This is a genomic window from Butyrivibrio sp. LC3010 (assembly GCF_000424385.1).
GTDB lineage: Bacteria > Bacillota > Clostridia > Lachnospirales > Lachnospiraceae > Butyrivibrio.
On sequence record NZ_AUJU01000024.1, the window covers coordinates 1 to 57,671 of the forward strand.

The 57,671-nt window shown below is 39.2% G+C and carries 47 protein-coding genes (1 of these 47 running past the window's edge); 35 read left to right on the forward strand and 12 right to left on the reverse strand.

What is annotated here, in order from left to right:
• Positions 1 to 1,332 (forward strand): RNA-guided endonuclease InsQ/TnpB family protein (locus tag G622_RS23110; protein WP_049945888.1); only part of this gene is annotated, 1,332 nt, incomplete at its 5' end.
• 47 nt (positions 1,333 to 1,379) lie between these two features.
• Positions 1,380 to 1,655 carry a hypothetical protein gene (locus G622_RS0114720; RefSeq protein ID WP_155831516.1) on the forward strand — a complete coding sequence of 92 codons (276 nt, stop codon included), beginning with the start codon at positions 1,380 to 1,382 and terminating at the stop codon, positions 1,653 to 1,655.
• Positions 1,656 to 2,283: 628 nt separating this feature from the next.
• Here G622_RS0114720 and G622_RS0114725 read toward each other — a convergent pair.
• Complete coding sequence (locus tag G622_RS0114725) at positions 2,284 to 3,504, reverse strand: helix-turn-helix domain-containing protein (RefSeq protein WP_026511331.1); 1,221 nt, start codon at positions 3,502 to 3,504, stop codon at positions 2,284 to 2,286.
• A 268-nt stretch (positions 3,505 to 3,772) separates the two neighbouring features.
• On the opposite strand from G622_RS0114725, the gene G622_RS0114730 reads away from it, so the two are divergent.
• From G622_RS0114730 to G622_RS0114745, 4 genes are all read left to right on the forward strand, one after another.
• Complete coding sequence (locus tag G622_RS0114730) at positions 3,773 to 5,278, forward strand: MFS transporter (RefSeq protein ID WP_026511332.1); 1,506 nt, start codon at positions 3,773 to 3,775, stop codon at positions 5,276 to 5,278.
• A gap of 5 nt (positions 5,279 to 5,283) precedes the next feature.
• On the forward strand, positions 5,284 to 7,008 hold the full coding sequence (locus G622_RS0114735; protein WP_026511333.1) for a glycoside hydrolase family 3 protein: 1,725 nt from the start codon (positions 5,284 to 5,286) through the stop codon (positions 7,006 to 7,008).
• 121 nt (positions 7,009 to 7,129) lie between these two features.
• Entirely contained in the window at positions 7,130 to 7,960 is an 831-nt protein-coding gene (locus G622_RS0114740) for an HAD family hydrolase (RefSeq protein ID WP_026511334.1), read from the forward strand.
• Positions 7,961 to 8,092: 132 nt separating this feature from the next.
• Positions 8,093 to 8,893 (forward strand): FRG domain-containing protein, encoded by an 801-nt coding sequence (locus G622_RS0114745; RefSeq protein ID WP_044957800.1) that lies wholly within the window; start codon positions 8,093 to 8,095, stop codon positions 8,891 to 8,893.
• 107 nt (positions 8,894 to 9,000) lie between these two features.
• Here the strand turns inward: G622_RS0114745 and G622_RS0114750 are convergent, their stop codons facing one another.
• The 3 genes from G622_RS0114750 to G622_RS0114760 all read right to left on the reverse strand — a co-directional run bounded on the left by G622_RS0114750 (position 9,001) and on the right by G622_RS0114760 (position 11,017).
• The gene (locus G622_RS0114750; protein WP_026511336.1) at positions 9,001 to 9,597 is read right to left on the reverse strand and encodes a TIGR04100 family radical SAM protein; all 597 of its coding nucleotides are present in this window, start codon (positions 9,595 to 9,597) and stop codon (positions 9,001 to 9,003) included.
• 92 nt (positions 9,598 to 9,689) lie between these two features.
• A complete protein-coding gene (locus G622_RS0114755; RefSeq protein WP_026511337.1) occupies positions 9,690 to 10,211 on the reverse strand; it encodes a TIGR04002 family protein in 522 nt (173 codons plus the stop codon).
• 5 nt (positions 10,212 to 10,216) lie between these two features.
• Positions 10,217 to 11,017 (reverse strand): PfkB family carbohydrate kinase, encoded by an 801-nt coding sequence (locus G622_RS0114760; protein ID WP_026511338.1) that lies wholly within the window; start codon positions 11,015 to 11,017, stop codon positions 10,217 to 10,219.
• 335 nt (positions 11,018 to 11,352) lie between these two features.
• On the opposite strand from G622_RS0114760, the gene G622_RS0114765 reads away from it, so the two are divergent.
• The 6 genes from G622_RS0114765 (at position 11,353) to G622_RS0114785 (ending at position 18,691) form a co-directional block, all read left to right on the forward strand.
• Positions 11,353 to 13,605, forward strand: a complete 2,253-nt coding sequence (locus G622_RS0114765; RefSeq protein ID WP_044957803.1) for a glycoside hydrolase family 31 protein — start codon at positions 11,353 to 11,355, stop codon at positions 13,603 to 13,605.
• A 188-nt stretch (positions 13,606 to 13,793) separates the two neighbouring features.
• Positions 13,794 to 15,131, forward strand: coding sequence for a TrkH family potassium uptake protein (locus G622_RS0114770; protein ID WP_026511340.1), 1,338 nt, complete (start codon positions 13,794 to 13,796; stop codon positions 15,129 to 15,131).
• Positions 15,132 to 15,139: 8 nt separating this feature from the next.
• Positions 15,140 to 15,787 carry a potassium channel family protein gene (locus tag G622_RS0114775; RefSeq protein ID WP_026511341.1) on the forward strand — a complete coding sequence of 216 codons (648 nt, stop codon included), beginning with the start codon at positions 15,140 to 15,142 and terminating at the stop codon, positions 15,785 to 15,787.
• Between the two features lie 79 nt (positions 15,788 to 15,866).
• Entirely contained in the window at positions 15,867 to 16,022 is a 156-nt protein-coding gene (locus G622_RS25880; RefSeq protein ID WP_155831517.1) for a hypothetical protein, read from the forward strand.
• A complete protein-coding gene (locus tag G622_RS23120) occupies positions 15,970 to 17,985 on the forward strand; it encodes an ATP-binding protein (RefSeq protein WP_081675346.1) in 2,016 nt (671 codons plus the stop codon). Before G622_RS25880 ends, G622_RS23120 begins: the two co-directional genes overlap by 53 nt.
• Entirely contained in the window at positions 17,978 to 18,691 is a 714-nt protein-coding gene (locus tag G622_RS0114785; RefSeq protein ID WP_026511342.1) for a response regulator transcription factor, read from the forward strand. Before G622_RS23120 ends, G622_RS0114785 begins: the two co-directional genes overlap by 8 nt.
• 100 nt (positions 18,692 to 18,791) lie before the next feature.
• On the opposite strand, the gene trxA is transcribed toward G622_RS0114785, so the two are convergent.
• Positions 18,792 to 19,109 carry a thioredoxin gene (gene trxA, locus G622_RS0114790; protein ID WP_026511343.1) on the reverse strand — a complete coding sequence of 106 codons (318 nt, stop codon included), beginning with the start codon at positions 19,107 to 19,109 and terminating at the stop codon, positions 18,792 to 18,794.
• A gap of 477 nt (positions 19,110 to 19,586) precedes the next feature.
• On the opposite strand from trxA, the gene G622_RS0114795 reads away from it, so the two are divergent.
• From G622_RS0114795 to G622_RS0114850, 12 genes are all read left to right on the forward strand, one after another.
• Entirely contained in the window at positions 19,587 to 20,273 is a 687-nt protein-coding gene (locus G622_RS0114795) for a hypothetical protein (protein ID WP_026511344.1), read from the forward strand.
• Positions 20,274 to 20,426: 153 nt separating this feature from the next.
• Positions 20,427 to 21,245 (forward strand): nitroreductase family protein, encoded by an 819-nt coding sequence (locus G622_RS0114800; protein WP_026511345.1) that lies wholly within the window; start codon positions 20,427 to 20,429, stop codon positions 21,243 to 21,245.
• A gap of 333 nt (positions 21,246 to 21,578) precedes the next feature.
• The gene (locus G622_RS0114805) at positions 21,579 to 23,762 is read left to right on the forward strand and encodes an alpha-galactosidase (RefSeq protein ID WP_026511346.1); all 2,184 of its coding nucleotides are present in this window, start codon (positions 21,579 to 21,581) and stop codon (positions 23,760 to 23,762) included.
• Between the two features lie 68 nt (positions 23,763 to 23,830).
• The gene (locus tag G622_RS0114810; RefSeq protein WP_026511347.1) at positions 23,831 to 24,538 is read left to right on the forward strand and encodes a histidine phosphatase family protein; all 708 of its coding nucleotides are present in this window, start codon (positions 23,831 to 23,833) and stop codon (positions 24,536 to 24,538) included.
• A 164-nt stretch (positions 24,539 to 24,702) separates the two neighbouring features.
• Complete coding sequence (locus G622_RS0114815) at positions 24,703 to 26,133, forward strand: extracellular solute-binding protein (RefSeq protein ID WP_026511348.1); 1,431 nt, start codon at positions 24,703 to 24,705, stop codon at positions 26,131 to 26,133.
• Positions 26,134 to 26,243: 110 nt separating this feature from the next.
• Entirely contained in the window at positions 26,244 to 27,170 is a 927-nt protein-coding gene (locus tag G622_RS0114820; RefSeq protein WP_049945890.1) for a carbohydrate ABC transporter permease, read from the forward strand.
• A 1-nt stretch (position 27,171) separates the two neighbouring features.
• Entirely contained in the window at positions 27,172 to 27,999 is an 828-nt protein-coding gene (locus tag G622_RS0114825; RefSeq protein ID WP_026511350.1) for a carbohydrate ABC transporter permease, read from the forward strand.
• A gap of 225 nt (positions 28,000 to 28,224) precedes the next feature.
• Positions 28,225 to 29,802, forward strand: coding sequence for an extracellular solute-binding protein (locus tag G622_RS0114830; RefSeq protein WP_026511351.1), 1,578 nt, complete (start codon positions 28,225 to 28,227; stop codon positions 29,800 to 29,802).
• Between the two features lie 24 nt (positions 29,803 to 29,826).
• Positions 29,827 to 31,476: a sensor histidine kinase gene (locus G622_RS0114835; RefSeq protein WP_026511352.1), complete on the forward strand. Its 1,650-nt coding sequence runs from the start codon at positions 29,827 to 29,829 to the stop codon at positions 31,474 to 31,476.
• Positions 31,476 to 32,936, forward strand: a complete 1,461-nt coding sequence (locus tag G622_RS0114840) for a response regulator transcription factor (protein WP_026511353.1) — start codon at positions 31,476 to 31,478, stop codon at positions 32,934 to 32,936. The genes G622_RS0114835 and G622_RS0114840 overlap by 1 nt, the downstream gene beginning before the upstream one ends.
• Positions 32,937 to 33,100: 164 nt before the next feature.
• Positions 33,101 to 33,388, forward strand: coding sequence for a hypothetical protein (locus tag G622_RS0114845; protein ID WP_026511354.1), 288 nt, complete (start codon positions 33,101 to 33,103; stop codon positions 33,386 to 33,388).
• 49 nt (positions 33,389 to 33,437) lie between these two features.
• Positions 33,438 to 34,430 carry a DMT family transporter gene (locus G622_RS0114850; RefSeq protein WP_026511355.1) on the forward strand — a complete coding sequence of 331 codons (993 nt, stop codon included), beginning with the start codon at positions 33,438 to 33,440 and terminating at the stop codon, positions 34,428 to 34,430.
• A 7-nt stretch (positions 34,431 to 34,437) separates the two neighbouring features.
• Here G622_RS0114850 and G622_RS0114855 read toward each other — a convergent pair whose 3' ends face one another.
• Positions 34,438 to 37,845 carry a leucine-rich repeat protein gene (locus G622_RS0114855; RefSeq protein WP_026511356.1) on the reverse strand — a complete coding sequence of 1,136 codons (3,408 nt, stop codon included), beginning with the start codon at positions 37,843 to 37,845 and terminating at the stop codon, positions 34,438 to 34,440.
• 516 nt (positions 37,846 to 38,361) lie between these two features.
• Positions 38,362 to 39,369, reverse strand: a complete 1,008-nt coding sequence (locus G622_RS0114860) for a LacI family DNA-binding transcriptional regulator (RefSeq protein WP_026511357.1) — start codon at positions 39,367 to 39,369, stop codon at positions 38,362 to 38,364.
• 202 nt (positions 39,370 to 39,571) lie between these two features.
• On the opposite strand from G622_RS0114860, the gene G622_RS0114865 reads away from it, so the two are divergent.
• From G622_RS0114865 to fdhF, 9 genes are all read left to right on the forward strand, one after another.
• On the forward strand, positions 39,572 to 40,960 hold the full coding sequence (locus G622_RS0114865) for an acyclic terpene utilization AtuA family protein (protein ID WP_026511358.1): 1,389 nt from the start codon (positions 39,572 to 39,574) through the stop codon (positions 40,958 to 40,960).
• Positions 40,961 to 41,002: 42 nt separating this feature from the next.
• Positions 41,003 to 41,392, forward strand: coding sequence for an AtuA-related protein (locus tag G622_RS0114870; protein WP_026511359.1), 390 nt, complete (start codon positions 41,003 to 41,005; stop codon positions 41,390 to 41,392).
• 4 nt (positions 41,393 to 41,396) lie between these two features.
• On the forward strand, positions 41,397 to 42,602 hold the full coding sequence (locus tag G622_RS0114875; protein ID WP_044957811.1) for a CaiB/BaiF CoA transferase family protein: 1,206 nt from the start codon (positions 41,397 to 41,399) through the stop codon (positions 42,600 to 42,602).
• Positions 42,603 to 42,798: 196 nt separating this feature from the next.
• The gene (locus tag G622_RS0114880) at positions 42,799 to 43,272 is read left to right on the forward strand and encodes a methylglyoxal synthase (protein WP_026511361.1); all 474 of its coding nucleotides are present in this window, start codon (positions 42,799 to 42,801) and stop codon (positions 43,270 to 43,272) included.
• Between the two features lie 196 nt (positions 43,273 to 43,468).
• Positions 43,469 to 44,188 carry an acetolactate decarboxylase gene (locus G622_RS0114885; protein ID WP_026511362.1) on the forward strand — a complete coding sequence of 240 codons (720 nt, stop codon included), beginning with the start codon at positions 43,469 to 43,471 and terminating at the stop codon, positions 44,186 to 44,188.
• Positions 44,189 to 44,479: 291 nt separating this feature from the next.
• A complete protein-coding gene (locus tag G622_RS0114890) occupies positions 44,480 to 44,803 on the forward strand; it encodes a hypothetical protein (protein WP_081675352.1) in 324 nt (107 codons plus the stop codon).
• Positions 44,804 to 44,981: 178 nt separating this feature from the next.
• A complete protein-coding gene (locus G622_RS0114900) occupies positions 44,982 to 46,349 on the forward strand; it encodes a sodium-dependent transporter (RefSeq protein WP_026511364.1) in 1,368 nt (455 codons plus the stop codon).
• 139 nt (positions 46,350 to 46,488) lie between these two features.
• Positions 46,489 to 48,321 (forward strand): NAD(P)-binding protein, encoded by a 1,833-nt coding sequence (locus G622_RS0114905; protein ID WP_026511365.1) that lies wholly within the window; start codon positions 46,489 to 46,491, stop codon positions 48,319 to 48,321.
• Positions 48,318 to 51,017 carry a formate dehydrogenase subunit alpha gene (gene fdhF / locus G622_RS0114910; protein WP_026511366.1) on the forward strand — a complete coding sequence of 900 codons (2,700 nt, stop codon included), beginning with the start codon at positions 48,318 to 48,320 and terminating at the stop codon, positions 51,015 to 51,017. The genes G622_RS0114905 and fdhF overlap by 4 nt, the downstream gene beginning before the upstream one ends.
• 36 nt (positions 51,018 to 51,053) lie before the next feature.
• Here the strand turns inward: fdhF and mobA are convergent, their stop codons facing one another.
• From mobA to G622_RS0114935, 5 genes are all read right to left on the reverse strand, one after another.
• Positions 51,054 to 51,683: a molybdenum cofactor guanylyltransferase gene (gene mobA, locus G622_RS0114915; RefSeq protein WP_026511367.1), complete on the reverse strand. Its 630-nt coding sequence runs from the start codon at positions 51,681 to 51,683 to the stop codon at positions 51,054 to 51,056.
• Complete coding sequence (locus G622_RS0114920; RefSeq protein ID WP_026511368.1) at positions 51,680 to 52,147, reverse strand: hypothetical protein; 468 nt, start codon at positions 52,145 to 52,147, stop codon at positions 51,680 to 51,682. The genes mobA and G622_RS0114920 overlap by 4 nt, the downstream gene beginning before the upstream one ends.
• Entirely contained in the window at positions 52,144 to 52,698 is a 555-nt protein-coding gene (locus tag G622_RS0114925) for a hypothetical protein (RefSeq protein WP_026511369.1), read from the reverse strand. The genes G622_RS0114920 and G622_RS0114925 overlap by 4 nt, the downstream gene beginning before the upstream one ends.
• Positions 52,699 to 52,855: 157 nt before the next feature.
• Entirely contained in the window at positions 52,856 to 54,553 is a 1,698-nt protein-coding gene (locus G622_RS0114930; RefSeq protein WP_026511370.1) for a sensor histidine kinase, read from the reverse strand.
• A 4-nt stretch (positions 54,554 to 54,557) separates the two neighbouring features.
• The gene (locus tag G622_RS0114935; RefSeq protein WP_026511371.1) at positions 54,558 to 55,310 is read right to left on the reverse strand and encodes a response regulator transcription factor; all 753 of its coding nucleotides are present in this window, start codon (positions 55,308 to 55,310) and stop codon (positions 54,558 to 54,560) included.
• Positions 55,311 to 55,516: 206 nt separating this feature from the next.
• Between G622_RS0114935 and G622_RS0114940 the strand changes: the two genes are divergently transcribed.
• Together G622_RS0114940 and G622_RS0114945 are read left to right on the forward strand one after the other, a co-directional pair.
• The gene (locus tag G622_RS0114940) at positions 55,517 to 57,268 is read left to right on the forward strand and encodes an extracellular solute-binding protein (RefSeq protein WP_026511372.1); all 1,752 of its coding nucleotides are present in this window, start codon (positions 55,517 to 55,519) and stop codon (positions 57,266 to 57,268) included.
• Between the two features lie 22 nt (positions 57,269 to 57,290).
• Positions 57,291 to 57,671, forward strand: the start of a protein-coding gene (locus tag G622_RS0114945) for an ABC transporter permease (RefSeq protein WP_081675348.1). Its footprint extends 531 nt past the window's final position; 381 of the gene's 912 nt are visible here — the first part of the coding sequence; its start codon is at positions 57,291 to 57,293; the stop codon falls past the right edge of the window.

The following is a 57,671-nucleotide window of genomic DNA, read 5'->3' on the forward strand; positions in this document are numbered from 1 at the left end:
GTTCTTTACAACAGGGCGAATTTCATCATCCGACAGTATGCTTCTGCCATAGAGGCATTTGACTCTTACAGGCCTCTTTTTCCCAATCAGATGCAGGTGTATAAACTTGTAAGTGAAAACCTTGAAGGGACAAAATACCATGCAGCTGGCTCATGGCTTTCTTATAATGCCCTTGACTATCTTTTGAAGAGTACCAGGGATAAGGCATACTATGGGCTTCCTTCTCAGGCTAACCAGCAGATACTTAAGCTTCTTCTTAGGGATTACAAATCATTTTTTAAAGCAGTGAAGACATACGCCAAGACACCATCTGCATTTACGGGGCGTCCCCGCATGCCGGGTTATGTACGCCAGGGAAAATACAAGACTGCCATCCTTACGAATCAGATATGCAGGATAAAGGATGATTCCTATATACGTTTTCCCGGAACAACAGATACTTTAAAACTTGGCAGGGACCTTCCCCAGCCCCAGGGAAAACTTAAGGAAGTACGGATAAAACCACATGGTAAGGACTTTGTGATGGATGTGGTGATCGATGTCTTAACAGTGGGTATAGAGCCTTTGGATGACAAGGATGTTCTCAGATCTCTTTCATCAAAAGATGACATTTCCGATATCAGGGTCATGTCGATAGATCCGGGTACGGACAATATAGCAGCCGTAGCGAACAACTTTGGAGCAGAACCGTTTGTGATAAAGGGCGGACTGATAAAGTCCGTAAACCAGTTCTACAACAAAGAAATGGGGCGGCTTTCTTCATGTGCCATGAAGTGCAATAATAGATACCGTACCAGGAAAATGAGCATGCTCACAGAAAAACGCAACAGGCGCATAAAGGATGAGTTCCATAAGATAAGCAGACAGCTAGCAGACTATGCGAGGGATAACCACGTAGATGCAGTAGTGATGGGGCATAACGTATTCCAGAAACAGGAAGCGGGTATGGGGCATATTAGTAACCAGAATTTTGTGCAGATACCAATGCTGATATTTGCAGATATGCTTAGATATAAACTTGCTGAATACGGGATCAGGTTTGCGCTTACAGAAGAGAGCTATACATCCAAAGCGGATTTCCTTGCGATGGATGCAATCCCTGTGTATAAAAAGGGAAGTAATGCTGACTATGTTTTTTCAGGAAAAAGGATAAAACGTGGACTTTACAGGCACTACGATGGGACAATAACAAATGCAGACATAAACGGAGCTGCAAATATCTTAAGAAAAGTATTCCCAAAGGTAACCCAATGGGATAGGGGCATAGTGGACATGCCCTGTTCTTTGGGATGCGTTAAGCATCCCAAAGGTTCATGCCGCTTTGCGGCATAACAGAAACCTCTTCCGACGCAGAGTCGGTGGAGGTAGTTCATAAGCCTGTGACGGAATACAAGAACATGAAGGAGCCTTTTGACTATCTTCATGCTACTGACTATGGTTATGATAATCTTACACGACATGATTTTTATGGAAAACGCACGTTTTCCGCAGATGAATACGTGATGTATTGCGGTACGCATAGCGATCACATTTTGATTCCCGAGCCGTATAAAACAAAGTTTTTCGAAGGACTGCGGAGTGCGGTGCTTGCGGGCGGAGATAAAGTAGAGTTCCGGGATACCTATGTGCTGTATCTTGCGAAGAAACCGGCGTAAGCGGATAGTAAACAGCATTATGCATGTAAAGTGTTTATTACTTTGCATGCATAATGATTTTGTTTGTTGCTTCATACTGCAAAAAACACAACTACCCTTAAAATACTCATTATATTAGAGGGTAGCGTACTGCAACAAGGAATATATGCCGCAAATAAGAGAAGGATTTTATGCAGGTTCAAGTCTTTGATTTGGACACGAAAGTGCTTTTGAAAGTTCCTTTCGATAACAACTGTTTTCGGCAGTTTTACTAATGGTCAAAGATAATTTTAAAAGCTAAAATATGTTTACTTGAAGAGATTCGAAGATTCTTCAGATAATAGAGGCCAGGCAGTGCTATGGGATACCCACGGTGTTGTCTGGCTTCGCCAATTAATCCGGATCACCAGACAATAAATAAAAAAGGCACTTGAGATCAGGCATTCTTTCCATAATATCAGCGTCAGACAGTTTTATTCCGGTAGTTCCGATTTGCTCTACGTCATAAGAAGCAACAACATTGCTATATTTTCAACCGAAACAGAGCCTGTTTCAAATATACTACTTGAAACAGGCCCTGCATAATCTTTGATACTTTCTATTGGAAAATTTTGTAAACAATAGAATTGACCTCGAGCATCCGGAGGAATCACTGATTTATCATCTTTCTGTATTGTGTTGGAGTCATTCCTTTTTCCTGCCTGAATATTCTGGTGAAATAAGTAACATCAGGAATTCCGCATGAATTAGCCACTTCCTGAATCTGAAGATCAGTGGCATTTAAAAGGAATATTGCATGTTCAAGGCGTTTAAAATTAACATAGCCGGTGAAAGTTTTGGATGTTTCTTTTTTAAATAATGTAGCCAGATAGCTTTTATTAAGTCCAAGGCTAGCGGCTGTACTTTGTAATGTGAGTTCTGTGTTTGTCAAATTTTGCATAATGTGGTTTAGGACTTTTTGCATTGTAGCTGAATAGCCTGTTGTGGAATTGTGCTGAACCATTGTGCAGTATTTTTTAAGTATTTCTCTGTGAATATCCTTATCCTGGTTAGGAGATGTCATATTCTCAATTTTTATAGCCATACGTCTGGACATCTCATCAAGATGGATGGGATGGACATTACCCCTTTCAGCGCCTTTGCGGCAGATGGTGTTGAAGGCAAGGAGATTATTCTTTTTACTTCTAAGTGTGCTTGTGGAGCGGTTGTCGATATTGCTGAGAGCCTGATCGGTGCTGTATTTCATGGCAGAGTTGAAGTCTCCTCTTGAAATGGAATCAATAACTTTTTCTTCTAATCCATAGCGGTATTCGAGTCTCTGCATAATATCTTCATAATTGTTATTATCCATGGCAGTCAGATAATCGGTATCGCCTTTAACAGGCTGCTTAAGATATTCTATTCTGAAATTCCCGATTCCATAGACATTTTCGCCAAGGGTTTCAAGGAAAGCCTCAATTACGGAACTGTCACGAAGACAGGGAATGGTTGCTAAATACTGATTTATAAAAGAGTGCAGTGATGAAGGAATTCCAAGTTTATCGCAGATTTCAGTGGTGCGATATACTCCGGAAATTTCTGTAAGGTATGGACCTATATATAGTGAAGTTTCAAGCTCCTGGTTTGGAACCGGAATTAATATATAGTGACATTCGTACATATCACTCAACATATAGATTATGTGATTATCGGTAAAATGGGGATCTATTCCTTCAAACTGTGTTACGGATACAGATGTTGGTTGCAGAATAGCTCTCCTAAGTCCCAGGTCAATTTCATCTGATAAAGGCTCATTTATGTTAACAACGTGGTTACCTAAATTTAATTTATTAAAAAAAGACACTGCATAATTTAAAAACTGATTTTGCATAATATAACAAAACCTCCATAGTAATCTCTAGTTGGGCGCTCCCTAGAATATAGAACTGAAATATATCTAAAAAGAAATTATATTATATTTTCCAGTGTAAATAGAACTATATTTTGATGACATTGTATTATATTTTGTTTATGAGATAAAGAGTAAATATAATACTAAAATGAATAAATATAGTTCTTTTTGCTTTTCAAAAATAAGATTATTATAACCTCACAAAAAACATGTTGTATTGGGGACAACATAAATTAGGAGGGTAATTATGGAACAGAACATTAGCGGTGTTAACAGGGCCAAATGGTGGCAAATAGCAGGACTTGCACTTAATGACGTTGCTACCAATTTATATATGTGGGAGATGATTTTTATCTCATATTATCTGAATGGTATTGTTGGTGCCGGGGTGGTAATCGCATCTTCTCTTGCGACAGTAATGAGACTGTGGGATGGAATCACGGATCCTATTATAGGAATCATTCTTGATAAGACTGGTGGAAAGTTCGGAAAGAACAGACCTTTTCTTGTAATTGGTCAGCTCATAATGCTTGTGATGTCAGCATTTATGTTCTTTGTAACACCTAAATTTCCAAAGGCAGCACAGTTTGCAGTATTTGTAATATTCTATGCTTTATACATCATAGGTTACACATGCCAGTGCGTAGTTACAAAATCAGCTCAGACATGTCTTACTAATGATCCGAAGCAGAGACCTACATTTGGAATTTATGCCGGAATTTTTGGCTCCATATTCTTCACAGTAGCTCCTCTGTATTCATACACATATCTTTTAGGAAAGCATCAGTATCAGTTCGGAATGGAATACTTCCAGGAAATGTGGGTAGTTGTAGCTGTTCTTTCTTTCGTTCTTACAGCAATAGCATATATCGCTATCAGAGGAAAAGATAAGCCTGAATTTTACGGAATTGGCAATGGCCTGGAACAGAAAGTCAGCATTAAGGATTACATTGAGGTTCTTAAGAAAAATCGCGCATTACAGATGCTTGTAATTTCAGCTTCTACAGATAAGCTTGCAACTTCAATGAACGGAAATGCGACAGTAGCAATTATCGTATATGCAATTATCTGCAAAAACGCAGGAGCAGCAGGACTGGTTGGTACTTATACTCTTGTTCCCAGCATAATAATTCTTTTCCTTGGAATCGGTTATGTGGCAAGAAAGTTTGGACAGATGAAGGGATTCAAGTATTCAAGCTATGCAGCACTCTTTACTATGATTGCTCTTATCGCTATGTTTATTTTTGGTGATCCCACTCAGCTTTCACTTCCAGGAGATGGAAAGTTTGCAGGATGGAATACATTTTCACTGGCATTTGTAGTACTTATGGTTCTTTATACAGGATTTAAGCAGATAGCCGGAAGCCTGGTTTATCCTATGACAGCAGATTGCACGGATTATGAAGTATATAGAAGTGGAAAATACGTACCGGGACTTATCGGAACAGTTTTCAGCTTTATTGATAAGCTCATCTCATCATTGGCACCACTTATCATTGGCGTTCTTTGCGCAGCAGTAAGCTCTTCATCTGAGCTTCCTACAGCTGAGACACCATATTCTGCAGGACTTGCAGCAGTTGGCCTGTTCTGCATGTTTGGAATTATTATTTTTGGATATCTCTGCAATATAATTGCAATGCATTTCTATCCGCTTACTAAGGAAAAAATGGAATCTATTTCAGCAGACATTGCGAGAATAAAGAGAGAATCAACAAATGAAAGTAAAATTGAATTAAAAAAAAAGGGAGCATGATATAAATGGTAGATCTTAAGGCAAAGCCCTTTAACCTTAATAGCGAACAAATAAGTTGGGTACATAATACATTAGAATCTTTGAGTGAAGAGGAGAAAATAGGACAGCTTTTCATAAATCTCACAGTACAGAGGGATAAAGAGACACTGTCAAAGCTTGTGAACGAATACCACATTGGTGGTGTTCGTTGGCAAGGCGGTACACTTGAAGAGGTCTATGAGCAGAATAAATATTTCCAGGAAAATAGCAAGGTTCCGGTGCTTATAGCAGCCAATACGGAGGCTGGAGGAAACGGTGCTGTTTCTGAGGGAACGCTGGTAGCATCAGGAGCTGCCTGCGGAGCTTCAAAAAGCGATGAAACAGTCAGAGATATGGCTGCAGTTGGAGCTGAGGAAGCAAAAGCAGTAGGCTGTAACTGGGTATTTGCACCTGTTTGCGATGTGGTTTCAAACTGGAGAAATACAATAGTAAATACCAGAGCTTTCGGAAATGATCCTAAACTTGTTGCCGAGCGTTCGCTTGTATATATGAAAGAGAACATGAAAAGGGGTATTGCCTGTGCTGCCAAGCACTTTCCGGGCGATGGTTCTGAAGAAAGAGATCAGCACCTGGTTATGGGATGCAACGATCTGTCAGTAGAAGAGTGGGATGAAAGTTTCGGTTATGTGTACAAAACTCTTATTGATGAAGGTCTTGCAAGTATCATGGTTGGACATATATGCCAGCCTGCTTATTCGAAAAAATTTATTCCTGGAATCAAAGACGGTGAAATAAAGCCGGCAACCCTTTCGCCTGAACTGCTTCAGAATTTACTTAGGGACCAGCTTGGATTCAACGGACTCATTGTAACTGATGCGTCTCATATGGTTGGACTTACTGCATCAATGTCAAGAAAAGACTATATTCCGGGCGTTATAGCAGCCGGATGTGACATGATTCTGTTTTTCAATGATCCAAAAGAAGACATCGGATATGTGAAAGAGGGTCTTGAGAGCGGGGTAATCTCAAAGGAAAGATTCGAAGATGCACTCCTTAGAATTCTTGGACTTAAGGCTATGCTTGGCTTAAATGAGCTTAAATTCCCTGGGAAAGAAGGTCTTAAAACAGTTGGATGTGATGCTCATCATGAACTTGCTGCTAAAGCTGCAGATGAAAGTATAACTCTTGTAAAGGATACCCAGGGCGTACTTCCGGTAAATCCTGCAGATAAGAAAAAACTCAGATTATATTTTATTGAGAGTGCACCGGTATCCATGGCAAATGGTGCTGACAAAGCAAAGGCAAACCTTATTAAAGAGCTGGAAGCTGCTGGATTTAATGTAACTGCGCCAAAAGACTATTATGAATATGAAATGGAAGGACCAAGTCCTTTTAATAAGTTTAAGGTAATGAGTCATGAGTCACGTGAGAAATTCAAGAAAAACACAGATCTGGTTCTGTTTGTCATAAACATGAAGGGATATGCTCAGACTAACAATGTCAGATTATGTTATGATGCATCACACTCATCACAGAATCCATGGTTTGTCGGAGAAGTTCCTACAATAGCTATTTCGCTGAATTATACGAATCATCTTATAGATGTGCCTATGATGAAAACCTTTATAAATGCATATGCTGATTCTAAGGAATATCTTCATGCTTTGGTTGAAAAAATCGTTGGAAAATCAGGGTTTAAGGGTACTGCAAATGATTTGGTATGGTGCGGGCGCTGGGATACAAAATTGTGATTTTGAGGTCGATTTTGTCCGCAATAAGCAAAAAAGTTTAAAAATCTAAAAAATGATAATAAAGCCATTCATTGCAGGTTTATATGCAATGAATGGCAATATTTATAGAAGGAAGAGAAATATGTCAGTTTTTGATAACTTTATTAAAAAGAATAATTTCATAGTATGTATAGATTCTGATGGCTGTGCCATGGATACAATGAATATTAAGCACATTAGATGCTTTGGCCCCTGTATGGTGGATGAGTGGGACCTTGATCAGTGGAGAGATGACATTTTAAACAGATGGAATGAGATTAATCTGTTTTCAAAAACAAGAGGAATAAACAGATTCAAAGGCCTTGCGATGATGCTGTCTGAAGTGAATGATAAATACTGTGAGATAGATGGTATAAAGGCTTTATGCACCTGGACTGAGGATGCACCTGAGTTATCAAATGATGCAATGGAAAAAATGATTAATGCAAATGAGATTTTTGCTAAGGCACTAAATTGGAGCATAGCTGTTAATAAAGGAATAGATGCGTTACCAAAGGAGGAGATTAAGCCTTTTGGAGGAGTTAAGGAAGCCCTTGAGGAAATACACAAGCATTGTGATATTGCTGTAGTTTCAAGTGCTAATCCGGAAGCAGTTAAAGCCGAATGGGACAGATTTGGACTTTTACCCTATGTGGATGTTGTGTGCACTCAGGATATGGGAAGTAAGGCATTTTGTATTGGTGAACTGGCAAAGAAGGGATATGCATTATCAAATATCCTTATGTGCGGTGATGCAGTTGGAGATCTTAATGCTGCAAATTCAGTAGGGGTACACTATTATCCCATCCGCGTAAGGCATGAAGAGGAATCCTGGAAAGAACTTTTGGCTGAGACAATGCCAAGATTTCTTAAAGAAAATTTTGATATGGAGTATCAAAAAGAACTTATTGATAAGTTTATGGATAACTTCTAGGAAAAAATGATATTATTGAATTAAAGATAAGTAGAAGTTTGCCACATTATTGATGAGCCAATATCAAGCAGATATTTGTACATAGTTTCTTAAATAACCAGACAGGTTATTTTGCAAAGTGGAGATGAATCTATGGTAAAGACAGTAGTTATCGAGGATATGAACCATCTTTATGAGCTTTTAAATGAGCAGGCATATCGTTCTGATATCAAGAGAAACAGAAATCTCTATGTCTACAGGGGACAGCCGGATGCTTCATTCGTGCTGACAACCAGCCTTGCAAGGAACTGTAAGGAAAAGAAAAAAGAGCTTGAACCATGTATGCTCAGAAATTTCACGAAATATGCAGTTCTTGAAGAACCCTCAATTGAGAAATCTGTGTGGCGGCAAATGATTTTTGGACAGCATCATGGGCTTCCCACAAGACTTCTTGATTGGTCATTTTCACCGCTTATTGCGCTGCACTTTTCAGTGACGGAAAGTGATCTCGAAGATATGGAAAGCAGAGACAGTGCTGTCTGGCGCACGGATATCCATGAGCTTCATGATCTTCTTCCGGAAAAATATAGGGCTATATCTGATAAATACAGTACAACAGTTTTCTCAGTAGATATGTTGGCGGAGGCCTGTGAGAGTCTTGCTATGTATGATTCAGACATGGGAGATTCGGCTATGCTTATGATAGAACCTCCGTCTGTAGATGTGAGAATTGTCAATCAGTATTCTTTTTTCTCGGTAATTCCAAGCAAGATGAATGATATTGAAGGATTTCTTGATGCACATACAAAAAACACGGTTCGCTACATTATAAGTAAGAAGATCAGATGGCAGATAAGAGATATGCTGGATCATCAAAATATCTCAGAACGCATCGTATATCCGGGGCTGGATGGGCTTTCTAAATGGCTTGGACGCCATTACTATGTCAGATGATTTTTGGTAATAGTGAAGGTGATTTAACAGCTTTAAACTTTTAAAACATAATAAAAACAAGGCTGCTAAACAATTATTTGTCTGGCAGCCTTTAATTTTATGAGATTTTAAGCGTAGTGTCTTATGCGAAGATCGATGCCGGTTTTACTGGATAATTCCTTGCATTTTGTAATTTCATCTTTAGGCAGAACGTCTACGATGGACCATTTTACATTCTTAATACGTTTTTTGCATTCCACAGCAAATTCTACCATCTTATTAAATGCATCCGGTACCTGAGGCCTTGTAACTTTTTCATATTCTTCGCTGCCGGGAGCATTAAGACTTATGGAAACGCTGTCAATAATATCGGCAAGCTCGGGAACAATGTTTCTTCCGTTTTCTTCGTTGCCAAGACCATTGGTATTGAGACGGATTTTCAGATGCTTTTCTTCCTTTGCAACCTTTGCTGCAGCAAGAAGAATATCGAGCTCACAGGTCGGCTCACCGTATCCACAGAAGACAAGCTCATCAAAGCCTGTGAAGTCATAATTTCTTATCGCTTCAATAACCTCTTCTTTTGTAGGATTTACTTGATGCCACAGAGTATCTGCATCACCTATACCGTCTTTTAAGAATCTTATGCAGAAAGTACATCTGCAATTACACTTATTTGTGATGTTCGCATACACTGAAGTTTTGTATGTATATAAAATATCTGCCATTTCTATTTACCTCGAAAACTCTATTTCTGACTTACATAGTCAGATTCTGATTTTTAATAGTCAAAATCTTACTCTTATGATACTCAGATCTTTTAAACCTGAAAAATAGTCTTTTTGATGCTTGCGCCTTCAAATGCAATAGCCGCAATGTAGAAAAACAGTGCGCTTCCGCCGGATTGAACAAGGCTTCCGGTAAAGGCTGAAAATATAGCTGTTTTTGTTCCAAACAGAATTGCTTCTGCGATGTAGTAACCGGTGGCTGAAATGAAAAATGATATTATTGGAGCCACAATGTTTCTCTTTGAGAGAAGAGATGACTTTTTGCTGGTAAAGGGCAAAACTATAAGCATCTTTATAATAACTGTTGCAACGGTCCACATGGGAGCTGTAAGAAGATCAGCAATTCCTCCGCCAATAGCTCCGACTGCCATAGCATAGGGTGTAGGAAGAAGTACCGCTGCAAGGTAAATTATGGTATCGCCAAAATGAACATATCCGCCGTTTATACCAACAGGTATATGGAAGATATAAGCAGTGAAAATCACGGTTAATGCTGCCATGACACCGGTTAATGTAATAAGTCTTGTCTTTGAGTTTGTGTTTGCTTCTTTCATACTTTTTACTCCTCCGTTTTTAATATTTTTTCAAAATCTATGCCGTAGTTTCTGTCTGCAGAGTCTGTTTTTGAAATTGCTCTACTGATGAAATCCGCTGCTTTTGAAACGGCATCAGTAATACATTTGCCGTTAAGCAGATTGCCCATAAGGGATGCTGCAAACAGATCGCCGGTCCCTGAATAGCTTCTGCCATTGGTTGATGATCTTAGTACAGTAGCATCATCCTTATGAATCACTACGTTGCATACAGTATTTGTATTTTCCAGGATTCCGGTTACCACAACGCTTTGGAGGTCATGAGCTTTTACACTTTTTGCAATTGAAATAACTTCTTCAATGCTGAACTTGCTAAATTCGGTTCCTGTAAGCAGGCACAATTCAGTTAAGTTAGGGGTTATAATATCTGCCTTCATCGTCAGTTCTTTTATCTTTTCCAACATGCCTTCAGAGAAATTAGAATAGCACTTCCCGTTATCACCCATAACAGGGTCTACTAAAAGAAGGGTATTCTCTTTTTTGAAGGAATCAGTAAAATCAAGAATCTGATCAGCCAGATTTAAAGACGGTATATAACCTGTGATAATTCCGTCAAATCCTTCACCGCTTTTTTTCCATTCCACATTACAACGTTTCACCATATCGTCCATATCGTGAAGGTAGTATGATGAAAAACCGGTCTGAGCTGTAAGCACAGCGGTGGGTACAGGATTAACTTCTATCCCCATAGATGACAAAACAGCAATGTCTGCCACAAGTGAGCATTTCCCAAATCCAGATAAATCATTTATCGCAGCAACTTTCATACACCAGGCTCCCTAAGAAATTTGTTATGTGAAACTATACGGTATTTTTGATTATATAAATATACTCAGTTTTGATACTTTTTATATAACCAGATTTTTCGAAAGCCATTATTCAGATGAAGACGGTTATTTCTGAATATATGATTTCATAATTTAATAATTAAAGGGTTATCAATACCTGAAAAAGGCCTGTTTATGGAGTATTGAAGTATTGACGAAGGAAAAGCGGTAGATGATAATTGAATGGTGGAATCATATTTTTCTGATTTTGTGAAGTTAAACTATTCTTATGAATCCGCATTACAAAAGATAAAATTTTTATGGAGAAGGATGAAATGAAATTAGGGAAAATAAAGAATTTCAATGTGGAAGGGAACAAGCTCGGAATCGAATATGCAGGAGGAAAGGCAAATATTAACTTTATAAGTGATGAAATCGTAAGATTTGAGATTCCCTGCAAGTCAGAGAATTACGAGTCTGTTGCCGTAGAGGGTGATAAGGCAGTTTCATGTAACTATGAAGTAAAAAAGGATGCAGATGATATTTATATAACAGGTAAGAAGCTGGATATTAAGGTAAGTGACGATTTTTGTATTACAATCCTTGATAAGACAGGTAAAGTAATCGTAACTGATTATCAGGGCGAGAGAACCATACCGGTAACCATTAGCGAGAAATCTCTAAAACAGCTCGGCGATGAAGGTCATGAGGTTTTCGGTGCTATAGGCAAGAATCACAAGGTTCAGGATCTGAAGAAGATTGATAAGGATGATTGTTTCTATGGTCTTGGTGATAAAACCGGTTATTTAAATAAGAGAGAGTATTATTTCGAAAACTGGAATTCAGATATTCCGCAGGCTCATACTGAAAATATGCCTTCTTTATACAAGTCCATACCATTTTTCATATGTAAGAAAAAGGACAGTGTATATGGCTTATTCTATGATAATACTTATCATGGATATTTTGATTTCGGTAAAGAAAACAGCGAATATTTCGTATATGGAGCAGATGATGGCAATCTGAATTATTATTTCCTTTATGGGGAAAGCATGGCAGAGGTCATCAAAAATTATACATATCTTACAGGCAGAACTCCGCTTCCGCAGCTGTGGACACTTGGATATCATCAGTGCAGATGGGGCTATGAATCAGCAAAAGATATCAGAGATGTGGCTTATGGAATGAGAGAAAGAAGAATACCCTGTGAATCTGTTCAGTACGACATTGATTACATGGATAAATTCAAGGTATTTACCTGGGATGAGGAATTCTATGAGGAGAAGGGTAAGCTTATAAAGGAACTCTCCGGAAAAGGATTTAAGCCGGTTGTGATCATAGATCCCGGAACCAAGAAGGAAGATGGCTACTTCATGTATGATGAAGGTGTGGAAAACAGCTATTTTGCTACAAATCCTGATGGCAGCATATACGTAAACAAGGTTTGGCCCGGGGATTCCACATTCCCTGATTTCGGCAGAGAAGAAGTAAGGAAATGGTGGGCAGAGAGCCATAAGAATCTTACGGATATGGGTGTAATGGCTATATGGAATGACATGAATGAACCTGCCAGCTTCGAGGGACCTTTGCCGGATGATGTGGTTTTCCATATTGGTGATCGTAAGACAGACCACAGAGAAGTTCACAATGTATATGCTCACTTTATGGACATTGGAACATTTAATGGAATGAAGAAGTTTACCGGAAGAAGACCTCTTGTAATTACAAGAGCATGTTACTCAGGAACACAGAAATATGCAGCAGTATGGACCGGAGATAATCAGAGTATCTGGCCTCATCTGCAGATGCTGATACCGCAGCTTTGCAATCTGGGAATGAGCGGTTTTGCTCTTGCCGGAACTGATATTGGTGGCTTTGGAGGAAATACTAATTCCGAGCTTTTATGCAGATGGATAGAAGCTGCTGTATTTTCACCATTTTTCAGAAATCACACAGCTAAAGCAACCAGAGCACAGGAGCCCTGGAAGTTCAATGATGAGACTACGGACATTTACAGAAAGTATGTTGAGCTTAGATACAAGTTCCTGCCTTATATTTATGATCTGTTCTATCAGTGTCAGGAAACAGGACTTCCGATAATGCGTCCATTGGTTCTTCATTATGAAGATGATGAAAATGTCTTCAACCTTAATGACGAGTTCCTTGTTGGTGAGAACATACTTGTATCACCTGTTGTGGTTCAGGGCGCTACAAAGAAAATGGTATATCTGCCTGAGGGCACTTGGTATGATTATTGGACAGGAGAAAAGCACGAAGGAAAGCAGTATATCATTAAGGATGCACCGCTTGGAGTATGCCCTATCTATATCAAGGGCGGAAGTATAATTCCTACTTATGAAACCGTTCAGTATGTAGGCGAAAAGCCTTATGATAAGCTTGAATTACTGGTAACTCCGGGTGCCGGTAAATATGTTCATTATCAGGACAATGGTGAAGATTATAAATATCTTGAAGGTGAGTATAATCTTTATGAATTTGAAACTGATGAAAATGGAAAGCTTAGCACAAAAATGCTCCATGAAGGCTATGAAAAATATGATCAGATAAATGTTAATTCTCTTGCATAAAGTTAAAGTTATGAGGCTACCGGGCTATGACGCTCAGTAGTCTCTTTTTTGTCATTTATGTGTCATGCAATAAAGCTCAACTCCAATTCAATCTTTATACAATCTTAATACGAGAGCGCAAGGCTTAATACTGTCTTATTTTATTTGGGTATAAAATTCAGATAAACAAGGATTGATAGGAGTTTTTTATGTCAATTATTCTGAGTGTGAAGGAGAAATTAACTTCTTTTCAGATTATTATTTTAGGTTTTGCGAGTGTTATTATTCTCGGAACTATTCTGCTTATGCTGCCCTTTTCATCGAAGGCAGGGGTGGCTACATCCTTTATGGATGCTCTTTTTACATCAGTATCCGCTGTGTGCGTGACAGGTCTGGTGGTAGTAGATACTGCAAGTTACTGGTCATTCTGGGGACAGCTTGTGATACTGATTCTTATTCAGATTGGAGGGCTTGGAGTTATTACCGTGGCATCTCTGGTGGTAATGCTGGCAGGCAGGAAAATAAGCCTGATGCAGCGACAGACCATGCAGAATGCTATTTCGGCGCCTCAGGTGGGGGGCATCGTTAAGCTTACAAGGTTTATCTTTAAAATTTCCTTTTTGGTAGAAGCTATAGGTACTTTATTGCTGTTGCCGGTTTTTGTACCTAAATACAAACTTGCGGGAGTGTGGATGTCATTATTTCATGCAGTATCTGCCTTCTGTAACGCAGGCTTTGACCTTATGGGAAATAAGACTGGAGAATTCTCATCACTTACTTCATTTTCAAGCAGTGGATATCTGACGGTGGTGATAGCCCTGCTGATTGTAATAGGCGGAATAGGCTTTGTCACCTGGAGTGATGTGATTTCCAGGAAACTGGTGATAAGGGAATATAAGATGCAAACAAAGGTGATTCTTGTTACCACCGCGATTCTTATAGTTGTCCCTGTTATCATTTTCTATTTTACGGAATTTCAGGATATTCCTGCAAAAGAGAGGTTCTGGGTGTCATTATTTCAGGCAGTAACTCCCAGAACGGCAGGCTTTAATACTGCTGATTTTTCAAAGATGTCTGGTACTGGTAAAGGGATTATCATGATCCTAATGCTTATAGGCGGATCTCCGGGATCGACAGCAGGAGGAATGAAAACAACAACACTGGCGATTTTATTTGCAAACGCCGTTGCGGTTTTCGGAAGCAGACCAAACGCAAACTTCTTTGGAAGAAGAATCGAGGACAGTATAGTTAAGAATGCTTCTACTATTTTGTTTATGTATGTGACCTGTGCGTTTATGTCTGCATCTGTCATGAGTTTTGTGGAAGGACTGCCTATAGGTGATTGTCTGTTTGAGACATTTTCGGCGATTGGAACAGTTGGACTTACACTGGGGATAACGCCAACGCTATCGTTACTTTCAAGGATAATGCTTGTTATGCTTATGTTTTTCGGAAGGGTTGGCGGACTGACTATTATTTATGCAGCCTTTTCACACAAGGATAAGAGTATCCTTAAATATCCCACAGAGAATATTATCGTTGGTTGAGGAAAAATATGAAATCTATTTTATTAATCGGAGTTGGAAATTTTGGAATGATGATCGCAAAGCAGATACATGAGCTTGGTCATCAGGTTATGGCAATAGACAAGAATGAGGAACGTATTAATGAAGTTTTGCCCTATGTGACAAATGCTCTCATTGGAGACAGCACAAATGCGAACTTTTTGGCATCTATAGGTATAAACAATTTTGACGTATGTATTGAGACAATAGGAAATGACTTTCAGAACTCGCTGGAAACTACTTCATTATTAAAGGAGCTTGGTGGAAAGAAGGTAGTATCCCGCGCAAACAGAGAGGTTCAGGCGAAGTTTTTACTGCGAAACGGTGCAGATGAAGTGGTTAATCCTGAAAAGGAGATAGCCATCTGGACCGCTATAAGATACACAGCCAAGCATATACTTGATTACGTGAAACTTGATGATAGTCATGCCATTTTTGAGGTGAAGCTACCAAAAGACTGGATAGGGAAAAGCGTAAGAGAATTGGATTTACGTCAGAAATTCGGCATCAACATTATGGCTATCAAGGAAAACGGTGATATGAATCTTAATTTTTCACCGGATGAAATAATAAGGGAAGGTCAGACATTACTGGTACTGGGTGAACATAAGGCAATACAGAAGTGTTTTCATATCTAATGAAGGCAGCTGATAAATATGGACAGTCATAATGATAAGCGAAAATGTTTTCATTATGACATCAAAAGAGGGTATATTTATGTTGAATATAGTATTATTATTGGTACTTATCTTATTTGTGCTTGCAGGCTATTTTATTGTGAATAAAATAGTTATCTTTATTAAAGAAAACAAGAGAGAGAATGAGAAAAACGCAAAGGAAGGAAGCGTACATGACCTTCGAGACCAGCCTTGAAAATACTAATATCTCTGAGCATGTTCTGGTGTGTATTTCTTCGTCACCCACGAACCGGAAAATTATTGAAGAGGCCGCTGAGCTGGCCAAGGCTTTTCATGCCAGCTTTACCGCTCTGTATGTTGCAAAATCGCAGGAGGATAATATTCCTGCAGAAGATAAGGCAAGGCTCCAGAGCAATATTCGTTATGCCGAGGATAAAGGGGCAGCCATAACAACAGTGGTTGCTGAGAACATACCTTTCGCGATCGCTGAATTTGCAAGGGTTTCAGGTGTTACCAAAATAGTTATCGGTAGAAGTAATACAAAAAGATATCATTTTTGGGAAAAACAGACTGTGACTGAGCAGCTGATTTCCATAGCACCAAATATAGATATTTACATCATTCCTGATTCTAAAACTAATAATAAAATAGAGAGAAACAGTAGATTTGCAGAGCAGATTATTCCCACATGGAAGGATCTGCTTATTACTGTTGTAATACTTATCAGTATGACAGTGGTAGGTATTTGTTTTAGTATGCTGGGATTTACTGAATCAAACATAATAACGGTTTATATTTTAGGGACACTTCTTAATGCAATCCTTACACAGAGTCATTTTTGCAGTCTTATAAGCTCTTTTGGAAGCGTTATGCTGTTTAATTTCTTCTTTACAGAGCCACGTCTTACTTTTCATGTATTTGAACCGGGGTATTCATTCACATTCATTATTATGATGATAGCCGCACTGCTCACAGGGTCACTGGCATACAGACTAAAGGATATCGCCAGAGAATCCGCTAAATCAGCGTATCACACAAAGGTACTGTTTGATACGAACCAGCTTCTGCAAAAGAAGAGAACCGCTGAGGAAATCCTGAATGTAATGGCAAATCAGGTAATTCTGCTTCTTGATAAGGATGTAATTATTTACTCAGTCGAGGATGGTGCACTGGGCGATGGATACATATATGCACACGACAAAGACGGTGCTCGGACGCTTTATACGGACCACGAAGAAGATGATGTTGTAAGATGGGTACTTGAGAATAAAAAGAGAGCAGGAGCTACAACCAAGGTCTTCCCCAGGGCGAAGTGCTTGTATCTGGCCATAAGGATAAACGGAACTATTTTTGGTATCATGGGAATAAGAGTGGAAAAGAAAGTGCTTAATTCTTTTGAGTACAGTATTTTGCTGTCAATTCTGGGAGAGTGTTCACTAGCGCTGGAAAATCTTGATAATGAGAAGGCTAAGGAAGAGGCATCTATAGTTGCTCAAAATGAGAAGCTAAGAGCCAATATCCTAAGGACAATATCACATGACCTGCGTACACCGCTTACTTCTATTTCAGGAAATGCAAGCAATCTATGCAGCCATTACAAAGTCCTTGATGATGAGACAAGAGAACAGATTTTTTCAGATATATATGATGACTCTGAGTGGCTTATACAGCTGGTGGAGAATCTGTTGTCTGTAACACGATTTGAAAATGGCGAGATGCAGATAAGTAAGTCGCTGGAGGTCCTGGATGATGTGGTTGATGAGGCCGTAAAGCATATTGACCGGAATAAGGATGAGCATGTGGTAAAGGTAGTCCGCTCTGATGATCTGGTGGTTGCAGATATGGACGCAAAGCTTATAACCCAGGTCATTATCAATCTTGTTAATAATGCGATCAAATATACTCAGAAAGGATCTGAGATAAAGATATCTTACGGGGTGCAAAATGATCTGGTATATCTGAGTGTTTCGGATAATGGTCCCGGTATGGATGAAAATATGAAGGAGCATGCTTTTGATATGTTTTACACGGGACCTAATAAGGTTGCAGATGGAAAGCGAAGCATGGGACTTGGACTTGCCCTATGTAAATCGGTTGTGGAGGCTCATGGAGGAAAAATTGAAATACTCGATAATATTCCTTCCGGGTGTATAATAACTTTTTATCTGAAAAAAGGAGACATATATATAGATGAATAAATTTCAGGTTTTGGTAGTTGAAGATGATCCGCCCATCAGAAATCTGATAGCCACGACACTTAAGACACATGATTATAAATATCTGCTTGCAAAGAACGGGGAGGAGGCTATTTTACAGGCTTCTACCAATGGACCGGATGTGGTTTTCCTTGATCTTGGTCTTCCGGATGTGGATGGGATTGAGGTGATAAAACGCATAAGAGAATGGTCTAATATGCCGATAATCGTAATCAGCGCAAGGAGTGAGGATGAAGATAAGATAGAAGCTCTGGACGCAGGGGCGGATGATTATCTCACAAAGCCCTTTTCTGTGGAGGAACTTCTGGCGAGACTGCGTGTAATGCAGAGAAGACTTGCTCTTCTTCTTTCAGATAATGGCATGTCAGAAAGTTCAGTGTATGAAAACGGTAAGCTGGAGATAGATTTTGCTGCCGGATGTGCTTATAAGAACGGCGAGGAATTAAAGCTTACGCCAATTGAATATAAACTTCTTTGTCTTTTGGCAAAAAATACAGGAAAGGTTCTGACCCACAAATATATAACTCAGAAAATATGGGGAAGTGCCTGGGACAGCAATGTAGCTTCTCTCCGCGTTTTTATGGCAACTCTGCGCAAAAAACTGGAGGATGAAAATGATTCCGTATCATATATTCAGACTCATGTTGGGATCGGCTATAGAATGCTTAGAGCAGACAATAAGGAATGATTCTTGAGGGCTATTTCTACTTTACCTGTAAGAAGTCGTAATCTTGTGTGTCTTTAAAAATATAGAAGCCTCAGACAAAATATCTGAGGCTTCAAGCTATTTAAAGGGTATCGTCAAGTGCTTTTGCAAGTGTAGCAGCGGGAACTGCTCCTGTAATGTTATTTACAACATTACCGTCTTTAAAGACAAGGAAGTTAGGAATTGACATGATATTGTACTTTGCTGCGATAGCACTGTTATCGTCTGAATTTAACTTACCTACCTTAACCTTGCCATCATACTTTTCAGCAAGACTTTCTACTATAGGCATCATCATTTTGCAAGGACCACACCAGTCTGCATAAAAATCTACAAGTACGGGAATGTCACTATTTATAACTTCGCTTTCAAAATTCTCTTCTGTGAAAATGTATTCCATTAAAATATCCTCCAATTATGGTCCTAAGGGCTACCGCTTGCGAGGGTTTAGGACGTTTCATAGTTTCCATAACCTGCTTTACACTAGCTATGGGTTTGCGGTTTTGATGATGTAATCATCGCACATGGATTAAAGATTGTCAACAATTAAATTGCAAAAGTGTTAATCGCCGAAAAATCTTTTCATATATAGCTTTCCTCTTTGAAATTTTATGACTGGAACCGCATGAAATTTGTACTATTTGGCAAATTCAGACTTAATTTTTTTTGGCTAGATTTCATATAGACTATGGATGACTTTTTTATTAAAATAATCGAGCTGCCTGGAATTAGATTCCAAGCAGCCTTGTTATTGATAGAGCAAATAGTCAGGTTTTCACCGGCTAATGTCGAATCATGTGCAGATCCACAGTAAATTGCCTTGTGGAGTTGGTTTCTTAGATGGGGCAAATTAAATATTTAAGAAGAGGAAGTAACTATGACAGAAACAGGATTTTACTCATTTGAAGAGGTTTGTTCCCTTATTGAAGAGAAAGGTTTGAACAGGTTTGAGCGTGATAATGCTGATTTGAATTCCATTTGGCAGTTTGGACCAAAGCGTTCATGTCTTCAGGCTCACACAACAGTCTTTGACAGATACGTATTATATGCTACGGAATCTGATTATAATGCTATCAGAAAAAAAGCTGACGAAGAAGGTCTGGCTTTGATATTAACAGAGAAATCTGCTGATCTTCTCGATACTGTTATAAATGAGTATGAGAATGTTAAGAGTAAGGCTATTCTATTTATAAGAAACGGAAACAGAATAATGCAGCCAAGTCCGGTTGAATGTTCTATTTCACACAAGATCGTTTTCTTTACTAATGAGAATCTGGAATTTGTACTTGATATCATCGCTGAAAACGAGAAGAGCAGAAAGAAGACAGGTACTCAGAAGGTGTATACTTTCGTTCCCAAGAAGGAAAAAGAGCCTGAGATAGAAGCTGAAAAGATCAGTGAGATATTTCCTCTTGAATCAAGGGTTCTGCATGGCAAATATGGTGAAGGAACAGTTACAAATATATCTGACGGCAGAATTACTGTGGATTTTGATGATTTTGAAGAAAAAATCTTTTCCGCTACAATCTGTATTACAAAAAGCCTTTTAAAGAAAGCAGAATAACGTCCAAATAATATCTCCAATGAACGTATTGATTTTTTTGCAAGTTATATTATAATACAAATACATTGCAAACAATTAAATGGAATCTAATTAGCATGCTTCGCCAGATATATCATTGGCAAGAATGGCTAAAATCGTGAAATGGAGATAATTATGGGTAATTTTTTAGATGAAGTTAAGTCAAGAAGAAGCGTAAGAACATTCGATGGAAATGGACTTGATGAGCAGACATTCAACGATATGAAGAAGTTTGCTGATGAAGTAACCAATCCTTTCGGTGTGAAGATAAGATTTGCATTTCTTGATGCGAAGGAAAATAATCTTTCAAGCCCTGTTCTTTCAGGAGAGAAGTGCTATGTAAGTGCAATGGTAAAGAAAGAGCCTCATGCAGATGAAGCTTATGGATACAGCTTTGAAAAGCTCCTTATTGAGGCACATAGAATGGGTCTTGGAACAGTATGGATTGGCGGAACAATGCCAAGAGAGAAATTTGAAGCTGCTTCCAAGCTTGAAGAAGGCGAGTTCATGCCCTGCATGAGTCCTTTAGGAAAAACTGCTGCAAAGATGTCAGTAAAAGAGTCTCTTATGAGAAAGGGCGTTAAGGCTGACAGTCGTTATGATTTTGACAAGTTATTCTTTGTAAATGATTTTAATACAGGATTAACAGAAGAATATGCTAAGGAGCATGGTCTTTACGAAGCGCTTGAGGCAGTAAGACTTGCACCCTCTGCAGTTAATAAGCAGCCCTGGAGAGTAGTGATTGAAGGAAATAAGGCTCACTTCTTTGAAAAGCATGACAAAGGCTTTGTTAATGAGAACTATGACCTTCAGAGAATTGATGTAGGAATTGCATTATATCATTTTGAGAGTCAGCTCATTTCTGAAGGAAAGAAGGCTGAGCTTACTACAGAAGCTCTGAGCATAGCAGTACCTGATGATACAGATTATATCGCTACATACTGCTTTGGATAATGTAAATTAGAAATATATTTAATATATAAAATAAAATTCCCATCGCCAAGCGACATTTATAAATGTTACTTGACGATGGGAATTTTTATGTAATGAATTTAGTGAGGCTTGTGTGTCCTGTTAATGTTCACGCATCACGATGCGCACAGAAAAAGAAAGGACGAAAAAACTGAATATTTGAATTATTTAAAACGTTAAAGTGATATACTCATCTTTAGGTTGCTATGTTCTTTCTTAGGAAAATGGGAATAGACTCAGGCAGTGCCGGGTGTACTGGCAACAGACCGGTCTGAGTCGGATAAAAACGATATTTATAGATGAGGAGAGAGGGTTATGAATATTACTTATTTAAAAGACAGTAGAAGCATAAAGATCGATACCGCAAATACAAGCTATGTTATATGTATTGTGGATGAAGAAGGCTTTATCGGGCATGCATATTATGGGGCAAAGCTATTTGATGATGACCTGTCCTATCTGATGCGAATCAATGAAAATCCTATGGTGCCATCAGTTAACGGCCGTGACAGAAGCGCATTTTTAGATACTTTTCCTACTGAGTTTTCCGGGAATAATGTAGGAGATTTCAGGGAAAGCTCTATAGATATAGAAGACAAAAACGGAACTCACGGAGTTCAGCTTCTTTATAAAAATCACAGAATTATAAAGGGCAAGTCCAAAATCGAAGGGCTTCCCGCGACATTTGCAGATGACGAGGATGCCATGACTCTTGAAATAGAGGTAGAAGATACTAATATCGGACTTCAGGGCATTCTTTCGTATAGTATTTTCAAGGATTCTGATGCCATTACCAGAAGTATAAAGATAAAAAATGTATCAGAGAATTCTTTATATTTGGATAAGCTTATGTCCATGTGCCTTGATATGGATGATGAAGATTACAGGATGCTGGTTCTTCATGGATCATGGGCAAGGGAACGAAATATTGAGTATAGAAAAATAGGCTATGGCAAGCAAAGCTGCGGCTCAGTAAGGGGAGAGTCCTCCCATCAGGAGCATCCGTTTATAGCTCTTGTTTCAGATGGTATTACCCAGTCAAAAGGGGAGGCTTACGGTTTCAATTTTGTTTATTCCGGGAATTTCCTGGCACAGGTGGAGAAAAATCAGTTTGATTCACTTCGGGTTGTAATGGGAATTCATCCGGATAATTTCAGATTTAAGCTTGAACCAGGTGATGAATTCTTCTCACCGGAAGTAGTGATGGTATATTCAGATAAAGGACTTGGACAGATGACCAGGACTTATCATGACCTTTACCGTAATCACCTTATAAGAAGTCCTTATCTTAGAAAACCTCGTCCTGTTTTGATAAATAACTGGGAAGCTACCTATTTTGATTTTGATAATGAAAAGCTGCTTGATATAGCGCGTACAGCTAAAAAATGCGGAATAGAGATGCTGGTCATGGATGATGGTTGGTTCGGCTATAGAAATGATGATAACTCATCCCTTGGAGATTGGCAGGTAAATGAAAATAAGCTTAAGGGCGGTCTGAAAAAACTGGTAGACGATGTAAATGCCATAGGTCTTAAGTTCGGCATATGGTTTGAGCCTGAGATGATATCTCCGGATTCAGAGCTGTACCGTGCACATCCTGACTGGGCGATTGCTATACCTGACAGGACTCCCTGCAGAAGCCGAAATCAGTATGTTCTTGATCTGACAAGACCTGAGGTTAGAGATTATGCCTACAACTGCGTAGCTTCTATATTAAAATCTGCCAACATCGAATATGTAAAATGGGATATGAACAGGCAGCTCACAGATATATGCAGTTCATGTCTGGATGCGGACAGACAGGGCGAGCTTATGCACAGATATGTTCTTGGAATGTATGAGATGCAGGAGAGACTTATCACAGATTTCCCTGATCTGCTTTTGGAAAACTGCTCAGGCGGCGGTGCCAGATTTGATCCCGGAATGCTGTACTATAGCCCGCAGTTATGGTGTTCTGATGATACGGATGCAATCGAACGTCTGACAATTCAGGAAGGCACAGCGCTGATTTATCCTCTGTCAACCATGGGAGCACATGTGTCTGTTTGCCCTAATCATACAGTTGGGAGAGTGACACCATTTGAGACGAGAGGAAATGTTGCACTTGCAGGTACATTTGGCTATGAGCTTGACGTTACAAAGCTTTCTGATGAGGACAAAGCTGCCATTCCAAACCAGATTGATACATATCATAAATATAGCGAGCTTATACGAAACGGGGATTATTACAGACTTGCTTCCTATAGAGAGAATCATTTCTATGACTGTTATGAGGTTGTAAGCAAAGATAAATCTGAGGCACTGATCACTTTTGTACAGGTGCTTAATCAGGCCAACAGTCATAGCCGCAGGATTAAGATTGAAGGGCTGGATGATGAGAGGGTGTACAGAATAGAGGGGACAGATAAAACGTTCCGTGGAAGTACCTTAAAGCATGCAGGACTTCTTATAGAAAGACCCTGGGGAGATTTTCAGTCAAAACTTATTCATCTTATCTGATGGCAGGAGCAGTATGGCTCATAAATTCAGAATGATGTGGAACAATTAAAGATAAGGACCGGTAAATAATGAGATTAATATTTGTAAGACATGGAGAACCTGATTATCAAAATGATTGCCTGACAGAGAATGGGAAAAAGCAGGCAGAAAGTGCAGCAAAGAGATTAAGTGATGAACAGATAAAAACTATATATTCCTCACCAATGGGACGGGCAAAGGAGACTGCATCGTATACAGCAAAGGATCACAATCTTGATATAAATGTGCTTGAATTTATGCATGAAATAGATTGGGGAGATAATAGGGAAAAGGTATCAGAAAAGGATAAAATCCCATATGATGGACATCCCTGGACGCTGGCATATAGGGTCTTAACAGATTCACCCGAAAATGATGACAATGACAAGTGGTCTGAACATCCATTTTTCAAAAATAATATTTGTATGGAATATTATGAAATGATATCCCGTGAGTTTGATGCATTGCTTGAAAAATATGGACTTGTAAGAACGGGCAATATCTATAAATGCGTAGAGGAAAATGATGACACCATTGCACTTTTTGCACATGGGGGATCTGGTGCTATCATGTTTTCACATATATTGTCGCTACCATTTCCTTTTGTTTTAACTACCATGCCGTATGGAGTATGTTCTGTTTCAATTGTTGAGTTTTCAGCTGAAAGAGGTAAGCCAGTTATTCCAAGGCTGGAGCTTTTCAATGATATGGGACATATAGAGTCATTCAAGGAAGAAAAGCTACATTTTGAAAAATAACAGAATGTTCCGGGAAGAAATGAAAAAGATCTTTAGTTCCAAAATTTTTCATACTAAAAAAATGACACCTTTTTAAAATTTGGATAATTTAATACAAAAAACCACCCTCCTATAATATGAAGCACAGGCAACGAAGAACTTTATATTTAAGGAGGGTTTTCTTTATGAAAATGAAAAAGTTATTGAGCCTTACACTTGTAGGTGTAATGGCAGCATCTATGATTGGATGCGGAAGTTCCGGTGCTTCTACTTCTGAGACAAAGACTTCTGATCAGACTACAAGCGGCAGTGAGTCTTCATCTGAAGAGAAAGCAGAAGGCAGCGAAACTGTTGCATCAAATGGAGAAAAACTTGTTGTGTGGACACTTGCTTCTGACTTACAGCAGTTCGCAGATAAGTATACAGAAGAAACAGGTAACGAAGTAGAGACAGTGGTTATAGAGCCTGCAGACTATCCTACAAAAGTACAGACTGCTCTTATGGGTGGGGAGACAGAACCTGATATTATCGTTGGTGAACCTCAGATGCTTCAGGATTTCTACGACAATGGATTTTTTGCTGATCTTGATGAACTTGGAGCAAAGGATTACGAAGGACAGATTGTAGATTATGTCTGGAAGGTAGGACAGGATGCCGATGGTGTACAGAGAGCTATTTCCTATCAGATCACACCTGCAGGTATCTATTATAGAAGAGACATCGCTTCTGAAGTATTCGGAACAGATGATCCGGAAGAAATCGGCAAGCTTTTTGCAGACTATAGCACAATCCTTGATACTGCAAAGACACTTAAGGATGCAGGTTACAGAATCTTTGCTTCTGATTCAGAGATCAACTATTTCTCAGGCGACAGTGCATGGGTTGTAGATGGAGCACTCAACGTATCAGATGCAAGATTTGATTATATGGATCTTGTAATTGACCTTTATCAGAATGATCTTACAGCTTATGCAAACCAGTGGTCAACTCCCTGGTATCAGGCTATGAGCGGCGAAGTTCCGATCCTTACAGCTGAGATTCAGAACTATGAAGATGATTCGGTAAATGTATGGGATGCAGAAGCTTTCGAAGAGGCAACAGCTGACCTTGAAAAGACAACAGTATTCGCATTTGGTCTTCCTTCATGGGGTGTTCTTACAATGAGAGACAATGTAGGCGAGACATCAGGTAAATGGGGCGTATGCTCAGGTCCTGCATATGGCTTCGGTGGTGGTACTTATATCGGTATCTCATCACTTTCAGAGAGAAAAGATCTTGCATGGGATTTCATAAAGTTCTGCACACTTAATGAAGATACAGCTGACTGGTGGATTGAGAAATCAGAAGGTGACACAGTATCACTTATCTCTGCACTTGATAAGCACAAGGACGACGAAAATTCAATTTATGGTGGTGAAAAGCTCTATAGCTTCTGGCTTAAGCAGGCTGAAGGTATTGATTATTCAAAGGTTACAAAGTACGACAAGGTAATCGGCGATGCATGGGGAGCAGCAATTGGTTCCATTAAGACAGGCCAGGCAGAAAAGGAAGAGGCACTTGGAACTTTCTATGACACTATTGAATCAACATATCCTGAAATTACAGTAACAAGATAACATATTTTTTCTTCCTAATCAGAGAGAAATTGTCTTAATAGGCTCTTTCTCTCTGAATTTAACAGAGCACTTATCGTAATTTCATAAAAGCAATGCGAAATCGAGGTATTATGAAAACTATAAAAAGAAACAGTAAATTAACTGCATATAATAACTGGGGATATGCGTTTGTGGCTCCATTTGTAATAGTTTTCCTCATTTTCAGTGTGTATCCTGTACTGCGAACTCTCTATCTTAGCTTCACGGATCTTAAGGTAATGGGAGATGCGCATTTTATCGGTTTAGCCAACTATATAAGAGTAGTTACGGATAAATTTTTCTGGAAAGCTTTATGGAATACAGTTCGTATATGGACTGTTAATATCGTTCTTCAGTTGGGATTAGCATTCCTGTTAATGATGGTATTTAGTGATATTAAGTATAAAATGGCAGGACTGCCGGTATTCAGAGTGTTATACTACCTGCCCAATCTTATAGCAGCTACATCTGTAGCTTTCCTTTTTAAGACACTTCTTGACTGGAGATTTGGTACTTTCAATATCCTGCTCAATTCTGTTTTCAAAGCGTTCGGTGCACGTTATTCACCGATAGACTGGCTTGGCACAAATGCTACAGCAGGTCACACAATAGCCGTTATTCAGTCCTGGATGTGGTTTGGTAATTCATTTATCATGCTGATGGCAGGTGTTCAGGGTATTTCAAAGGATTACTTTGAAGCAGCAGCCATTGACGGAGCAGGAAGATGGACAATATTTGGCAAGATAACTCTTCCTCTTATAAAGCCGATCATGATGTACGTTGCGATCACATCTCTTATCGGAGGACTTCAGATGTTCGATCTGCCATTTCTTATGTCAGAAACTGCATCTGCATCATATGGTTCTGTTCAGACAGTTATGATGTACCTTTATAAATTTGGATTTACTTCTGGTACAGTACAGACAGGTTATGCATCTGCAATTGCATATGTTTTGTTCCTTATTATTCTGTCGGTATCAGTTTTACAGATAAGACTATTTAATAGAAAGGAGAAATGAGATGGGCTCTAAAATTAAAAAGGGTATTCTTTATGTATTACTTATAATACTTGCAGTAGCATGTCTACTTCCTTTCGTTCTGATGATAGTCAACTCAACAAGAAGCGGTGCTGAGATTTCCAGTTCATTTACATTTATACCGGGTACACATTTAAAGGAGAACTGGGACATACTGTTCGGATACTTCAATCTGTTCAGAGGTATGCTTAACAGTGTAATCGTGGCAGTGCCTGCAACTTTGCTTGGTGCATACTTTTCAGCTATTACTGCATATGGACTTGCTATGTATAAGTTTAAGGGTAACAAGGTGATATTCGGAGCAATCCTTACATTTATGATGATTCCCGGACAGCTTTCACTTATAGGTTTTTATCAGCTGTGTACTAAACTTCATCTGGTAAATTCATATATACCCCTTATCGTTCCTGCTATTGCAGCGCCCGGAACAGTATTTTTCTTAAGACAGTACATACTTTCAGCACTTCCTCCTTCACTTGTTGAGGCTGCGAGAATTGACGGAGCACCTGAACTTTACACATTTCACAGAATAGCTCTGCCTATTATATCTCCCGCAATGGCAACAATGGGAATTATGGGATTTATTGGAAACTGGAACAGTTATCTTTTACCCATGATCATTTTGAATAAAAATGATAAATTCACACTTCCTGTTATGATGGCAACACTTCGTGCATCAATAGATGCAGCTAAAAACCAGGGTGCAACCTATCTGGCTGTAAGTATTTCAGTTATTCCTATTCTTTTGGTATTCTGCTTCTTTTCAAGGTACATTATCAGCAGTATTTCAGCAGGTGCTGTAAAGGAATAAAAAACATATCTACTGTTGTGAATCCGACACAATAATTCAGATAATCCGGAAACTCTTGGATTTAACAGGGTTCCGGATTTTTCTGTAATTTCTTTAAACCGATAAGGAAAAATCGTTCGAAATCCTGGTACTCCATATAGAAGATGTAGGTAATCTGTACTATTATGTTAAAAAGAATTGATTCACGCACAATCATTTGTATTCCTGAAAGGATAAAGTTCAAAAATGAAACATAGATTAGTACAAATTTCAGCCGCATTATTACTGTCATCCATGATGCTTTCGGGATGTTCTGAGTCTAATGTAATTCCGGAAAAAACTGATGATACTATCACAATGGACTGGTATGTGAATTACTCATGGTTCGTGACAGACTGGGGCGAAAATATGGTTTCAAAAGAGATCACTGATCAAACAGGTGTAGATGTGAATTTCATAACACCTATCGGAAACGAAACCAACAAATTAAATACGCTTATAGATTCCAACACCCTTCCTGATATTGTGACTGTCGGATGGTGGGAGCCTCAGATTAAGGAAATGATAGATAGCGGACTTGTGTATTCACTTAATGAACTGGCTGATAAGTACGATCCGTCTTTTTATGATGTCACGAGCAGTAAGGTTCGTGACTGGTACACATTAAGCGACGGCAATATATATGGCTATCCTAATTCCAGTTATACGCCGGAGGATGTTTTAAATAATGACAATATCGCGCCAAACCCGACTTTTCTTGTGAGAAAGGATATTTATGAAGCTATTGGAAGTCCGGATATGAGTACACCGGAGAATTTCTATAATGCAGTGGTTAAGGCAAAAGAGATGTTTCCCGAGGTTGACGGCAAGCCTTTAATTCCTGTCGGAGGCCATGAGTTCAACTCGGATGGATGTGTATCCTTTGATCAGTATCTTCAGTGTTTTCTGGCTGTTCCATATGAAAAAGACGGTAAAAAGTATGACAGATATACCGATCCTGAATATTTAACATGGCTCAGGATGTTCAGAAAACTCACAAGTGAAGGGTATATTCCGGATGATGTTTTTGTGGATCAAAGGACACAGACAAGTGAAAAGATAGAGGAGGGCAGATATTTTTGCATGCTGTATCAGAGGACGGATATGGCAGATCAGGAAAAGATTCTCTATGACAAAAATCCTGACAAAATCTACATAGCTGTGGATGGCCCCAGAAACAGTAAAGGTGATGATCCTGTTTTACCGGTAAACGGAATAGCCGGATGGACTCTTACATTTATATCAAAGAACTGCAAAGATCCGGAGCGTGCAATAAAACTTATGGACTATCTTATGAGTGAAAAGGGGCAGAAACTAACATATCTTGGAATAGAAGGTAAAACCTATGACATGATTCAGGGGAAACCGGTCTTAAAGCCGGAAGTAAAAGAGCTTCTGTCATCAGACAGAGAAGCCTACAACGCGCTCTATGGTGCCGATAATACCTACTGGATGCTGCAGAATAATGTAATGCAGCTGAAATGGCAGACTGAGCTAGATGAACCATTAAAGCAGATGTCTGAATGGGCATGCCAATATGCCGCTTATGTAGGGCAATACGAGGTGTATATAAACGAAGATTCAAAACTTGGAAGAATATATGCATCCACAAGAAGTTTATGGGGTAAAACACTTCCTATGCTGTTGCTTGCAAGGTCAGATATAGAATTCGACAATGTGCTTAAAGACTACCTTGAACAGAGGCAGAAGCTTGGGTATGACAAACTGGTGGAAGAAGAAACGAGGCAGATTAAGCTCAACAAAGAGAAGCTTGGGATTGAATAAACAATAGAAAGTCATTATTACCTTATGAAGATAAAAAAATATCTTATAAAATTTGTGAATCTATTCAGGATTAATAGCAAATTCACTTTCATAATACTTGCGCTTACATTTGTACCGATTGCGATTTTTTCCGGGGTGCTTTTCTATAATCTTGAACACGATGCCATAAAGGAAAGTCACAACTACATGGAATCAAAGATTCTAAGGGATCTTGGACGAATAGAGACCAATATTGAATCTATAAATATGTCCACAAGATTTTTCCTTTCAGATGAGGGACTTGTAAGTATCCTTACAGATTCCTACAACGATGTGGACGTAGATACCAGATCCATTTTGGAATTCTATAATTCAGAGATTGCTGATCTGGAGAGGCTTGTAAATAATAATCCGCTTTTATACTCTGTCCGCGTATTCTCTGTCACCGATAATGTGCAGGAGATGATGCCCATTTTATATAGTAATTCAAGAATGCATAAGCTGGAGTGGGCTGGCTCAAAGGATCCTACCGGCTGGCATTTCGGATATTATGACACGATATTCTCATCCCTTATATCAGACCAGAAAAATGAGCTGGCTTCACTTGTGACTAAGGTTGAAGGATATAACAAGGAAGCCATCGGATACGTTGAGGCTGTCATGACAATGGAATCCATGTTTCCTGGAATTTATGAGGATATAGAGGGTGAATGGAGTTTTTTTACCGACTATGAAGGAAATGTTATCTTTGGCAAAACAAATGAAGATGAACAAAAAATAGTAAATGCATTCAAGACACCTCTTGAGGATAACAAAAGTCAGATTGTCTATTATAAGAAAGGCGGAAAATACGTAACAATTGGAAGATATCCGGTAAAAGCCATGAATGGTGTTGTGTATTCTGTTCAGGATATAACAGACAATATTGTGGCTGTGTACAGACGGCGCAACATGTTTGTATTCATTATGACGATTGTGCTGCTGTTAACTGCCGTGCTCATAGACCGTATGGTCCGCAATTTTCAAAAACAGGTTCTTGAAAAAAATTCCGAGATAAGATTTTTACAGAATCAGATAAATGCTCACTTTATCTATAACATCCTTGAAGCAATCAAGATGATGGCTGAAATTGATGAAAAATATGAGATATCAGATGCCATAACATCCCTTGGAAAACTTATGAGATACAGCATAAAGTCCGCTTTGGGAAATGTGAGGCTAAGTGAGGAGCTGGAGTACATTAAAAACTATGTTCTTTTGATAAATCTCAGATATGATTTCGAAGTAATCTTATCCTTCAATATTCCCGAGGAACTTATGGATCAGGAGATTCTTAAGATGTCTCTGCAGCCTATAGTTGAGAATGCTGTATTGCATGGAATAGAGCCGGTTGCTGAAGACACGACAGTTTATATCAAGGCATGGGAAGAGGATAACAATTTTAAAATTGAAATAACTGATTCCGGCAGAGGAATGGATAAAAATACGCTTGATAATCTGATGCGTCATATTCACGGCGAAATAGAAGAGACCGGAGGAAGCGGAAACGGAATCGGACTTAAAAATGTGGAAGACAGAATAAAGTTGTTCTATGGAGATGAATACGGACTCAGTGTATATTCAGAATCCTTCAAATTCACTAAGGTTTCAATGGTTCTTCCAAGAAAATCATCAAACAGAAAGAGTATTACATAATGGAGACATTACTTATTGTAGAAGATGAAAAAATGATCAGACAGGGCATAAAAGCGATGGTTCAGAGAAGTGGTGTGCCTGTTGATACTATAATTGACTGCTCAAACGGAATAGATGCACTGAATCTTCTGGCGGAAAGACATATCGATGTAATGCTTACTGACATAAGAATGCAGAAGATGGACGGAATAGAACTGGTAAGACGTGTCAATGAAATGGAGGATAAACCTCTCATTGTAGCGATAAGCGGTTATGATGATTTCACCTATGCAGTTGAAATGTTAAGAAACGGAGTAAAAGAATATCTGTTAAAACCTGTCGAGAGAGAAAAAATCGCAGAAGTTCTTAAGAAATTAAATGAAGAACTGGAACAGATGAAATATGAAGATATCACTGAAAAAGAGCTTGGGATACGTCATATAAGAGAATTGATCGATAATAAAGCCATGGATGAATCCATGAGAAATATTATCATCAGTAAATGTGAGCCTATTTTCTTTGATGATGAGTATAGGATATGCATTTGTAACAGCGAGCCGGACACAGAACAATATGAAGGCATGGTGCTGTCTCCGGATGAAAATGGCTGTGTGATCATACTAAAGGACAAATATGTTAATGATTTTATTGAAAACGAAATGTATGAGAAATGTGTAGGGATAGGTGGACTACATAAGGGACTGATAGAACTTAGGGATGCCTATAAAGAAGCAATTTCCATGCGAAAATTATCCTTTATCAGTGACAAAACCTGCATCTATGGCAAGGATGAATGGAGTGCTGTTAACGATAATCTCAAGGAAAAAAGCAGAGAATTATTATCTGATACCGAGCGAACCAAAAGACTTCAGATCATAGGAACAGATAAGACTGATGATGCCATAGATAAATGGAAAAAAATCTTCAAGGCTTTTAAAGACCGCCAGCTCGATGCAGACGAATTTTCAAATGAAATAGGGGAAAGTATATCTCAGATACCTGATATCTATAGAGAGTACATTACTGACAATGACGCAGTTATGGTAGAAAAGCTTAAAACGCTCAATGATTTTGAGAATTTAACCGACTATCAGACCTGTTTTATGGAGTGGTTACTGGACCTTAGTACACGGCTTGGCAATAGGCCTGATGACACCAATATCAGACAGAAAATACTACTTGCACAGGATTATGTAAAAGAGAATTACAGAAGCGATCTGAACATGGCAGTAGTTTCAAATTATGTCTCAATGAATTACTCACTGTTTTCATATTCCTTTAAGCAGTATACAGGCAGTAATTTTGTAAATTATCTGAAGGAAATCCGCATAGATAAAGCCAAAGAACTGCTTGCCCGCACCGATTACAAGATATTGGAGATAAGCCGGATGGTAGGATATGAGAATGAAAAACATTTTATGAAGACATTTAAAGCCATGTGCGGAGTTTCTCCGGGAGAATACAGAAAAAATATGGCCTGAATTATTTATTCACAATTTAATTGAATAAGCTGGTACAATGCTAGTTATGAATTCAAAAAAGACATGCAATAAAAGAACTGCTATCCATCTATGAAAAATATGAAAAGGCAGGTGCAAAACTCAATATCATAGCGGCTTCAACCACCGGATATGGAGAGTCGCTTTTGTCAAAGGTCAGAGATCCTGTAATTCATCACACCTTTGATACAGGTGAAGGAATTCTGATACCTGCAGAGATTGAGAAACATATCACAGGTATTTATAATATAACTGATGGAGATTTTATGCTGGAAGTTAATGCATTAAAGGACAAATTCTGTATATGCTTCCAGTTGCTTGACAAAAACAGAAAGCCATTGGAACTGTTTTTGGATGTACTAAAGGGGGAAGGTGTCGAATACAAAGTATCTGACATAAAAACCAGGTTCATGCCCAGGATTAAATTCCCCTGATCGTACAGGAAAATATTAGAAAAACGAAATTGAGGCTATTAATTTAATTATGAATCAAAAGGACAAATTCTATACACTTTCACACACGTTAATGCTGCTGGTTGCATCATTTTTCTGGGGGACGACCTTTGTAGCCCAAAGTCTTGGAGCAGAATACGTTGGTGCCGGAACTTATCTGGCTCTGAGAACGTATATAGGAATTGTCTTTTTGCTTCCATTCGTATTATACAGGGACAGAGAAGAATACAAACGATTCGCCGAAGAATATGCAGGTAACGCTACACTGGGTAAAAAAAACAGTGATATGCAGATAATACATCATAGTGCACATTCTCTGGCAATACAGAAAAAGCGACGTCTGGAGATAGATGCCTTTATTAAGGGCGGTGTACTTGCGGGATTATTTATATTTTTAGCTAGTTTTGCCCAGCAATACGGCATAGCTTATACATCTGTAGCAAAAGCAGGCTTTCTTACCACGCTCTATGTGGTGTTTGTGCCTGTTATTTCGGTTGCATTTGGGCGCAGATTTGACAACAAGTTATGGATATGTATCGCCTTGTCTGTAGTGGGAATGTATCTGTTATGCATGAAGGGCAGCTTCTATTTGGAAAAAGGAGATGCCCTTATGGTTCTTTCTGCCCTGGGTTTCTCAATTCAGATACTTGCAGTTTCAAGGTATTCCAGGAAAATCGATCCCGTTAAGCTGACGCTGGCTCAATTCATAGTTGAAGCTTTTCTTGCAACAATAGTAATGTTTGCGATGGAAAAACCGGATATAAGTTCTGTCCAAAGTGCTTTACCTGCAATTCTGTACGCAGGAGTTTTTAGCAGCGGTATAGCTTACACACTTCAGTCTTTGGGCCAAAAGAACTTAAATCCGGCAATTGCTTCCATCGCTATGTGCCTTGAAAGCGTATTTAGTACGCTTTCAGGCTGGATAGTGCTTGGACAGAAACTATCGCTCCGCGAAGCGGCAGGATGTATGTTAATGTTTGGTGCGATAGTCTTGTCTCAGTTTATGGGTAATAATGAAACTTGATTGGTTATTATTTCTTTTTGTACTTATATGAAGCTGTTTTAAGACCACCCTTCGTGAGCTTTTTCACACAGGAATTGAAGCTCTTTTTGTCTTTAGCATAAACTGTGACTTTAACTTTTTTGCGTGATCCTTTAAATGCTCCTTTTGCAACAGTTTTCAAAGTATTCGCATTTATCTTTAGTGAGCGAAGGTTCTTACAATTCTTGAAAGCACTGGATTCTATTTTTTCTACATTACTGGACTTCATGTCAACCTTACGCAGGTTTGTTGCCGAGTTAAATGCCTTTTTTCCAATGACAGCAACATTTTTACCAACAACGAGGTTCTTTAAGGACTTATTCTTACTAAAAGCATTGTCAGATATTGATGTTACAGGATAGTTCTTTCCCTTGATTGTTATATAGTCAGGGATCACTACCTTTGTTGCCTTAGGATTATTAGTAGATTCAAATCTTACCCCACCATCATTTGTTATTACATATGTTGCACCTGTATTTGGTTCTGTAAAGGTTTCTCCGGGATTAACAGGGTTTGGCATTGGCAATGAAGGGTCGGTCTCTCCTTGTTTATTATCCTGTTCTCTATTATCTTGCCCTGGTGCTGATACAGTAACAAGACATGTATCCGTCTTTCCTCCATATGAGACAGTAATAGTTGCTTGTCCTGCAGATTTAGGAATGAGTATAGCTTCACCGGTGAAATCTTGAAGCGGTACATTTTTAAGTAAGTTTTTGTCGTAGGTCGAAGCATATTTGTTTATAGGAATTACAGTTACTACATTACTATTACTGCTGCTCCAGGTTGCCTGAAAGATTTTATCTGAATAATAATTGTTTTTTTTGGCAGTTGCTATTAGATGTTTGATTTCATAATTGCCATTGTCATCCAAATACATTGAGACGGCATCTTTATCAAGAACAATTTGTTCCAGTGGTAATACAGTAACGACACATGTACTTGTTAGAAGCGTGCCATCTTCTCGTGGATATGATGCGGTTATTGTTGCGGTACCTGCCTTTTTGGCAATAACATAACCGGATCTGGCCTCTATAATGTCAGAATTCTGACTTCCTATTGTTATTTTACTTTTAACAGAGTCTGTAGATGGTGTTACAGTTACAAGTGGCTTGTCAAAAGTGTCTACATACATGGTTTCCTGATAAATTTTTATTTCAGGTGGCTTTACGGTTATTAAAAAAGTACCGATGCGACCCTGATTATCTTTTGCTGATAAAAAGGCATAACCTGGTGATAGCGGGGTTACTGTTCCTTCGGGAGACACAGTCATTATGTTAGGGTCAGATGTAGACCATATTAAAGTTTTGTTATCAACGGGCTGGCTATAATAACTGTAAGATTCATCAAGTGAAACATCGTCATAGACTCGATAAGGTTCTGGAACATCACCGGCTGTTAAATAATTATCTCCTGATATTGTAAGGATTTCTTCTTTTGAAGAGAGTACATTTAAATCATCAAGACTTATTGTTGTGTTAAAATCAGACTTCTTATCTGTAGTTCGTATATTAATATTGAAAACCATATTCTTAATTGAGCGCTTATATCGCATATAAGTGCTGCAAGGTACAGTAAATCTACCATACATTTTTTCGCCTGGATAAAGTATTCCGGTATCAGCGTTTATAAATACTATGTTTTCCAGGACATCCGTTCCATTTATTCTTTCTACGTTTCCTTCGAGATATAGTCTCTTAGTGGTTGATTTGTTTGTAATATAGAAATTCACAATAGCATAGGGATTCTTTAAATAATATTGCTCAGTAATGCTTGTAATTTCCATTGCTATGTCAGAGTTGTTTATGGATACAGCCTTTCCACCCGGCAGGACTCTTTCATATGAAGTTGATGGAGAATTGTTTGGCTTTATTGTAAATTCATGAGATTCTTCATCAGTTGATGAGGTGTCAAATGAAAAAGTTCCTCTTATTTCGCTTATCTCCATAGTGCCAAGCTGTGTGAACATTTCCGGAGTAATTGTCAGCTTTTCGGTTTCGTTTTCACCAGAACTGAGAGAAGAAAAGTCACTTATTCCATAATTATCATATTGCTTAAATTTGAGACCATTTATGCTTGTAATCTCAATATTGTAAAATAAGTGCTCAGAAGATAAGTTTTTGATCAGGAAATTCAATTCATATCCGTCTTTAGACATATGGGCATTGGAAAGAACCGCTGATACTTTTTTATCAGCGATGTATATATTTCCTTTACATGTGAGTGTTGGTGCTTTTACAGTAGTAGGCTTAGATGTACCTGTTTCTTTTTTGGCTTCTACCCGGATATATGTATTGGCTGTTATTTGATTTCCTGTACCGGTATAGTAAGTGGCTGTCACCTCTGCGATTCCCGGGGCTACTCCAGTCATCTTATCACCTTGAATTGTAAGAATGTCAGAATTTTTGCTTGTAAAAGTTATTTCTTTATCTTCTTCTAAATCCGGATTTACTTCAAAATTAATCCTGGTGGTTGTTCCAACTGCGATTTTTGAAGGAGTAATAGTGAGAGTAGGTTTTTTCACCTCAACAGGAAGGATATAATCAACATTATTATAAGTTGCTGATATTATAGTTACGCCTTCCTTTTGAAGAGAGGAAATCCGACCTGAATTATCTACTATAGCAATATCCGGCTCACTGCTTTTCCAAACAATTTTGTTATCTGCAACAATATTATCATCTATATCAGAGAGTACGAGGTCAAGCATATCTCCGCCAATATATAGAGTGTATGTATCACCCGCAGACCAGTAATAATTTTTATATGCATATTTTAGTGAATAATATTTACTTGAATCATATTCTTTGGAAGCTGAACTGTCATTAGATGAACCGCTTTCGAGAGTAATATCAAAGGAGCCATTGTTTTCATCAAGCAGAATATTACCGTTGTTATCAGTTACTTTCAGATAGCCCGACAGTTTATTTATTCTCTTTGTCTTTAACGTTTTATAATACTCATATGGAATGGTGGCTGTTCTAAAAAATGTAGCACCCTTTGGAACACGTGTCCCATTTGTTTTAACATAGGGTATATTGCTATAATCAGAACCATTGGAGTAATTGAAAATAGATTTTCCATAATTTCCTATATCAAGTCCATTAATTTTGGCTGGAATAATTTCCACATAAATAGCAGGAGAGTTTGCATAATTATTAGATAGGCTAAGTTTTATATTGTAACCTTCGTATGTAATATCCGGAGAGGATAAATTATCTCCTACATCCTGTGTTGTTTTGAGAATTCTTGCATCAATGATAGACGTATCTTTCGATAATTGAATATTGGTAGTTGTATTAGAATTTACACTGGCAGATACAGTATGAGTATTTAGTAGTAAGCAGAAAATCATGCAGAAGATTAGAGGGAAGAAATAATTGATAGGATTGTGTTTCATAATGCTAGCCTCCTTAGATCAATTAAAGAAATATTGTACAGATTAACAATGTTTATGGAAACTATAATGGTAGTTTAATTTATGCAAGATGAAAGTTCAATTTAGGTTATGTTAAAGATATATTAAACATTTATAAAACACATTTTTCTAGAAAGGTAATGCGAAATGCAGAACCCTCCAAAATCCTAAAGCCGGCAAAAATGTTGTCAAAATCGAATGTATCCTATTGGAATGTAAGTGATACCTTGCTAATTGCAGGAACGAAGAAGATAGAGTAAAAAGATACAAAACCAACATAACAGAAATGTTCATAACATAAGTTGCTGATGAAAACATCAGGACATGATTGAGTGGTTACCATGCCTGAATCGTTATAACATAAGTGAGTAATAAATAAAGGGGCTGTCGCAGTCAGTGAACTGCTACCCCCAAGTAGGTTTTATTTTTCAGTGTCCTACTTGGGGTAGCATATCATCATCTAAAGCAACAGCCCCTTTATTTTCAAGAGTGTCAGCTTTAATATGGACAGCTCTCCCTTACTAAATATTCTGATGAAAATTCTTTGGTATCAGGTGAGTAATTAAATGTAGCTATGGCGCTTGAAATACGTGCCAGGCAGGCATCTGCCATGGCTTCCATAGGAAGGCTTACTACGGATAGAGATGGGATTGAATATTCTTCAAGGTCTCTGGGGCCGCTTCCGATGCTTATGATTTCAATATGATCAGGAATAGAAATATTCTTTTCGTGGAATGCCTTAAGCGCACCAATGGCGAGTGTGTCTGATGTGCAGAAAAGGCAATCCGGAAGAGATGACAATCCAGCGAGACGAGTCCCTCCCTCATAGCCGCCTGCCAAAGTGTCACTTACGATTACTTTTGATATATCGTTAATTCCATGTTCGTTCAAAACAGAACAGAAGGTATTCTCTCTGATGTTCATTCCTTTAAAGTTGGTTTCTGAAGTTAAGATAGCAGGACGTTTGTTGCCATGGCGAATAAATACTTCTGCAGGAATACGACCGATGTCTTTGTCGTTCATAGTGATAGTAGGGTATTTTGCTGAATATCTGTTATATAAAACAATTGGAATATTGAAATCGTTATTTTCCAGAAATGCTATATCACTTTCCGAGGCATTACAGATTATCAGACCGTTGGTTCCAAGCAGGGTCCTTTCTGTGATGGCCTCATCCAGGTGATTGATGGAGTATGGCTTTATCTGTAATTCGAAATGATAGTCATTTTTCAGTATAGAATTATGTAAACCATCAAGGAATCTTAAAAGATTATACTGGCGGATGGATGAATCCCATAAAAGAGTGATGACAGGATAACCTTTGAGATTGCTTCTTAACAGCTTCGATTGCATATTCGGAGTATATCCCATTTTCTGGGCAGCGGACATTACTTTCTCTATTGTAGCTTCAGATATTTTTCTCTTTTCACCCATGCCGCGCAGTACGATGGAAACTGTACTTGGGGATAGGGATGTATATTTAGCTATGTCTTTGATAGTTACCATTTTCCAAAACCTCTTTAGATTTTTCTTGATTGTATCATCAGTACGGGGCAAAAGTAAATTTTCTACAGAAATTCAAAATAATGATGTAGAAAGTAATAAAATTAATTAGATACAACGTTATACTATTTACATTTTACTACTAGAGTTATAAAATTCAATTAATAATTACAACGTTGTACTAAATGTATGGAGGAATAGACAGATGAAGAAAATAGCAATCGGTGGAGGTCAGGGTTTTTGGGGAGATTCTCCTGATGCTGCTATACATATGATACGAAAAGCTGATATTCAGTATTTGGCATGTGATTATCTGGCAGAGCTCACGTTATCGATAATGGCGAGACAAAAGATAAAGGATCCCTCAAAAGGCTTTGCACCGGATTTTGTGACAAGACTTTTGAAGGAAGTCGGACGTGAGGCATTTGAAAAGAAGATAAGACTTATTACAAATGCCGGAGGAATGAATGTGCAGGGATGTGTGGACAGCATTAAATCCTGGGCAGAAAGGGAAAAACTTAGCGGATATAAAATCGGATATGTAACAGGTGATGATATAAAGGAGAAAATCCCTAAGCTGATTTCAGATGGATGGGAATTCCCTTCAATGGACACGGCAGGTAGTGATGATACAAACGGTGTATCTTTCGAAAAAATAAAGGACAAAATATACAACTGCAATGCTTATATAGGACACGAGCAGATACAGAAATGTATAGCGGATGGTGCGGATACAGTCATCACGGGAAGGGCTGCTGACTCAGCACTTTTCCTGGCACCCTTTGCACATGAATTTGGCTGGGCAGATGATGATTGGGATAATCTCGCAAGAGGAATAATGGCAGGGCATCTTCTTGAGTGCGGAGGACAAGGAGCAGGTGGAAACTTCATGTATGACTGGAGATCGGTTCCGGATATGGTGCATCTTGGTTTTCCTATCGCGGAGCTTACTGAAGACAGTTTCGAAATAACTAAGGCACCTGATTGTGGAGGCCTCATAACTGAGCAAAGTGTAAAAGAGCAGTTTTTATATGAAGTACTGGATCCTTCTAATTATTATACACCCGACGTTAATGTGGATTTAAGTCATGCAACAATTACTCAAAAAGGAGAAAACCGAGTTTCTGTGGCGGGAATCAGAGGAAAAAAACGTCCGGATACCATAAAGCTTTGCGTTGGTTATCACAAGGGATGGAAAACAGTATCAATGCTTTCCTTTGCCTGGCCTGATGCCTATGAGAAGGCGCAGTACTGCTCAGAGGTCATCATGAAAAAGATGAAAGAGCGGGGTATGAAGGCAGATGATGTCCATATCAGCTTCATAGGACTTGATGCATTGCACCTTGGGGTAGCAGATAAAAGTCCTGAAACTATTGCAAGGCTCAATGAATGTGTAATGAGAATTGCAGTATTTTCAGAGGACAAAAATGAATGTGCAAAGATTATTCCGGAGATCAGTCCCATGCAGTTAAATGGTCCACAGGGAGCTTCATTCTTTGGAGGCAGAGCACATGTTCAGGAAGTAATGGCATTATATCCTACTGTAATTCCAAGAGAAGCATTAAGAGTGGAAAGTCACATTTTAACGGTCTGAGTAATGTAAAACAAATTATGAAAATGGTGAAAGGTGAAAAATATGCCCAGGATTTTTTTATACGATATTGCCCACGGAAGAAGTGGGGATAAAGGAGATACAAGTAATGTCTGCGTTTTTGCCAGAAAACCGGAAGTATACAAGATTATTCTTAGGGAGGTGACTCCAGAGAAACTAAAGAGCTATTTTGGCGATATGGTAAGGGGTGACATAACCAGATACGAAGTGGAAAGCCTTAGCGGGATGAATTTTGTAATGCATCATGCTCTTGGCGGTGGAGCTACTATGAGTCTCAGATTGGATTCACTTGGCAAATCGATGGGATCTGCAGTGATGAGAATGAAGATAAAAGTGTCGGATGATGAGCTTAAAGGTATTCTGGCGAATGGAATGAAGCTTATGCCATTTGAAGACCCTTATGAGGAGGATTGATAACATGGGTAATAATAATCAGCCCCAGGCACTTGAGGGGGTAAGGGTGCTTGACCTTACAAGGGTTGTTGCAGGACCATATGGTGGTAGTATTTTGGGGGATTTTGGTGCAGAGATTATAAAGATAGAAGTGCCTGGCAGAGGTGATGATGCAAGAGGGTACGGACCTTACCGAAATGGTGAGAGCATGTATTTTGCTAATCTGAATCGCAACAAAAGAGGGATGACGCTTAATCTTAAAACTGACGAAGGGAAAGATATTTTTAAAAAGCTTGTTTCAAAAGCAGATGTACTTCTTGAAAACTACAGACCCGGAGTTATGGATAAACTGGGGCTTGGCTATGGTGAACTGAAGAAAATAAATCCGAGACTTATATATGCTGCCTGTTCAGGTTTTGGGAGCTATGGCGAATACAGTCAGAGGCCCGGATATGATATTATTTCGCAGGGCATGGGTGGTCTTATGTCAGTGACGGGAGCTCCCGGTGGAGATCCAACAAGATCGGGTAATGCCATGGGAGATATACTTGGCGGAATGAATATGATAATGGGCGTGCTTTTGGCATTACATGCCAGAGAAAGGACCGGAGTCGGGCAGAGGGTAGATGTGTCTCTTGTGGACTCAGTAGTGGCAAGTCTTGAAAATGCTTATATCAGATTTTTTGAAAGTGGTGAAATACCTGTAAGAAGCGGTAATGCCTATGCATCAATTGCACCTTATGATACATATCATGCAAAGGATGGTCATGTAATAATTGCATGCGGGAACCAGAAACTATATGAGAAATTCTGTAAATTGATAGACCGTGAGGATATGATCACAGATGAGCGATTTCTGACGGTACCTCTCAGAGTAAAGAACAATCTCATTCAGAAAGCTGAAATTGAGAAGTGGACGATTAACAAAACAGTTGATGAAATAGTAAGCATTATACTTGGGGCAGGGATACCTGCAGGTCCTATCTATAATGTAAAACAGATTGTCGAGAACAATCATATCGCAGGTGACAGGGAGATGTTCATTGAGACGGATCATCCTGTTATCGGAAAAATGAAAGTAAACGGCAATCCCATAAAGCTTATGGATATGATGCCCCGGATTAACAGATGTGCCCCGACTTTGGGACAGGATAATCAATATGTATTAAAGGAACTTTTAGATTATACAGATGAAGATATAAATTCATTCACAGAAATCGGAGTAATTTAATATGTTTTCAGAGTGCTGCCTTTGTAGAAGATTATGATGCATTGCCGGATTAAGAATATTTTAGGATGATTATGTGAGCACCGTAGGGTGTGAACATTAGCAATTAATTGCTTGAATAAAGTAAGGGATGTTGTTAGTATATTACCCAAAACATTATTTTGTTTTATTAAAAGCTTTCTATGGAGGTTTAATTCTCATGTCAGAGACAATTACTTTAACGATTGGAAAACAAAAAAATATAGCGCTTATAGCTCATGACGGTAAGAAGGCTGAGCTGATAAAATGGTGCCAGGATAATGCTGAAACACTAAAACGTCATTTTTTGTGTGGAACAGGAACGACAGCAAGAATGATTACTGATGCCACAGGGCTTCCTGTAAAAGGCTACAATTCCGGGCCTCTTGGTGGAGACCAGCAGATAGGTGCAAAAATTGTTGAAGGGAAAGTGGATTTTGTGATTTTCTTCTCAGATCCTTTAACAGCGGCGCCACACGATCCTGATGTTAAGGCACTTATGAGAATTGCCCAGGTATACGACATTCCGTTTGCCAATAACAAGGCAACAGCAGATTTTCTTATACATTCTACATTTATGGATTCTGAGTATGACCATGAAGTAATAAATTTTAGTAAAAACATTGCATATAGGGCTGAGCACCTGAATAAGTGAAAAACTGTAAGCTATGGGGGCAGTGAAAAAATGAGAAATCATTTTTTCACTGCCCTTTAAACAGAGCATAATAGCGGCCAAGGATATGGGAATATTTTAGGTTTTCTTAATTTGCAAGCTAATATTTGTAGGAATAAAATCAAAGTATGAAGATATGAAACAGGCAACCCATGATGCAAAGAATAGCGAGGTTGATATGAAAATCTTTCAGGTATCTACTTTACAGGCTCTGATGCTCGGATACTCCCGGGCGGTAATCTCGGTGGAGGAATTACTTAAACATGGTAATTTTGGATTGGGAACATTCACAGATGTAGATGGAGAAATGATCGTACTTGATGGTTCGTGCTACAGAGCTATGGAGAATGGAGATGTGGTGCTGGCTGAGCCGGAGAGAGGTGTTCCATTTTCTACTGTATGTACTATGGATGATACTACTCCCATGGAATTTGGTTATACAGATAACATTGGGGATCTGAAAATAGCTCTCAATAATATCATTGATGAGCATTTTGGTCTTAACAGCATGCATATGGCCCGTATCGATGGTGAATTTGAGCTTATCGATGCAAGATCAGAATCGGGCTATGAATCTGTGCATGTTGATCTTAAAACTATACTCGGAAAAACCCAGAAATCATTTAAATTTGAGAATATCAAAGGAACGCTTGTCTGCGTGTATTTCCCTGATTATATGGATGGGATTAATGCATCCGGCTGGCATCTGCATTTTATCTCCGATGACAGAAAGCATGGCGGACATGTTTTCGAAATAGTCATGAAGTCCGGTAAGGGACTTATCTCTAAGATAAATTCAGTAGAACTTAAGCTTCCTGATGAGCCGATTTTTGATACTTATTCGTTAAAACAGGCATCGGAGGAGGAAGTAAAGGCGGTAGAGCAGGGAAAAGGGTAAGAACTTCAGAAATAGAAAAGATTGCACACAAATTAAAAATGCAAGTAACTTTCAAAAATCAGCCTTTTTTATGTAAATTAATTCATCTATTTACAACACGAAATGTATCTGCTATAGTTTCTTCTTGTGTGCCATATGATATGACTACGAGGACGTTAGTAAGTATTTTGTGAGTCTTTTTTAAGGATTACAGCTTCGAAATCAGATTTAGTGGTACATGGCAGAATAAATTGATGATTTACTAGTTTGAAGGATATGATTATCCTGACAAAATATGAGGTGACAGCAAATATGGTAGACAGGGAGAATCTAATAAACGCACTCGCAGCATCAATGGGAGTGGTACAATTTGATGAAACAAAGTACACGGCATCAAGATATGATCCAAAGACAGGTACGCTATATTGTAACGGTATGGCTATATCAAAAGTTACAGCAGATAAGGCAGTAAGATATTTTGAATCTGTTGAGAAGAAATTCAACTCTGATGATCCTGACGGACGAGAGTTAAAAATGATTTATAGATGTGCTATAGAAGCAATCAAGATGATGCAGACAGAAAAGGTTAAAAAACTATTCAGCGGAGACGCTAAAGAATTTGCTAAAAATAAATAAATTCATTTTAAAAGAGGTTCCGGAGTTAAATATCCGGAACCTCTTTTGACTAGTGTAGCTGTCATTAAATGTACTGACAGCGCTGTTAATTGCATTATCTGCATACTTATTATTAAGTTTCCTCCCGAAGAGATAAATGATATAATAAACCTTTGCGATATTTTGGAGGTTATTATTTATGAATGAAGAAAAAAGGGAGAGTTTTGGATCCCGGCTTGGATTTATTCTGGTTAGTGCAGGATGCGCAATCGGAATAGGTAATGTGTGGAAATTTCCGTATGTGGCAGGGCAGAATGGCGGTGGAGTTTTCGTATTATTTTATTTACTGTTCCTGATAATAATGGGGATTCCGGTAATGACTATGGAGCTTGCAATGGGGAGACGAAGCGGGCTTACGATGGTCAGAGGGTATGAAAAACTTGAGAAAGCAGGACAAAAGTGGCATCTTCACGGATGGATATGTCTTGCCGGATGTTATATTTTAATGATGTATTACACTACGGTTTCAGGTTGGATGATGGATTATTTTGCCAGATTTGCAACAGGAAAGTTTATTACCAGGGAATCTGTAGTGGATGTATCGGCAGTTTTTGACTACCTTTTAGCTGATCCGATTGAAATGGGACTATTTACCGTACTTACGGTTTTGATAGGATTTTGTGTTTTAAGCTTTGGTGTTAAAAATGGTCTTGAAAAAGCCAATAAATTTATGATGATAGGACTATTGCTGCTTCTGGGCGTACTTGCAATAAACAGCTTAAGGCTTGAAGGCGGTATGGAAGGACTTAAGTTTTTTCTTTATCCAAATTGGGAAAGAGCAATGGAAGTCGGGCTTGCAAAGGTAATCTCTTCTGCTATGAATCAGGCCTTTTTCACGCTTAGTATAGGAATGGGATCGATAGAAGTTTTCGGAAGTTACATGGATAGAGAAAAAAGACTGATAGGTGAAGCCATCACCATAGCAACGCTTGATACATTAGTTGCTATCATGTCCGGAATAATTATTTTTCCTGCCTGCTTTGCATATGGAGTTGAACCGGCGCAGGGACCGTCACTTATTTTTGCCACACTTCCTGAGATCTTTATCAATATGCCGCTTGGAAGATTCTGGGGAACACTCTTTTTCGTACTTATGACATTTGCCAGTTTTTCAACAGTTACAGCTGTATTTGAAAATATAGTAATAAGTGTAGTTGATATTTTGGGAATAAAAAGAGTGACATCTATTGTGGTGAACTGCATTTTTCTTTTGATTACATCAATTCCCTGCGTACTTGGGTTTAATGTGATAAAAGATGTAACATTCATTGGCGGCAGAAATGTGCTGGATTTCGAGGATTTTCTAGTTAGTAATCTTATTCTTCCAACAGGTGCGCTTATAATTTTGTTATTCTGCGTGACCAGGTTCGGATGGGGATTCGATAATTACCTGGAAGAGGTTAATACGGGTGAGGGCATGAAAATGCCTGCTTCACTAAAGCATTTTTACAGAATAGTTCTTCCTATATTAATTGTTATAATTATAATAAATGGTCTTAAGGCGTAAAAAAACTCAAGGGGACGTATCAGAATGGTGAGTAAATCATTCGATATGTCCTTTTTAAATGTTTATGATTAGTTAATAGATTAATTTTGAGACTGAGGGGTAAAATAGTTTTATAAAATTAAGTGTCTGAGGGGGCATTATGCGAAAACTGAGTAAAAAGGGTAACATGAATGACAGAATTGATACTGTTCTGCGTAAAGTCAGGGGAAGGATGACATCCTATCCACCGGGTATGTGTCCTCTTACGCTTTACAGATCGATACTTCAGATATCCATGAACCAGTCCTGCGGAAAATGTGTGCCCTGCAGGGATGGCCTTGTTGAGGTATATGACCTTTTAAATCAGATAATAAACGGTGATGCGACATTTGCAACTTTAGACGAAATTGAAGATAAGTGCAAAATGATCGCGGAGACATCCGACTGCGCGGTAGGTGTTGTCGGTGCAAATATGATTCTTGAGTCACTTTCGGAATTTGAGGATGAGTACAGGAGTCATATTGAGAGAAGAAGATGTATTGAAAACACAAGTCAGACTATTCCCTGTGTGACTTTGTGCCCTGCCCATGTGGACGTGCCGGGGTATATTGCCATGATTAAGGAAGAGGATTACGAGGGAGCCATCAAGGTGATCCGTGACAGGAATCCTCTGCCAACAGCCTGCGCAATGATCTGTGAACATCCATGTGAGAGGAAATGTCGCAGATCGCTCATCGATGATCCCATTAATATAAGAGGTTTAAAAAAATATGCGGTAGACAGCGTAGCAGCAGATAAAGTTCCCACACCTGAGCCGGGTGCAGCTACAGGCAAAACAATCGGAATTGTCGGTGGTGGACCTTCGGGACTTACTGCGGCTTATTTTTTGTCGCTAATGGGTCATGAAGTGCATATATATGAGGAGCACGAAAAGCTCGGTGGAATGCTCAGATATGGAATTCCTGAGTACAGACTTCCCAAGGAGAGGCTCGATCAGGATATAAATGCGATTATAAATGCTGGAAATATCAAGGTTTCCAATAATACTAAAATTGGAAAGGATATTTCATTTGAAGAACTAAGAGAGAGGCATGACGCTTTATACATAGGTATCGGAGCACAGATTGGAAACAGGATGCCTGTGGACGGGGCTGATGCCGAGAATGTGATCCCGGCTGCTGATTTTTTACAGAAGGTGGCATTGGGAGAAAAGATAGATCTTACAGGGAAAAAGGTTGTTCTTATCGGTGGCGGAAACGTGGCCATGGATGCTGCCCGAACCGCAGCGCGTCTTAATGCTGAAAGCATACACGTTTTTACAAGAAAAAGAGATGACTATACAGCCCTTCAAAGTGAGATTGAAGCTGCAATGCAGGAAGGAGTGCGGTTTAGAACGCTGCTTAGCTTCTTGAATATAGAAGCAGATAAAGAGACAAATCAGGTCAAAGCGGTATGGCTCCAGCCTGAGATAGTGGCAGAGTATGATAATTTGGGGATGATGACTACAGAACATTCGAGTAATTATCCTTACCGCTTTTTGTGCGATTATCTGATACTTGGAGTAGGACAGAGAAGTGATGCAGAGTGCTTCGAGAAGGCTGGCATACCTGTTGAAAGAGGAAGGCTAAAGGCCGATGAAATGTGCATGATAAAGGATACGCCCGGAGTCTTTTCAGGCGGAGACTGCGTCACAGGCCCATCTACTGCAATAAATGCCATTGCGGCAGGACAGGTGGCGGCATTCAACATAGATGAATATCTTGGATATCATCACACGGTAAGACTGGAAGCAAGTATTCCTCCTGCTTTGCCGAATCCATGTATACCAACAGGCCGGGCAGAGATTGAGGAGAAGGATCCCTTTGAGAGGCGGGAGAATTTTGATCATGTGGAGCTTCCTATGACCTGTGAAGAGGCTATGCGTGAGTCAGGAAGATGCCTTAGATGCGATCACTACGGCTGCGGCGCTATGGAAGGAGGCAGGGGAGAATGATTAGTCTTATTATCAACGGGCAGACATGCCGGACTAAAGAAGGACGAACAATTCTGGAAGCTGCCGGAGAAAATGGTTTTCATATTCCTACCTTATGTTACCTGAAAGGGATAAATGGCATAGGGTCATGTCGTATGTGTGTGGTTGAAGTGGAGGGGTACGAGAGACTTCTTGCTGCCTGCAACACCAGAGTCAGGGAAGGGATGGTCATCACCACGGATTCACCCAAGCTGACAGACTACAGAAGGAGAATGCTAAAGCTTCTTCTTTCCAATCACAATCTTGATTGTATGAGCTGCGCTGCCAATGGAAAATGTGAGCTGCAGAAGTTGTGTAATGAATACGGAGTAGAGCGGGCTGATCACGAAGGAAGTCGCGTGAACATAGAAAAGAAGCTCCCTTACATGGATACCAATCCTTACATCAGTTACGATCCCAGTAAATGCATTCATTGTCAGAGATGTATCAGCATATGCCACAGAATCGCCTGCAATGGATCAATTAAGAGCGGAAGACTTGGTAATTACCATATTGTTGAAGCTCCCTTTGGAGATGATTACAAATATACCGGATGTGAGAGCTGTGGCAATTGTGCATCGGTATGCCCAACCGGAGCTTTGATCCTGAAAAGAGAAAAAGACTACAGGGAGTGGGAGGTAAAAAAGGTACTGACTACCTGTCCTCACTGCGCAACAGGATGCCAGTTATACCTTGTGGTTAAGGATAACAGGATAGTAAATGTGGAATCTGCGGACGGCTCTGCTAATCATAAGAGACTTTGTGTTAAGGGAAGAAATGCAAGCTTCGATTTTGCTCAAGCTGAAGATCGTTTGAAAAAGCCACTGATTAAAGACAAAAATACCGGAAGTTTTAGAGAAGTAAGCTGGGATGAGGCTATTTCTTATACTGCCAGGCGTTTCATGGAAATACGGGATAAGTATGGAAGTGAGAGCCTTGCCGGTTTTGCCTGCTCCAGATCTACAAATGAAGATGTATATATGCTTCAGAAGATGGTGAGGTGCTGCTTTGGTACTAACACCACGGATAATTGCGCAAGAGTCTGCCATTCAGCATCAGTTACAGGCCTTGCCAAGACTCTGGGGTCGGGCGCCATGACTAATCCCATCCATGATATAACCCACGATGTGGATGTTATTATGCTGGTGGGTTCTAATCCTGAGGAGGCGCACCCTGTTGTGGGAATGCAGATAAGGCAGGCGGTAAAGCGCGGAACGAAGCTCATTGTGGTAGATCCAAGAGAAATAGGACTTGCCAGACAGGCTGACATTCATATAAAGCTCCGACCGGGAACAAACGTTGCATTTGCCAATGGAATGATGAATGTAATGATAAATGAAGACCTCATAGATCATGATTACATAGATAAAAATGTGGAAGGTTTCGAAGAACTGAAAGCTCTTGTAATGAAATATACACCGGAAAAGGTTGCAGAGATTTGTCACATTGATAAGGATATGCTCATCGAGGCTGCCAGAATGTATGCCACTGCCGGGAAGGCACCTATAATCTACTGTCTGGGAGTGACCGAACATTCAACAGGGACAGAAGGTGTTATGAGCATGTCGAACATGGCGGTTCTGTGCGGAAAAATCGGACGCGAGGGATGCGGTGTTAATCCTCTGCGTGGTCAGAACAATGTACAGGGTGCCTGTGATATGGGAGCCATGTCCACAGATTATCCGGGATATCAGAAGGTCGATAATGAACAGGCCCGCCTGAAATTTGAAAAGGCCTGGGGAGTAAGTCTCAATCCTAATCAGGGACTTCGTGCAACAGAGGTTTTCCCTGCTGCAATTGAAGGAAAAATAAAAGGTTTATTCATATGTGGCGAGGATCCGATGGTTTCTGACCCTGATACCACGCATATTATTAAAGCTCTTGAGAGTATGGAGTTTATTGTTGTTCAGGATCTTTTTATGACAAAAACGGCAAGGTATGCGGATGTAATATTGCCGGCTAAAAGCTTTGCAGAAAAGGAAGGAACTTTTACAAACACAGAAAGAAGAATACAAAGAGTAAGGAAGGCTGTCACTTTGGAAGGAGAAATGAGGGCTGATACTGATATCATAATCGACCTTATGAACGCCATGGGTTACAAGCAGCCATACCTTACGCCCTCTCAGATAATGGATGAGATTGCAGAGCTAACCCCCAGTTACCACGGAGTAAGCTATGAACGGCTGGATGCGGGTGAGAATCTTCAATGGCCTTGCCCTGAAAAAGATCATCCGGGTACGCCAATTATGCATGTGGGACATCCTGTGCGTGGAAAGGCGTTGTTATATCCTGCGGAATTTAAGGGAGCCAAGGAACTTCCTGACGAGGAGTATCCGTTCATTCTTATGACTGGACGAATTCTTTATCATTATAATGCGTTCAGTATGACTTCCCGTTCAAAGGGTCTTATGGAAATAGAGGGAGAGGGCTATATTGAACTAAATTATAAGGATGCTGATAAGCTTGGAGTTAAAAACGGAGACATGGTAGCTGTAAGCAGCAGGAGAGGAACGATTGAAGCGAAGGCGAGAGTAGGAAGAAAAGTATCACAGGGTGAAACCTGGATGCCTTTCCATTTCCCGGATTCTCCTGTAAATATGATAACCAATGCAGCTCTTGACGAGTACGCAAGGATTCCGGAGTACAAGGTATGCGCAGTTAAGCTGGAGAAGAGATGAGCATAATCTGATAATGACAGAAAGTAGGCTGCATATTTATTTTTCATTAGGAAAAATATGCAAAATCTGCTCATAGTCCTCAGGAGTATTGCAGTTTAGCAGTTCGTAAGGATTACCATGAAAATCGTAATACTGGCAATCAAGTCTTTCAAGGAGGGCTCTGATTGCTAGTTTTTTATTGTCTATAAGCTCTTTGCACAAATCTGCATGGGAGGTGTTATAAACACCGATAAGAGGCTCAGGGTGACCATTATATGTCAAAACGGTGGCATCGGGATTATTGTCCAGATGTGCAGCAAGTAGCATGTTTAAGGTATCTTCTGAGAGAAGGGGTATATCAACACTCATAACCAGGGCGCAGCTATGTTTGCATTTGAGGAAACAGGAATATAGCCCACCCATTGGACCAAGGTCCGGGATAAGGTCAGAAACCTGACTGACGTATGGACTCTGGTGGGGGTCAGCAAGGGAATCTGAGCCGGGCGGTGTCAAGGCGTTAGCAGAGTGGAAACTTTTTCCAGATACAATGATGTCATCGCATCCAAGGTTTTCAAGTTTCTCTATCTGAATTTCAAGCAGAATCCTCCCGCCAAGGAGGAGCTTTGACTTATCAGTTTTCATGCGGCTGCTTTTGCCGCCTGCAAGTATTATTCCGCTGAAATTCATTTTTTTAACTCTATCCTCGCAACATCCTTAACCTGGCGTTTAGAATTACTGTCACCAAAAACAACCAGTTTGATTTTTAATGCACCTGCATCATCTGTAGAACTTGTAAGATATGCGACTCCGTCTGAAGAAATCTCAGCTGCTGTTAATTCAGCAGAGTATTCATCAGTGGAAACGATTTTTGCCACAGAAAAATCATCTAACGTAATATCAGCAAGATTAAGGACGCTAAGAAGCGTCACTCCGGTATCTGATATTACGTTTTCTTTGCCTTTTCCGTTAATGGTTGTGCCCTGAACATCAACGGCCGGAGCCTTAAACGGGTCTACCGAAATATCTTTTCCTTCATATGTAATGGTAAGAGTTCCGGGGGCGGACGCAGTTCGACTGGGCAGATAAATGACTGTGAAAACTGTAGTTATTAGCAAAAGTACAATGACGATAATGAGATTACTTTTTTTCATTGGATTTCCTTTTCTGATAATATGACAGGTTTAAGGCGTTTCACCAGCTGGGCAGCCAGAAGTCCGCAGATGGAGCCGCTTGTACCTGAAACACATGCATATAATATAAGTACAATTCCGGTCAGCCGGAATACCAGGAAATTGGCGGTCAGACTTGCAGTGATTGAAGCTGCGATGGATGAAATCATGATGCTCAAAGACATATCTTTTGCAGTTTTTCTCGTGATAAAAAGGACCATATCGACTGTAAGCCCCGGCAGAATATATCCCACAGGCGCCAGTAGTCCCATGCTTCCTGTCATCCCAAAGCATAGTGCCAAAACGCTTTGCACTATCGCCATGAGGGTTCCGCAGCCAAAAGCAGGTATCATGGATGCGGCAATAATAAGGAACATAAGAGAACAACTGGTGGCGATACCACCCGGTATATGCAGGAACTCTGTGATCACATTGGCTGCCGGCGATATGAGTTTTTTGGCAAATAGACCAAGATCGCAGCATAGCGCCATAAAAATATAGACTCTCAGTTTTGACCGGATTTCTGTTTTCATAAGCGTAACTCCTTATGTCATTTGGACCTGCAAAAAACGGTAAAACAGAATATTTTCTATAACATATTATATCAGTCATTTATATTATTGTCCTTTTTCATTTTGTGTTTCATATAATCTATGACCTGATATTAGGTTAGCTTGAGAATGAAAGTATTTAGTTTAAAGGCAGCTTTATGGTAGCTGTTGTGCCAATCCCCATCTCGCTTTCATAGGAAATGCCATATTCCTGACCAAAATAGAGCTTTATACGCTGGTCAACGTTTCTGATACCGTAGCCCTTTGTTTCTGCTGTCAGAATGTTGTCCAGCGTATTTTTGTCCATACCACAGCCATTGTCTTTCACGGTAATGAGTATATTTTCATCATCCCTTTTTATGCTGATATAAAGCTTTCCAATATAGTCTTCTTTATCGTTGTATCTTATGCCGTGAACAATGGAATTTTCAACAAGAGGCTGAATTATCAGGTTGATGACTCTGCAGCCAAACAAGGATTCATCAACATCATAACTGAATTCGAAGGAGTCTGAGTGGAGCATCCTCTGTATCTCCAGATATGATAAAGTATTTCTCCATTCATCTGCCAATTTGGTTGTATTGTGCCCTTTATTCAGGGTAGTTCTGTAAAAAGTGGATAGTTGAAGCGCAATGCTGCTGATCTCAGACTGATCCGCCTGTATAGCTTTACTGTTTATCATGGACAGACAGTTGTACAGAAAATGAGGATTTATCTGAGATTGTAGCATTTGAAGCCTATATTCCTGCTTCGCAAGTTTATTAATATATAGCTCGTGAATGGTGTTTTCGAGACGTCTTGCCATGTTATCAAAAGCGCCTATGAGTTTGGCTATTTCATCATTGTTTTTGCTTTTTACGGTTACTGTGAAGTTATCAGCCTGAATCTGATCCATATTGTTTGCGAGCTTTTCAAGAGGCTCTACCAGATGCTTGGATAGAACCACACCAAGGTAGATCATGGAAACTATACATAAAGCAATCATTCCCATGATGACAAGAATAAATGAATTGGCGGTACTTGTTATAAATTTCTGCGGTCTGAAAACAATGATATTCCAGCCGTGGGAATCTTCTGTAGAGACTTCTCTAAAATATCCGGAACCTGCATTTTTACCAAGTGTCTGCTCCAAATTCTGTTCAAAGAATAATTCGGAGGGAGCATTAGAAAAAGTGGAATAGTCAAAAATAAGCTGTCCCGCACTGTCATATATGCCAATCGCATAATCATCCTCAAATAATGTTTTATAGGAAGAAAACGCATAGTCGTAGGACAACGTGATAGTCATGATATTATTATAAAAACGGCAGGGAACAAGATATACCAATAAGAATTTGCTGCTGTTTTTATCGAATATGTAGAAGGGTTTTTGGGCTGAGAGAGCATCAGAATACCAGCTATACTCCTGGAGGTCTGACAGTTGTTTAAGTGTGGTCCCGTGGGGATACAGGTTGGTCTCTGTATAAAGAGTTATCCCCTCAATCTCAGGATGCATGGCCTGTATCATAAGAAATTTAGAGTCAAAAACCTCAGTATTTGCAAGGAACATCTCATAGTTACTGCCATATTTTTTGTCCACAGCTGATTGAATGGCTTCATCCCAGGCAAGGGTAGTTATGATACTTTCCTGAAGAGACAGATAATGACTTAAAGAAGATGATGCCTGATCCAGAACATTATTGATATTATTTTTTTCCTGAGAAACCAGAAGCCTTCTGGACTGTATAGTACAGAAGGCTCCTAATAGTATTACAGGAATCAGACTAACTACAAAACATATTATCTGAATTTTATTTCTGAATTTAAGGTTTTGATACCAGGACATACCGCTTATCATAATCTCAGTTTTCTCCACTTCTTACTTTTTCAGGTGTTTTCCCAAAATGATCACGGAAGCTTTTTACAAAATAGGAGTCATTTTTAAAGCCTACACTGATTCCAATATCAGCAATTTTCATATTGGTGGTCAGAAGCATCTCTCTGGCTTTTTCCATGCGGACATTTTTGATATATTTGTTGATTCCGCAGCCGGTCTCTGCTTTAAATATTGTGCTCAGATAGCTTGTGTTTAAGTAGACCATTTCAGCAAGGCTGTTTAGTGATATATTTTTATAGTAATTGGCTTTAATATATTTTTTTACAAGCTCAACGGAATGCTTGCCGCCGTCAGTTCCGCTTATTTTTGTTTCCGGCAGCTCTTTCTTTTGGCTTGCGTTATCAAGGAGTTTCAAGGTGCTGTCCATGGTTGCCTCGAACTCCTTTGGATCTAATGGTTTTAACATATAGTTACATGCATGAACAGACAGAGCAGCTTTTGCATATGAAAAATTATCGTAGCAGCTAAAAAAAAGTATCGGCAGTTCGTCATTGCCTTCACGCGCCTTTTTAGCAAGGTCAATACCACTTACGAATGGCATTTCTATATCTGTAAGAAGAACATCAATCGGAGTGCCGCCAAGTATATCAAGAGCCTGCTTGCCATTTGATGCGTGGAGTACATTAAAAGTTTCCGTAAGTCCCAGCTTTTGCAGCAGGAAAATTACAAGATCATATTCATTTTTTTCATCCTCAGCAATCAGCATATTATAGGACATATGTGCATTCCTCCGAAATTAAAACGATTTTACAAAATTCATTATATCAATAAAAATAGGAAGCACAATCTGTAAAATAAAATGTCCTAAAAAAATGATACAAATCCAAAAAAATTTATATATAATCCATAAAAATCGAATGCTACTATATCTGTGTCGATACATTAGCTAATGGGGAACAAAAAACAAGTAAAAGGGAGAATGTTATGTTAATGAGAAGGGCAAAAAGAATAATATCCTGTGCCGTACTCTCAACAGCAGTACTTACAATGACTGCTTGCGGAAACACAGGTGGGGACACAAATTCTGCTTCGGAAACACAGGAAGCTCAGGATAATACACATAGTAATGACAATAAGGAAAATGCTTCTTCAAATGGGGATGAGGCAGCATTTAAAGGTTTTGAGCCATATGAGGATGAGCTGAATATTCATATCGGAAGACTGGCTTCACAGCACACAGTATCCACACTTCTTCCGGGAGATACTCTTGAGGACAATCCTTATACCAGATATGTGACAGATAATCTCAACATTACATTTACAGATGAGATTGAAGCAGCAGATGAGGATTATAAGAACAATATAGCGCTTGCAACATCAAGTGGAGATATCCCGGAGATGTTTACGGTTACAAGCTATGACACTCTGGTTGATCTTGTAGAAAGCGATCTGCTTTGCGATTTAACAGATGTATACAATGAATACGCCAGTGATTATATAAAGAAGATCTATGATTCCTTCGAGGGAAGAGGTCTTGATATGGTTACCTTTGACGGTAAGCTGATGGCTCTTCCGGGAACCAATGCTGATAATGGTGTTCCTACACTTTGCTGGATAAGAAAAGACTGGCTTGACAAGCTGAATATCAACCCTGATGAGGACGGGGATCTGTGCGTTAGCTATGAAGAAATTGCAGATGTAGCAAGAGCTTTCGTAAAGGAAGATGTTTCAGGTAAGGGAACAATCGGTATCGCTATGAGTGATGGCATCGGTGATGCTGAGTGGATTGCCAATGCAAATGGCGGATTTGTAGGAAAATGGCTTGATAACGGTGATGGAACAATCTCATGGTCTACATTATCAGATGCAAACAAGAAGAGTTGGGAAATCTTACACCAGTGGTTTGAAGAGGGAATTCTTGATCCTCAGTTTGGTACAAGAACCTATGAGGATGTTACAGCTCTTTTGATTGATAATAAGTGCGGTATCGCATTTGGCGCATGGCATATGCCTGACTGGAGATTTTCACATGTTAAGGATGCCAATCCGGAGGCTGAGTACATTGCTTACACAATTAAGGATTCAACAGGCAAGGTAAATCTTGCGCATGAAAATCCGACAAATAACTTCATTGTTGTAAGAAAAGACTACGAGCATCCTGAAGCTGCAGTAAAGATCCAAAATGTACTTTTTGATGAGCTTGTACATGAAACTCTTGATACAGCACCGGAAGTAATGTCATTTGTCCAGAACGGCGGTGATAACTTCACAAAGCCTGTACAGATCGAATGTCTGCCTTCTACAACCAAAGATGTTTACTTTAATGAGCATCAGGCTGTTCTCAAGGGAGAACTTAAGCCCGAGGATACATCGACAGCAGAGAACAAGAACAGCTCATCTATCATGCTTGAGTACTTGAAGGATCCTGAAAATGTAACAGAAGAAACACGTACAGGATGGTCATTCTATAATTCAAGAATCGTAGGTCTTGGTGCAGCCATCGACGGACTTAATAAAAATGGTAATGCCAACTGGGTATCACCCCTTTATCCACCGACACTTGAAGCAATGGAGCAGAAAAAAGCTGCTCTGGATACGCTTGAGCTTAAGGCATATATCCAGATTGTAACAGGTGAGCAGCCTATCGAATACTTCGAACAGTATAAGCAGGATTGGATGGATTACGGTGGTGCTGATATCATTGCAGAAATGGAAGAGTACTACGCTAACAAATAAATAAAATACGGGTGAGTGCAATATGGCAAAGAATAATACTGCTAGTAAGATTAAAACTAAAAATATTGCCTCAGAAGTGTTCTATCAGTGCATGATGTTACCGGGCATGGTATTCGTTATATTATTTAACCTCGTGCCTATGCTTGGTATCATCATGGCATTTCAGGATTTTAAGCCCGCGAAGGGATTTCTGGGATCTAAGTTCGTCGGTCTTAAGCATTACATCTATCTTTTTCAAATTCCCGATGGATTTAACATATTCAGAAATACGCTGGTTATCGCAGTCGGCAAGATTGTGATAGGAACGCTTATGGCAATAGCTTTTTCAATTTTGTTAAACGAAATAAAACATGTATGGCTGAAAAAAGGTGTTCAGACAGTTGTTTATCTACCTCACTTCCTG

What these genes read in the sequence shown, in the direction of transcription:
- G622_RS0114785 (WP_026511342.1), top strand. Translation starts at nt 17,978, where the DNA reads ATGAATAAATTTCAGGTTTTGGTAGTTGAAGATGATCCGCCCATCAGA.
- G622_RS25880 (WP_155831517.1), top strand. Translation starts at nt 15,867, where the DNA reads ATGTTGAATATAGTATTATTATTGGTACTTATCTTATTTGTGCTTGCA.
- G622_RS0114880 (WP_026511361.1), top strand. Translation starts at nt 42,799, where the DNA reads ATGTCAGAGACAATTACTTTAACGATTGGAAAACAAAAAAATATAGCG.
- G622_RS0114920 (WP_026511368.1), bottom strand. Translation starts at nt 52,147, where the DNA reads ATGAAAAAAAGTAATCTCATTATCGTCATTGTACTTTTGCTAATAACT.
- G622_RS0114770 (WP_026511340.1), top strand. Translation starts at nt 13,794, where the DNA reads ATGTCAATTATTCTGAGTGTGAAGGAGAAATTAACTTCTTTTCAGATT.
- G622_RS0114840 (WP_026511353.1), top strand. Translation starts at nt 31,476, where the DNA reads ATGGAGACATTACTTATTGTAGAAGATGAAAAAATGATCAGACAGGGC.
- G622_RS0114860 (WP_026511357.1), bottom strand. Translation starts at nt 39,369, where the DNA reads ATGGTAACTATCAAAGACATAGCTAAATATACATCCCTATCCCCAAGT.
- G622_RS0114745 (WP_044957800.1), top strand. Translation starts at nt 8,093, where the DNA reads ATGGTAAAGACAGTAGTTATCGAGGATATGAACCATCTTTATGAGCTT.
- G622_RS0114925 (WP_026511369.1), bottom strand. Translation starts at nt 52,698, where the DNA reads ATGAAAACAGAAATCCGGTCAAAACTGAGAGTCTATATTTTTATGGCG.
- G622_RS0114900 (WP_026511364.1), top strand. Translation starts at nt 44,982, where the DNA reads ATGAATGAAGAAAAAAGGGAGAGTTTTGGATCCCGGCTTGGATTTATT.
- G622_RS0114850 (WP_026511355.1), top strand. Translation starts at nt 33,438, where the DNA reads ATGAATCAAAAGGACAAATTCTATACACTTTCACACACGTTAATGCTG.
- G622_RS0114865 (WP_026511358.1), top strand. Translation starts at nt 39,572, where the DNA reads ATGAAGAAAATAGCAATCGGTGGAGGTCAGGGTTTTTGGGGAGATTCT.
- G622_RS0114870 (WP_026511359.1), top strand. Translation starts at nt 41,003, where the DNA reads ATGCCCAGGATTTTTTTATACGATATTGCCCACGGAAGAAGTGGGGAT.
- G622_RS0114775 (WP_026511341.1), top strand. Translation starts at nt 15,140, where the DNA reads ATGAAATCTATTTTATTAATCGGAGTTGGAAATTTTGGAATGATGATC.
- G622_RS0114760 (WP_026511338.1), bottom strand. Translation starts at nt 11,017, where the DNA reads ATGAAAGTTGCTGCGATAAATGATTTATCTGGATTTGGGAAATGCTCA.
- G622_RS0114855 (WP_026511356.1), bottom strand. Translation starts at nt 37,845, where the DNA reads ATGAAACACAATCCTATCAATTATTTCTTCCCTCTAATCTTCTGCATG.
- G622_RS0114885 (WP_026511362.1), top strand. Translation starts at nt 43,469, where the DNA reads ATGAAAATCTTTCAGGTATCTACTTTACAGGCTCTGATGCTCGGATAC.
- G622_RS0114810 (WP_026511347.1), top strand. Translation starts at nt 23,831, where the DNA reads ATGAGATTAATATTTGTAAGACATGGAGAACCTGATTATCAAAATGAT.
- G622_RS0114765 (WP_044957803.1), top strand. Translation starts at nt 11,353, where the DNA reads ATGAAATTAGGGAAAATAAAGAATTTCAATGTGGAAGGGAACAAGCTC.
- G622_RS0114815 (WP_026511348.1), top strand. Translation starts at nt 24,703, where the DNA reads ATGAAAATGAAAAAGTTATTGAGCCTTACACTTGTAGGTGTAATGGCA.
- G622_RS0114795 (WP_026511344.1), top strand. Translation starts at nt 19,587, where the DNA reads ATGACAGAAACAGGATTTTACTCATTTGAAGAGGTTTGTTCCCTTATT.
- G622_RS0114740 (WP_026511334.1), top strand. Translation starts at nt 7,130, where the DNA reads ATGTCAGTTTTTGATAACTTTATTAAAAAGAATAATTTCATAGTATGT.
- G622_RS23120 (WP_081675346.1), top strand. Translation starts at nt 15,970, where the DNA reads ATGAGAAAAACGCAAAGGAAGGAAGCGTACATGACCTTCGAGACCAGC.
- mobA (WP_026511367.1), bottom strand. Translation starts at nt 51,683, where the DNA reads ATGAATTTCAGCGGAATAATACTTGCAGGCGGCAAAAGCAGCCGCATG.
- G622_RS0114875 (WP_044957811.1), top strand. Translation starts at nt 41,397, where the DNA reads ATGGGTAATAATAATCAGCCCCAGGCACTTGAGGGGGTAAGGGTGCTT.
- G622_RS0114940 (WP_026511372.1), top strand. Translation starts at nt 55,517, where the DNA reads ATGTTAATGAGAAGGGCAAAAAGAATAATATCCTGTGCCGTACTCTCA.
- G622_RS0114805 (WP_026511346.1), top strand. Translation starts at nt 21,579, where the DNA reads ATGAATATTACTTATTTAAAAGACAGTAGAAGCATAAAGATCGATACC.
- G622_RS0114735 (WP_026511333.1), top strand. Translation starts at nt 5,284, where the DNA reads ATGGTAGATCTTAAGGCAAAGCCCTTTAACCTTAATAGCGAACAAATA.
- G622_RS0114800 (WP_026511345.1), top strand. Translation starts at nt 20,427, where the DNA reads ATGGGTAATTTTTTAGATGAAGTTAAGTCAAGAAGAAGCGTAAGAACA.
- G622_RS0114825 (WP_026511350.1), top strand. Translation starts at nt 27,172, where the DNA reads ATGGGCTCTAAAATTAAAAAGGGTATTCTTTATGTATTACTTATAATA.
- trxA (WP_026511343.1), bottom strand. Translation starts at nt 19,109, where the DNA reads ATGGAATACATTTTCACAGAAGAGAATTTTGAAAGCGAAGTTATAAAT.
- G622_RS0114905 (WP_026511365.1), top strand. Translation starts at nt 46,489, where the DNA reads ATGCGAAAACTGAGTAAAAAGGGTAACATGAATGACAGAATTGATACT.
- G622_RS0114820 (WP_049945890.1), top strand. Translation starts at nt 26,244, where the DNA reads ATGAAAACTATAAAAAGAAACAGTAAATTAACTGCATATAATAACTGG.
- G622_RS0114930 (WP_026511370.1), bottom strand. Translation starts at nt 54,553, where the DNA reads ATGATAAGCGGTATGTCCTGGTATCAAAACCTTAAATTCAGAAATAAA.
- G622_RS0114890 (WP_081675352.1), top strand. Translation starts at nt 44,480, where the DNA reads ATGGTAGACAGGGAGAATCTAATAAACGCACTCGCAGCATCAATGGGA.
- fdhF (WP_026511366.1), top strand. Translation starts at nt 48,318, where the DNA reads ATGATTAGTCTTATTATCAACGGGCAGACATGCCGGACTAAAGAAGGA.
- G622_RS0114830 (WP_026511351.1), top strand. Translation starts at nt 28,225, where the DNA reads ATGAAACATAGATTAGTACAAATTTCAGCCGCATTATTACTGTCATCC.
- G622_RS0114835 (WP_026511352.1), top strand. Translation starts at nt 29,827, where the DNA reads ATGAAGATAAAAAAATATCTTATAAAATTTGTGAATCTATTCAGGATT.
- G622_RS0114755 (WP_026511337.1), bottom strand. Translation starts at nt 10,211, where the DNA reads ATGAAAGAAGCAAACACAAACTCAAAGACAAGACTTATTACATTAACC.
- G622_RS0114750 (WP_026511336.1), bottom strand. Translation starts at nt 9,597, where the DNA reads ATGGCAGATATTTTATATACATACAAAACTTCAGTGTATGCGAACATC.
- G622_RS0114935 (WP_026511371.1), bottom strand. Translation starts at nt 55,310, where the DNA reads ATGTCCTATAATATGCTGATTGCTGAGGATGAAAAAAATGAATATGAT.
- G622_RS0114725 (WP_026511331.1), bottom strand. Translation starts at nt 3,504, where the DNA reads ATGCAAAATCAGTTTTTAAATTATGCAGTGTCTTTTTTTAATAAATTA.
- G622_RS0114730 (WP_026511332.1), top strand. Translation starts at nt 3,773, where the DNA reads ATGGAACAGAACATTAGCGGTGTTAACAGGGCCAAATGGTGGCAAATA.